The 57,671-nt window shown below is 45.0% G+C and carries 40 protein-coding genes, 1 tRNA gene and 1 pseudogene (2 of these 42 only partly in view); 18 read left to right on the forward strand and 24 right to left on the reverse strand.

Annotation, left to right across the window (positions count from 1 at the left end; all coding sequences use genetic code 11):
- From GO755_RS10200 to GO755_RS10215, 4 genes are all read right to left on the reverse strand, one after another.
- Positions 1 to 631 carry the 5' portion of a hypothetical protein gene (locus GO755_RS10200; RefSeq protein WP_157584634.1) on the reverse strand. The gene continues 305 nt to the left of window position 1, outside the view, so only the first 631 of its 936 coding nucleotides appear in the window; its start codon is at positions 629 to 631; its stop codon lies off the left edge, out of view.
- A 15-nt stretch (positions 632 to 646) separates the two neighbouring features.
- On the reverse strand, positions 647 to 2,512 hold the full coding sequence (locus GO755_RS10205) for a type VI secretion system baseplate subunit TssF (RefSeq protein ID WP_157584635.1): 1,866 nt from the start codon (positions 2,510 to 2,512) through the stop codon (positions 647 to 649).
- A gap of 83 nt (positions 2,513 to 2,595) precedes the next feature.
- On the reverse strand, positions 2,596 to 3,027 hold the full coding sequence (locus GO755_RS10210; RefSeq protein WP_157584636.1) for a GPW/gp25 family protein: 432 nt from the start codon (positions 3,025 to 3,027) through the stop codon (positions 2,596 to 2,598).
- 12 nt (positions 3,028 to 3,039) lie between these two features.
- Positions 3,040 to 3,981 (reverse strand): hypothetical protein, encoded by a 942-nt coding sequence (locus GO755_RS10215; protein WP_157584637.1) that lies wholly within the window; start codon positions 3,979 to 3,981, stop codon positions 3,040 to 3,042.
- A 469-nt stretch (positions 3,982 to 4,450) separates the two neighbouring features.
- Here GO755_RS10215 and GO755_RS10220 point away from each other — a divergent pair, with 469 nt between their 5' ends.
- Positions 4,451 to 5,404, forward strand: coding sequence for a hypothetical protein (locus GO755_RS10220; protein ID WP_157584638.1), 954 nt, complete (start codon positions 4,451 to 4,453; stop codon positions 5,402 to 5,404).
- A gap of 4 nt (positions 5,405 to 5,408) precedes the next feature.
- Here the strand turns inward: GO755_RS10220 and GO755_RS10225 are convergent, their stop codons facing one another.
- The 4 genes from GO755_RS10225 to GO755_RS10240 form a co-directional block, all read right to left on the reverse strand.
- Positions 5,409 to 6,743 carry an MFS transporter gene (locus tag GO755_RS10225; protein WP_157584639.1) on the reverse strand — a complete coding sequence of 445 codons (1,335 nt, stop codon included), beginning with the start codon at positions 6,741 to 6,743 and terminating at the stop codon, positions 5,409 to 5,411.
- Positions 6,744 to 6,854: 111 nt separating this feature from the next.
- Positions 6,855 to 7,640, reverse strand: a complete 786-nt coding sequence (locus GO755_RS10230; protein WP_157584640.1) for an SDR family NAD(P)-dependent oxidoreductase — start codon at positions 7,638 to 7,640, stop codon at positions 6,855 to 6,857.
- A gap of 9 nt (positions 7,641 to 7,649) precedes the next feature.
- Positions 7,650 to 8,708, reverse strand: a complete 1,059-nt coding sequence (locus GO755_RS10235) for a sugar phosphate isomerase/epimerase family protein (protein ID WP_157584641.1) — start codon at positions 8,706 to 8,708, stop codon at positions 7,650 to 7,652.
- 53 nt (positions 8,709 to 8,761) lie between these two features.
- Positions 8,762 to 11,317 carry a DUF7133 domain-containing protein gene (locus tag GO755_RS10240; RefSeq protein WP_157584642.1) on the reverse strand — a complete coding sequence of 852 codons (2,556 nt, stop codon included), beginning with the start codon at positions 11,315 to 11,317 and terminating at the stop codon, positions 8,762 to 8,764.
- Between the two features lie 309 nt (positions 11,318 to 11,626).
- On the opposite strand from GO755_RS10240, the gene GO755_RS10245 reads away from it, so the two are divergent.
- Entirely contained in the window at positions 11,627 to 13,117 is a 1,491-nt protein-coding gene (locus GO755_RS10245) for a DUF952 domain-containing protein (protein WP_198174799.1), read from the forward strand.
- Positions 13,118 to 13,163: 46 nt separating this feature from the next.
- On the opposite strand, the gene GO755_RS10250 is transcribed toward GO755_RS10245, so the two are convergent.
- The 4 genes from GO755_RS10250 to GO755_RS10265 form a co-directional block, all read right to left on the reverse strand.
- The gene (locus tag GO755_RS10250; RefSeq protein WP_157584644.1) at positions 13,164 to 13,547 is read right to left on the reverse strand and encodes a VOC family protein; all 384 of its coding nucleotides are present in this window, start codon (positions 13,545 to 13,547) and stop codon (positions 13,164 to 13,166) included.
- A 149-nt stretch (positions 13,548 to 13,696) separates the two neighbouring features.
- Entirely contained in the window at positions 13,697 to 14,080 is a 384-nt protein-coding gene (locus tag GO755_RS10255) for a helix-turn-helix domain-containing protein (protein ID WP_157584645.1), read from the reverse strand.
- A gap of 15 nt (positions 14,081 to 14,095) precedes the next feature.
- Positions 14,096 to 15,505 (reverse strand): PQQ-dependent sugar dehydrogenase, encoded by a 1,410-nt coding sequence (locus tag GO755_RS10260; protein ID WP_157584646.1) that lies wholly within the window; start codon positions 15,503 to 15,505, stop codon positions 14,096 to 14,098.
- A 57-nt stretch (positions 15,506 to 15,562) separates the two neighbouring features.
- Positions 15,563 to 17,335: an ABC transporter ATP-binding protein gene (locus GO755_RS10265; protein ID WP_157584647.1), complete on the reverse strand. Its 1,773-nt coding sequence runs from the start codon at positions 17,333 to 17,335 to the stop codon at positions 15,563 to 15,565.
- Positions 17,336 to 17,552: 217 nt separating this feature from the next.
- Here GO755_RS10265 and GO755_RS10270 point away from each other — a divergent pair, with 217 nt between their 5' ends.
- Entirely contained in the window at positions 17,553 to 18,092 is a 540-nt protein-coding gene (locus GO755_RS10270; RefSeq protein ID WP_157584648.1) for a hypothetical protein, read from the forward strand.
- Positions 18,093 to 18,122: 30 nt separating this feature from the next.
- Here GO755_RS10270 and GO755_RS10275 read toward each other — a convergent pair whose 3' ends face one another.
- The 6 genes and pseudogenes from GO755_RS10275 to pdxH form a co-directional block, all read right to left on the reverse strand.
- Entirely contained in the window at positions 18,123 to 20,351 is a 2,229-nt protein-coding gene (locus tag GO755_RS10275) for a COR domain-containing protein (protein ID WP_227686929.1), read from the reverse strand.
- 12 nt (positions 20,352 to 20,363) lie between these two features.
- Positions 20,364 to 20,936: pseudogene (locus GO755_RS42170) on the reverse strand (leucine-rich repeat domain-containing protein); the annotation flags it as partial.
- Positions 20,937 to 21,106: 170 nt separating this feature from the next.
- Positions 21,107 to 23,002: an acetate--CoA ligase gene (gene acs / locus GO755_RS10280; RefSeq protein ID WP_157584650.1), complete on the reverse strand. Its 1,896-nt coding sequence runs from the start codon at positions 23,000 to 23,002 to the stop codon at positions 21,107 to 21,109.
- A 97-nt stretch (positions 23,003 to 23,099) separates the two neighbouring features.
- Positions 23,100 to 23,321, reverse strand: a complete 222-nt coding sequence (locus tag GO755_RS10285) for a DUF6814 family protein (protein ID WP_157584651.1) — start codon at positions 23,319 to 23,321, stop codon at positions 23,100 to 23,102.
- 57 nt (positions 23,322 to 23,378) lie between these two features.
- Positions 23,379 to 24,950: an MFS transporter gene (locus GO755_RS10290; RefSeq protein WP_157584652.1), complete on the reverse strand. Its 1,572-nt coding sequence runs from the start codon at positions 24,948 to 24,950 to the stop codon at positions 23,379 to 23,381.
- Between the two features lie 141 nt (positions 24,951 to 25,091).
- Positions 25,092 to 25,733 (reverse strand): pyridoxamine 5'-phosphate oxidase, encoded by a 642-nt coding sequence (pdxH, locus tag GO755_RS10295; RefSeq protein WP_157584653.1) that lies wholly within the window; start codon positions 25,731 to 25,733, stop codon positions 25,092 to 25,094.
- Between the two features lie 83 nt (positions 25,734 to 25,816).
- Here pdxH and GO755_RS10300 point away from each other — a divergent pair, with 83 nt between their 5' ends.
- Complete coding sequence (locus GO755_RS10300; RefSeq protein ID WP_157584654.1) at positions 25,817 to 28,144, forward strand: DUF349 domain-containing protein; 2,328 nt, start codon at positions 25,817 to 25,819, stop codon at positions 28,142 to 28,144.
- A gap of 137 nt (positions 28,145 to 28,281) precedes the next feature.
- Positions 28,282 to 28,365 (forward strand) — tRNA-Thr (locus tag GO755_RS10305).
- 124 nt (positions 28,366 to 28,489) lie between these two features.
- Here GO755_RS10305 and GO755_RS10310 read toward each other — a convergent pair.
- The 3 genes from GO755_RS10310 to GO755_RS10320 all read right to left on the reverse strand — a co-directional run bounded on the left by GO755_RS10310 (position 28,490) and on the right by GO755_RS10320 (position 35,079).
- The gene (locus GO755_RS10310) at positions 28,490 to 29,617 is read right to left on the reverse strand and encodes a hypothetical protein (RefSeq protein WP_157584655.1); all 1,128 of its coding nucleotides are present in this window, start codon (positions 29,615 to 29,617) and stop codon (positions 28,490 to 28,492) included.
- A gap of 489 nt (positions 29,618 to 30,106) precedes the next feature.
- Positions 30,107 to 31,066, reverse strand: a complete 960-nt coding sequence (locus tag GO755_RS10315; RefSeq protein WP_157584656.1) for an RHS repeat domain-containing protein — start codon at positions 31,064 to 31,066, stop codon at positions 30,107 to 30,109.
- Between the two features lie 680 nt (positions 31,067 to 31,746).
- On the reverse strand, positions 31,747 to 35,079 hold the full coding sequence (locus GO755_RS10320) for a right-handed parallel beta-helix repeat-containing protein (protein ID WP_157584657.1): 3,333 nt from the start codon (positions 35,077 to 35,079) through the stop codon (positions 31,747 to 31,749).
- A 1,496-nt stretch (positions 35,080 to 36,575) separates the two neighbouring features.
- Here GO755_RS10320 and GO755_RS10325 point away from each other — a divergent pair.
- A complete protein-coding gene (locus GO755_RS10325; RefSeq protein WP_227686916.1) occupies positions 36,576 to 39,728 on the forward strand; it encodes a right-handed parallel beta-helix repeat-containing protein in 3,153 nt (1,050 codons plus the stop codon).
- A 14-nt stretch (positions 39,729 to 39,742) separates the two neighbouring features.
- Here GO755_RS10325 and GO755_RS10330 read toward each other — a convergent pair whose 3' ends face one another.
- The 3 genes from GO755_RS10330 to GO755_RS10340 all read right to left on the reverse strand — a co-directional run bounded on the left by GO755_RS10330 (position 39,743) and on the right by GO755_RS10340 (position 44,290).
- The gene (locus GO755_RS10330; RefSeq protein WP_198174800.1) at positions 39,743 to 42,844 is read right to left on the reverse strand and encodes a right-handed parallel beta-helix repeat-containing protein; all 3,102 of its coding nucleotides are present in this window, start codon (positions 42,842 to 42,844) and stop codon (positions 39,743 to 39,745) included.
- A 68-nt stretch (positions 42,845 to 42,912) separates the two neighbouring features.
- On the reverse strand, positions 42,913 to 43,380 hold the full coding sequence (locus GO755_RS10335) for a response regulator (protein WP_157584660.1): 468 nt from the start codon (positions 43,378 to 43,380) through the stop codon (positions 42,913 to 42,915).
- A gap of 67 nt (positions 43,381 to 43,447) precedes the next feature.
- On the reverse strand, positions 43,448 to 44,290 hold the full coding sequence (locus GO755_RS10340) for a hypothetical protein (RefSeq protein ID WP_157584661.1): 843 nt from the start codon (positions 44,288 to 44,290) through the stop codon (positions 43,448 to 43,450).
- Between the two features lie 224 nt (positions 44,291 to 44,514).
- On the opposite strand from GO755_RS10340, the gene GO755_RS10345 reads away from it, so the two are divergent.
- The 12 genes from GO755_RS10345 to GO755_RS10400 all read left to right on the forward strand — a co-directional run.
- On the forward strand, positions 44,515 to 44,862 hold the full coding sequence (locus tag GO755_RS10345) for a LytR/AlgR family response regulator transcription factor (protein ID WP_157584662.1): 348 nt from the start codon (positions 44,515 to 44,517) through the stop codon (positions 44,860 to 44,862).
- Between the two features lie 469 nt (positions 44,863 to 45,331).
- Positions 45,332 to 46,228: a glycosyltransferase gene (locus GO755_RS10350; RefSeq protein WP_157584663.1), complete on the forward strand. Its 897-nt coding sequence runs from the start codon at positions 45,332 to 45,334 to the stop codon at positions 46,226 to 46,228.
- Positions 46,229 to 46,311: 83 nt separating this feature from the next.
- The gene (locus GO755_RS10355; protein ID WP_157584664.1) at positions 46,312 to 47,769 is read left to right on the forward strand and encodes a right-handed parallel beta-helix repeat-containing protein; all 1,458 of its coding nucleotides are present in this window, start codon (positions 46,312 to 46,314) and stop codon (positions 47,767 to 47,769) included.
- Between the two features lie 453 nt (positions 47,770 to 48,222).
- Positions 48,223 to 49,035, forward strand: a complete 813-nt coding sequence (locus GO755_RS10360; protein ID WP_157584665.1) for a polysaccharide biosynthesis/export family protein — start codon at positions 48,223 to 48,225, stop codon at positions 49,033 to 49,035.
- Between the two features lie 39 nt (positions 49,036 to 49,074).
- Entirely contained in the window at positions 49,075 to 51,372 is a 2,298-nt protein-coding gene (locus tag GO755_RS10365) for a GumC family protein (RefSeq protein WP_227686917.1), read from the forward strand.
- A gap of 80 nt (positions 51,373 to 51,452) precedes the next feature.
- Entirely contained in the window at positions 51,453 to 52,130 is a 678-nt protein-coding gene (locus tag GO755_RS10370; protein WP_157584667.1) for a sugar transferase, read from the forward strand.
- A gap of 31 nt (positions 52,131 to 52,161) precedes the next feature.
- Positions 52,162 to 52,923, forward strand: coding sequence for a WecB/TagA/CpsF family glycosyltransferase (locus GO755_RS10375; protein WP_157584668.1), 762 nt, complete (start codon positions 52,162 to 52,164; stop codon positions 52,921 to 52,923).
- Between the two features lie 65 nt (positions 52,924 to 52,988).
- Entirely contained in the window at positions 52,989 to 54,428 is a 1,440-nt protein-coding gene (locus tag GO755_RS10380; RefSeq protein WP_157584669.1) for a flippase, read from the forward strand.
- A gap of 2 nt (positions 54,429 to 54,430) precedes the next feature.
- On the forward strand, positions 54,431 to 55,339 hold the full coding sequence (locus GO755_RS10385) for a glycosyltransferase family 2 protein (RefSeq protein ID WP_157584670.1): 909 nt from the start codon (positions 54,431 to 54,433) through the stop codon (positions 55,337 to 55,339).
- Between the two features lie 9 nt (positions 55,340 to 55,348).
- Positions 55,349 to 56,608, forward strand: coding sequence for an O-antigen ligase family protein (locus tag GO755_RS10390; protein ID WP_157584671.1), 1,260 nt, complete (start codon positions 55,349 to 55,351; stop codon positions 56,606 to 56,608).
- The gene (locus GO755_RS10395) at positions 56,605 to 57,489 is read left to right on the forward strand and encodes a glycosyltransferase family 2 protein (protein ID WP_157584672.1); all 885 of its coding nucleotides are present in this window, start codon (positions 56,605 to 56,607) and stop codon (positions 57,487 to 57,489) included. The genes GO755_RS10390 and GO755_RS10395 overlap by 4 nt, the downstream gene beginning before the upstream one ends.
- A 4-nt stretch (positions 57,490 to 57,493) precedes the next feature.
- Positions 57,494 to 57,671, forward strand: partial view of a glycosyltransferase family 4 protein gene (locus GO755_RS10400; RefSeq protein ID WP_157584673.1) — the start only. Its footprint extends 1,079 nt past the window's final position; only the first 178 of its 1,257 coding nucleotides appear in the window; it begins with the start codon at positions 57,494 to 57,496; its stop codon lies off the right edge, out of view.

Here is a 57,671-nt window from a genome sequence, read left to right on the forward strand (position 1 = left end):
TCATGCCCGGCGCATCGAGTTGTAAACTCACTCGCTCGTCAATCAGTTGGTCGAAACAATTCGTCATGGCGGCCATATCGCCCGACATTTTGTGCATCAGGGGCAATAGGTACAGCAGGCGTTTTGTCTGAGCAGGCGTCAGAAAATCGGGTAAATTCCAGAACCAGGCCAGGGGATCATCGGCCAGCAACGGGCCGCTATCCGATAAGAACGTTTGTTGTTCCTGCTCGATTCGAACGCGCTGGCGAAAAAACTCCTGTTCAATAGGCAGAAAAAAACGCCGGGCTGCCTGCTCTCGCTTGCGCTGCACACTCATTTCGCGCAGTATGGCTTCTTTCGAGGCAGATGCGTCATGCGACGTTGGCTGATGAAAGACGCCCTCTGGCAACAGATCATACAGACCACTACGATTCAACTCTATCTGTAACCAGCGTTGTGATTTATACTGTGTCTCTATCCACTCAGTCCGATCAATATCGCGACCAGCTGCCCGTTTGAATGCGCCAACTGGATTTATGATGAGATCGTCGAATGAAATACCGTTTTCGAGCATATCAGCCAGCACAGTCTCGGCCCGCAGGTCAGTCGGCAAGTGATTCAAACGTTCGGCATAGTCGGCTAATGGCTCCATTCAACTAGGTCTTCCTTAATTGGGTACGACAATAACTTCATAGGGCAAGGCCGACACTGATTGCGTTTCCAGACTAGTCTGTATTAGTTTAGCCTGTTGCAGCCAATCGGCAGCCGAATACGTACTCCTTGTTGAGGGTTCCAGGCTCACCCGAATGCAGCGCTGAAAACCATTGGTAGGCAATGGATCTACACGAAAAGCTCGCTCAACACGCACAGCCTGCAGATGATGCCCCAACTCGGCCTGACACACAACTCGTACATCCTCCAGCGTCACAACACGGTTTCGAGTTAGCAAAGCCTTTTTATACTGCGCAATCTTCTCTGATTCCCTCAGGCGTTCTCGTCCACCAGTGGTGCTGGTCATTAGAAAACCAGAATCTTTGCGAAGCGTATTATCCGAATAGGGACTAAGCCGACTCCCGACTGGCAACCGGTTGGCGGCTTCTCCATCGCAAGTCCAATACTCGATGAATACGGTTTCGCCCGGTTGTTTAGGTTTGATAATCAGATAGGGAATCGAGTCGCGTTTGCTTGTTTTCTGGTCGACCTTCGCTTCGAGTCGAGCCAATGCCTGATTCAGTTCCCGAATCACTGACGTCAGAAAATCTTCACCCAATGCAGCAAATGATGCACTTTCATCACGAAGTAAATCCTGCAAATTGGTCAATGCCTGTCGGGCGTCCCGATCATCGAATCGGTTGACTCCATATTGTACCGTATACGTATCAGCGGCTAAATCCGACAGATCTCCGAGGGGAATAGCAGTCAGCTGGCGGTTCTGATTTGTTCGAACGTCGCGCATCGCCAAAAAACATCGGTCCGTTTCGAGTGGAATGATATTTAGATTTTGTTGAAGTCGATAGGTGATCCGATGAAGCCGTCGGTTAACAACCGGACAGCAGTTTAGCCCGACAATCACGCCCGCCAAAGCTTGCGCACTAACAGTATGGGGCAACCGTAACTCGACCCACCAAAGCGACTCCCGAACTGCACGCAACTCACGCTCGGCAAACCATTGGCCAACCTGGCTTGGATAAGCCTGTCGCTGCAAACCGGATGATTTAAAAACGGGGGCTCCCTCAATAGTCACAAAATGGCGTTCATAAACCGACACGGCCTGCTTTTCTACCTTGCCCATAACATCGAATTCACTTTCTAAACGTGTGTTCGACGTTTTAGCGCTACTTTTTTCAGGTAAACCCATCCGAACGCGTAGCTCCTGACCGCCTAACCACCACGAGCTAGTAGCGGGGGATGACTGATAGACAGTCCGGTCGGTTTCGGACGCCCAATCGAAAAAGAAAGATAGTCCTTCCAGCGATGTAACGCCCTCGTCCAGATCCAACCCTAGCCATAAAGACTGGTAAGGCAATACGGCCGGCGGGCCTTGCCGCTGAGCAATGGGCGTTTTCTGTGTGGGCTCATCTATCCGGTACAGCATTTCGGTTGTAGCGATGTAGCGGATCGCTCCGTCGATAACCGGATAAGCATCAACGGGAGAGAAAAAAGCTTCCAGTGCATTTGTCGAGTCGGTACGCGTAGCTCCAGCCCGTTTCAAACACAATTGCGTAGTGGCAGAGAGCGTAGATTTCGACTCCACCGATCGCACCTGAGCAATGCCGAAAGCAGGGCGGGCTACATCAGGCTCCGGATGCAACACCTGCGCCAACCGGTCGAGCAATCGGGTTTGGGTATTTCCAATAGCAACTGACACCCGCTCAAACTCAACAGCACAGGCTTCAATAAGCAATGCCACAAGCGGATCGAAGCTATCGAGGTCTGTCTCGGCGTAGCCCCACAAGTCGGCAGCCCGGCGTAGCATCCGGGCTTTTACCCGCTCACGAGTAAAGCCTTCAGAAACAAGATCAGTAACGGCCATCTGGTTAATTGTTTCAGATTCAAGGTTTCATGGTTAACGTTTTGCAGGCGGAACCTGAAGCATTAACCATGAAACCTGAAACATTATTCGGTAGAGAGAGGAGCCAAAAACAGGCTGCGCTGAAACGAAAATTGTTCGTTGGTCCGCGCCAATACTCCATCAATCCAAACACTGAGCCGTCGTTTTACCCGGCGATTTGTTCGATCAAGCTGTATTTCCTGATCCGTTAGATCGACGCGAACCCGCACTTGTGTCAATCGCTTTTCATGTTCAGCAATCGATGCTTCAATAGATTGGCGAATGTCTTCTTTCCAACGGCTGTTCGCTAGGTTTGAGAAATCCTCATCCCACAAACTGCACCCAAACGATTCATCAAACCGGGATTCGTTGAAGTGCGTCGTTAACATCAGATACAGGTTTTGAGCGATCGACTGCGGTAGTGAGCAGGTTGGGTGCGATTTGTGCTGCAACACCTCGTCTAAACGTAACGGCAAGGCATAATAAGGCTGTGGCATACCAAACGCGGGTTAGAACCGGAACATTAATCCAACACTTAAACCTATGCTATTCATAACCACATTGTAACTAGGTGATTGATAGACGTCTAGTCCATCCTGTTTAGTTGTGGTTGAGGTTCCCTGACTACTATATTGGGTAATATAGCTGTAGACAGAAGGAGCCGTGCCCGTTTTCGTATTGGTTGATTTATACAGATTTTCCTTGGGTTGGAATGACTGGTTGTAGGCAATGACCTCAGCAAAACCACGTAAGCTCTGGCTCAGGCGAAATTGAATACCCAGTGCAGCCTGATAGCCAATTGCCAGTGAATTTTTTCGGTAATCATTTTGATAAACCGATGCAGTACTGGCTCCAGAAGTTGGTGCATAGAGGCTAGTTGAATTGACCTGATAATCCATCACTATTCCACCTACCAAACCCAGTCGGTTATATATATAATAACTAGGACGTGACAGCGCCTTAAATGTAATATTCGGTATGATAGACAGTACTTTAAAGTTTGTACTGGACGAGGAAGTGGACGTGTAGTTAGACGCGTTATAGTTATCACTAGTTGTTAATGCTGAGCCAAAGAGCATATCGGCATCAATCCCCAAATTAATAAAGTCACTGACGATTAAGCCAATACCAATACCCGCCCGTGGTCCTGCGCCTAATCCTGTCGAATTATTTTTGTAGGACGTAGCTGTATTGGTAGGCATCCCGGTAATCGGTAAACTCGTGTAGCTGGTCGAAACCTGCGACCCTGGCGTGAGCAAACCATAGAAGCCGTAAATCTTAACATAGAAGGGCGATTCAATAGCCGCTTTCGGCATACGCGGAGCATTTTCAGTCGTTACTGGATCATCAGACCGTTTTATTGTATTCAGTGCAATTGTGGGCTGAGCTTGTGCTGTCGCAAAACTCGCAACCAGCAAAAAAAAGAGAGTGAAGTAGCGATGAGTAGTCATTTGATTTATTATTAATCCAGGATACATCAACACACAATTAGCCGCGCCTAAAATCTGGCAACTAACTGTTCACAGGAAGTAGAAAAAGACAAAGTAAATCGTTAATCAAACGGCTTCATAGCGTATAACTACGCTTCTCAACAAGCATAAGTCCGGTTTTTAACCGTTTAGAAGCAGATTTTGGCGGTGGGTATACAGATGGATAACCGACATAGTAGTTGCCCTTCTGGATCAGTTTCAAATAAAAAAACAAATTAGTGATTTACAGCCGTAAAAACAGCTTTTATTTCTCAGTATACCGAATACTATAGGTATATATATTTATAATTTTATTAATATCCTTAACATGTATAATAATAGTTTAATCGTATGCTTTGGTTACCGTTTGCATACTCACCTATCAATCGGCCTCCTCATTTAATTATCTTTAGTAGCTCAGCGCTATTTGCTCTAATCACACCATTTAGTCATGTTCAAAGAACTTCTTTCGTCGCTAGGTCGCCTATATAATTTCGTAATTTCATCGATCGTAGCTATCATTCTGGTCATCACGACCTGGGCATTCTGGGGGCTTTATCAAGATTCGCTCCTACAGAGCCAATTTATCCGAGAAGGTAAACTCCTCTCGGTTACGGTTGATCAGGCCAATCAGAAGCAACGGTCCTGGCGGGACATACTTGGTAACAGTACCTATCTTACGTTTCCGTATCAGGGTAAAACCTACACAACGCGCTTTGTAATGGATTCAGGTTATGTTGGCTCCGGCGACCGGGTTAAGTTATTGTATCATCCGGTTTATGATGCGTTCCGGCAACCAAGAAGCGAAGTTCGTTTTGATAAGGCCGAGCGAAAATCGCGTTTAGTTGAGTGGACGAGTATCCGTGATTTTACGAATGAACATAAGCTGTTACTCCTGTGCTTTGTTCTTACGACAGCTTCTTTTTTTATGATTTCGGGAGTTATCGTGACCCTTATTCCGCTAACATTCCTACAGGATATAGCTCGATTTATTCTTGTTGTAGAGTTATTGATCGCAGCGGTTTTCTTTACGTATGATACCTGGAAATACTTCCAGTATTATCAGCACGTAAAGACTGCTGGGCAAGAAGTTACGGTTAAGGTACTAGACACCGCGCGCCGATCGAAAGGACGAAATACAAGCTCAAGCTGGAAATGGTATGATTACGACGCCACGGTTCGCTACCAGCGACAGGAGCGGGTTATTCCTATTAGTGAAGATGATTATGACCATCTTAAGCCCAATGACTCGTTAAAAGCGTTTTACGATGAGTCGGCAAATGATTTTATGTCTGTAGATTTTTCGCCAGACTATATGCATATTTTCGTACCCCTATTCTTCTGGGGAATCTCGTTGATATTAATTCGCTCTTTTTTTGTCCGGCAAAATCCCGTAAAGAGGTAATTTTTTAAGACACCAGCTTTCCTTCGCTTATATCGGCCTGAGCAGGGGTAGCTATTCGCTCAATTTTACCGACGAGGAAAATATACGAACAGGCGCCAATAAATTCGATTGTACCAATGAAGACTAGTGCTGGCTTAAAACTCCCGCCTTGTATCAGATAACCAATCCCAATTGGCACAACAATAGAAGCCAGGTTGCCCATAAAATTGAATACACCACTCGTTAGGCCAATCAGATGTTTAGGAGAGAGAACTGATACAAATATCCAGGAAATCAGGGCCATACCGATCCCAAAAAAAGCGAATGACAGGAAAAAGATGACCAATGTATTATTATCCGTGTAATTAGCGCCAACAATGCTTAACGATAAAATAAACCCAATAATAATTGGTGCCTTACGGGCCAGACTCACCGATTTTCCCTGGCTGATCAACCAATCGGATAGGAAACCCGATAGTAATAAACCTGCACATGCCGCCAGAAACGGTATTGATGCCAGATAGCCCGATTTGATAAAGCTTAAATGCCGATATTCCACCAAATAGGTTGGAAACCAGGTCAGAAAAAACCAGAGTGTAGCGTTGACACAAAACTGCCCGATATAAACACCCCATAACGTCCGGCTCGAAAAAATCAGTTTTATATTGGACCATTGCCAGATATTGGCTTGACCCTTGGTTTGATCTTTAGCTCTGAACAAACCTCCTCCTTCTTCAATATAATCCAGCTCGGCTTTATTGACATTTGTACTATCGAGGGGGTCACGATAGAATAGGTACCAGACAATTCCCCAAACCAGACCAACCAGACCCGTCCCAATAAACAAACCTCTCCAACCTGCATACACCTGAACCATTGCCAAAACTGGGCTCAGAAAAGCCAGTCCAATAAACTGCCCAGACACATACATGGCAATGGCCGACGCTCGCTCGTTGTTCGGGAACCATTGAGTTACCACGCGATTATTGATTGGATACGAGGGAGCTTCCAGTGTACCCGTGGCCAGCCGGAGGAAGAACAGACTGGCAATGCCCCGAACAAGCACATGGGCTAGTGTTACAATTGACCAGGTAATCAAACAGAAAGCATATAAAATACGAGGCCCAAACCGATCGGCAATCAATCCACCCGGAATCTGCAAAGCCGCATAAGCCCATCCAAAAGCTGATAGAATATAGCCTAGCTCAATTTTTGACAAGTGAAGGTCCTTGCCAAGGGCTGATGCAGCAACTCCAATATTGGTGCGGTCCAGGTAACTAATCGCTACGTTAACGAATACGAGTGCCAGCATCCCGTATCGTACTCGAGTTGGTTTAAGTTTGCCGCTTAACTGTTCCATTTTTTAGATTAGGAGATTTTTTTGTTTCAGGTTTCAGGTTTCAAGTTTCAAGTTGGCTGACGCATAATACTTCCTGCCAGTAACTTGAAACATGAAACCTGGAACAATACTTTATCTGGCTGTCCAGCCACCGTCAACGGTGAGCATCGAACCGACCATGAAGGTTCCGGCATCGCTGGCCAGGAAAATGGCAGCTCCCTGAATCTCTCGCAAATGGCCCCAACGCCCTAAAGCAGTGGCCCCTACCACAAATTTTTTACCTTCTTCGGTATCGGCGATGGGCAGATTCATTTCGGTTAGAAAAGGGCCGGGGCAAATGGCATTGACATTGATATTAAACGGAGCCATTTCCAACGCCAGAGCGCGGGTCATCTGAACAACCGCCCCTTTGCTGGATGTATAGGGCGTTCGATTGGACAAACCGACCAAACCGAGTGTACTGGCCAGGTTAATGATACTACCCCGACCAGCTTTTTTCATGAATGGGATTACAGCTCTACAGCAGAGCCAGGTGCCTGTTACGTTCACCTCCATTACCTTATTAAAATCGTCCGGTGTCAGTTCGTCAATAGCGCCCCGAATGTTAATCCCGGCACTATTGATAAGAATATCGATCTGGCCAAACGTGTCGATTGCCTTTTGGGCCATCGCTTCCGTTTGTTCGGGGCTTGCGATGTCGGCGCTGAACGAAATGGCTGTAATGCCGAAATCCTGACTCAGTTCCTTTGCTGCGCTTACACCTTCTTCGGCATTGCGATTGACCAGCATGATGTTGGCTCCTGCCGAAGCCAGGCCAGCAGCCATAGCCAGGCCAAGGCCTTTAGAGCCACCCGTGATGATGGCCGTTCTTCCACTTAAATTAAATTGACTGACTCCAGGTAGTATTTCTTTACTCATAAGACTTCTTTATTTCATTCCCAATTTGTCTTTGCTGTAGTTGATGCAGGCTACAATGTTTTCTTCTTCGAGTGCCAGTTTTTCATCATTACTCAATTTTGCTACGCGAGGCAGGCCACCAGCATATTTGTGTTGTCTGACCGTTCGGAGCATTCGGGCCAGATCAGAACCCGGCACCGAAGCCATTGTTTCCCAATAGGCATTCGTCAAACAGGGAATTTCCAGTGGATCACGCGTAATCATTTCCAGACTAAACGTACCGGATGGATTATGTTTTCGACAGAGATCAACCATTTTTTGCAGATCGAGAATGCCTTTTCCCATAGGCACTTCCGACAATAGAAATCCATCGGGATACTCTTCAACCGCCATATCTTTCACGTGCGTACTAAATACATACGGCGATAAGGTTTCTACGACTTCCATTGGATCTTCCAGCAAGGCCATGCTATTACCAAAATCGAGGGTTACGCCGATCCATTCACTGTTGACTTGTTTCAGGAGATTCACCAAGTCTGGGGCACGCCAATCTTTGTGGTTTTCGACGCCCAATTTGACTTTGTGCTTGCGAAGAACAGGCTCGGACAATTGTAGCATGGTCAACGCGTTTTTCTTCAATTCCTCGAAAGCTGCGGGAGAATGGTACGTTTCGTAACGTCGGCCCGTTGAGCAGACGGTTCGTAACACCTGCGCTCCGGCTTCCCGTGCATTAATTACATCCTGTTCAAATTTTGCAACTTCATCTGCTTTTTTGGGTAAACCAATTGAGCCTTCCAGATAAAGCCCATACTTCTCCCGCTCATCGCGCACCTTTTTGGCAAAGTCGGACGACCAGCCGTTAACGATGACCTGCACACCACCCGCACCGAGTTGATGGCAATGATCAAGCAGTTGAATAGCATTTGTGAAGCTTGGATACTTCTGACTTTCCACTTTTGAATTCCAGCGACTCCAATACGAATGGACAACAATGCCCATTCGTTTATCGGCGAACCAATCGGGAACAGCAGGAAAAGACACAGCCATAGCCCCTGCCGTAGCACGCTGCAAAAAATCTCGTCTATCCATTTGGGTAAAGGTCAAGGATTGTTTAGGGTAGGTATTGGTTGTCCTGATGTCTTTTATTTCGCACTGGCGGCTTGTGTCTCCAGAATATATTTATTCAATTCTTTGGCCGTCCAGGGCACAACGCGCCCTTGTCCCAGAATACGAGTCATGCCAACTGTCCTTTTGCCAATCGGGCCTGCATTATTCCCCCATTCGTTGCGGATGTACATCAGAATAGACGTGATCGACTGATCGTCCATAGTCGAATGAGCAGGCATAACCGGAAGAATATCTGGTGCATCGTAAACCCGTTTATTTATTTCTACAGGTCCTTCCATTCCATGCAGCAAGACAAGCGCTAATCGTTTTTCATCGCCCAGCACCCAATCCGAACCAATCAGGGGCGGACCGAAGCGGGGTAGTCCTGCGCCGTCAGTGCCGTGACAGCCCGAACAAGTATTGAGGTAAAGTTGTCGTCCCGACGCAAATAGCTTTTGCTCTTCGTCGTTCAGCAGGCTCTTTTTTGCGGTATTGCTTTTTGCGGCAACGTGGCCGGGCCATTCAAACATCGTTTCCAGTGATGCCAGACGAGACGGGTCGATTTTGTGACTGGATTTAGCTAACAGGCTCGGCGCTGCGGTGAGTTTTATTGGCTTTATTTTGCTGCTACCGGCAATCGACATGCTGGTCAGTATGGCTTTTTCCTGCCAGCCCAACGGCTCTTTCTTGGCATCTAAAAGCGCCAACAGCGTTGTTAACTCAGCAGGGTTTCGCTTCCGAACAATGGCCGTCGTCAGCATCTCTACGAAAATTTCTTTTGCCGGTTCCTGCGTTTGCCATTGGGGTGATTTTAATAACCGTTGTAAAAAGGCAAACTCCTGATTTTGAAGGCTACTCATAGCCGCATCGCGAATCAGGGCAGATTCGCCATAACGTCCGACAATATTGGCCAGTAATTGCTGAGCCACAGGCTGATCAAGTACGCCAGCCGTAAAGGTCATCTGTAAAATTTGCTCAATTGGAGCTTGTTCCCATCGGGCCAACAGCTGTTCACCCAGTTTTGCCCGAACAGCTTTATCTGCTTTCGCAAACGGCTCCAACAGCCGAAGGGCCGTTGAACTAACAAGGGCGTTCGGGTCGGCAACCAATCCAGATAACAGAGTAGGGTTACTAAGCTTCAACCCATCCAGCGTCCACAAAGCGTGGAATCGACCGAGGGGCTGTTCGCCTTTGGTAGCCAATGTTGTTAAAGCTGGACCAACTCGCTTGTCATTTCGATCAATTAATAAGTGCTGCGCCACATCACGATGCCAACCATCTGGGTTTGACAATTCAGCAACGAGTTCATCTGACGACGCGCTCGACAATTTCTTCGTTTTTTGCGCCTTCCAGTTCTGGGGAACAATGCGCCAGATACGGCCCCGGTTGACAGGTTTATCAAGTTCGCGGGACAACGTCTGTTCCTTCAAATAAGGTGTCACATAAGCCTTGTGCTGGATAAGGCCACGATACATATCGGCGATATACAATGCACCATCAGGACCTGTGGCCATATGAACTGGTCGGAATCGCTCATCTGTCGAGGCCAGGAATTCTGTGCCAGGGTGTGGATCATGCGCCGTAATCAGCAGGCCTTTCTCTTCTACCACATTGCGCTTAATGAGATTCCCGGCAGGTTCGCAGACAAACGCGTTGCCATAATAGGCCGCAGGCAGTGCGGTTCCCCGATAGGCCAATGGAGAACAGGCAGCGGTGAATTCAAGTAAGTGACCTTCTTTATCCAGAGTTCCGGGTATATAGCCTCGATTCACTGCCGGATTAGGCCGGATTGGGTAAACCCGCCGATCAATAGTCAGACCATAGTCGATACCGGTGGTTGGCTTGTGATTTTTATTTCGGGATAAATAGTTTGGCGCGACCAGATCGGCGTGCAACTGCGACCAGTTGTAATTGTAATACAGGCGACCTTTGTCATCATAACTAATGCCCCATTGACCACGAAACTCGGTGCTATCACGCTCCCATTTGCCGTTGGTTAGTCGATATCGAAGACGCGATTTGGCGTTATAATACCAGTTGTCCAGGCCCCGCCAAAGCCCATTTGGCGCGTGTTCGGGCAGTCCGCTAGAAGCGTAGGTTGCATCAACAACGGTTTTCGTATCTGCCTTCAGATCACCATTCAGATCTTTGGTCATCCATAAAGCGCCATTTTCAGCGATCAATACACCACCAGGAACGAAGGCCATTGCTCTTGGCATCACCAGACTGTCGAGATAAACTTTGCTGACATCCATCTGGCCATCGCCATTCGTGTCTTCAAGTACCGATAGGCGGCCAACGCGCTTATCTTCACCGTCACCGTTAACATCAGGCATAAATCCTCGCATCTCGATCACCCAAAGTCGGCCATCTTCATCAAAGTTGATGACAACCGGGTCCTGAATCATTGGTTCAGAGGCAACAAGCTGAATAGCCAGGCCCGGTTCGAGCTGAAACGTGGCTTGTTCTTCGGCTGGTGTTTTTACTGGCGAAGGGCCTTCTGCCAGCGTCGTTCTTAGATTCGTTTTAAAGCTGAGCAGACACACAAGGCCAGCACAAATCAAGCTAATAGAATAAACGGGCTTAACCATGAGGCATAAATTGGCATTATAAGATGATAAAGCATTATTGATAAGATACTACTTGCGTTCGGGCTCTGATATTAGCCGCTTTAGCAAAACTTAATCTCTTTAAGAGTGCTTGTTAAGCCGTGTTGTTTATGGCGACTTCTGGAAACTTTAAAATTGACTAAAACTATATCGAGATTTTGACCGTAGTTTTAAGTACTTGGTCATTAATAGTCATGTATAGTCAGTAATAGTTAAACTACTGCCTTTTTTCGTTCCTGCTCAACTAAATTTCTTTCTTGCATTCGGCATGAGCCTATGAGTCAACGACGTATGAGTATCCGTGTCTTCGTTTTAGTGCTCCTGAATGTCTTGTCGATCAAGGTGGCCATAGCTTCGGAAACCCTTTTTTATCTGGTCAAGAAGGCAGATTGGCTGGCACAATCCACGAAGGTCAGCTTTCACCCTCCCTTCTTTTCCAAGGAAGGCTTCATTTCACTTATAACGCCCGAGCAGGTGATTTCTACGGCCCAAACTTTATATCAGGGTCAGAGCGATTTGCTGTTGGTAAAACTCAACATATCGGCTGCCGATCCGCGCTTAAAGTGGGAACAAGTATCCGGTAGTGAAGTCTCTGTCCCGCATTACTATGGAGATTTGTCTCGAGTATTGGTGAAGAAAGTTTACCCTTTTCTGCCTCAGAAAGATGGCCATTTCGCCCTCCCCAAAGATCCCTTTCTGAAGCGAATGACTTCCCATTTACTATCCAAAGGACTTGTTAGTAAATTCCTTCGCTACCAGGAATGGCAAAACACCGATCGGTTTCATAAGCTACAGGTCAAGAACTTCCAGCGTTCTAAAGTCCAGCTTCAGTGGTGGTATTTCGATTTTTTCCTTGAAGATGGCAGTTCAGTGGTGCTGGCCTTTATTCCTCAACATTGGTGGGAAAAACCCGGATTGGCCAGTGATAAAAAATCAGTATTTACAATGGCCCTTAAACCCAAACAGGGTACCGTGAAACGATTCACAACCATCGTTCCTCAATCCGATGTTAAAAGCTCTGCCAGCCATCTGGAAATTCCTTCCCATCTGGTCATTCGGGCTATAGAAGGCAGCGAGAACAATCAGTTCTCGATTCAGGTAAATTTTCCGGAAGTCAAAGGCGAGTTTACGATTAACCCAACTCAACTTCCCTTTGCTGCCTTTCCTTCGGGATTAATGCCGGGCCCGCTGCGGACTGTGATGAGCGGTGCTCCTTTAGGTTCACCAAGTTTTAGCTATGTTTCTCAGATTCCCAATAGCACCGTTACAGGTTCGCTTTCATGGGACGACTATCAGGCTAACTTTACAGGGCAGGCTTACCACGAACAAGGCAGGCTGAACGACTCGCCAGAGCGTCAGGGAGGAAGCTGGACCTGGTACCATTTTGCGGGTGATGGCTGGAATATTTTCGGCAGCCCCGGCAGCTACATTTACCTGCAACAGGGCGATCAGATTATACGCTCCGGCTTTCAACTGATTGGTAAAAACTATACGCTGACAAATCGAATGTACTCAAGCCCCGACCATGCCAAATTGTTGACAGGGGGCGAGATTTCCTTTCATCACGAGAACCTCACATTTCGACTTAAAATGGACCCTTCTACGGCTAAAACGTTGGTTTGTTTTCCGTCCACTAACCCAAGCCAGGTCTGGGGTACTGTTGGCGGAGAAGCTACGCTTTCGGTTTCAGAAGGATCAGCGACCAAAACACTAGCAGGCCGGATGTTTCTGGAAAGTTGCTCTTGGGAAATCTATAAAGAGCCCAAAAGAACTAGAAACTAATTTTAAAGCGCAAAAGGAATCGTTTTTAGATGGGTAAGAGGCAATCTTACATCTGAACGATTTGAATGTTGTTGCCGCATGTATCATCAAATACGGCAATCGTTACAGGACCCATTATGGTCGGTTTCATACTAAATACGACCCCTAGCTTTTCTAGTCGTTCATATTCTTTATGAACATCATCTACGTTGAAAGCAGTCAGCGGAATTCCGGCGTCGTATAAGGCTTTTTGGTATACGCTAGCGGGTGGAAATGCCATTGGTTCGAGGAGCAATTCAACGCCGTCTCTTTCTTCATTTGAGACAACGGTTAGCCATTTATGATCGCCTAGTGGCACCTCCGTTTTCTTGACAAAGCCTAATATTTCTGTATAAAACTTCAGGGCTTTTTCCTGATCATTTACCAGTAAACTCGTTACTTTAATTTTCATGTTTCTTTGATTTCTAGTAAGCGATTTGGCCATGCTTACGATCTCAGCAAAGGTCAGTAATGGCTACAGAAACCACTTCTCGAAAATTGCTATTTTCCCCATATCAGTAAACCCGTCCAACTGCAAAGTCCTGAGCTTTGGTCAACTGCCTACCACTTTGACTGTCGACTTTTAAAGGCGGTAGGTGTTGAGCCAGTTATCTTTTTGAAAAGCCCCGTAAAGGAGCTTGTACTATCAAAACCTACCGAAAAACAAACCTCCTGCACTGTTTTACCAGTCAGTAAAAGTCGTTTCGCTTCTTCAATCCGAACCATCATTAGGTATTGGTAGGGCGTTTTTCCGTACATCCTTTTGAAGAGTCGGATGAAATGGAATTTTGAAAATGACGCTTCCTGGGCAATAACAGTCAAATTTATGTTGCGTTCTAACTGACCGTCCATGAACCGTTTTGCCTGAATTATCTGATTACATAAATGCTCATTTGGATAGAGTTCATCTCTGATTTTTAGTACCTGCTGATGATAGAAAGTCATGAGTAAAAGGCTAATTTACTGCGCCACTGGCATCAGTCGGAATACATAACCGGGATCTTCGACGGATACATACAGGTACCCATCGGGAGACTGTTTAATATTACGAAGGCGGCCGATGTTTTTCAACAGGTTTTCCTGTTTTACCACTTTGTTGCCACTCATTACGCAACGGTTCAGGTATTGAAAGCGCAAGGAGCCAATTAACAAATTCCCTTTCCAGCCGGGATATTTTGCACTTTCAACGAAGGTCATGCCCGAGGGCGCAATGGAGGGAAGCCAATAGGTAAGCGGCTGCTCCATCCCTTCTTTGGCCGATAGATTTGTGATGGGTTTGCCATCATAATTAATGCCGTAGCAGATGACCGGCCAACCATAATTCGCTCCTTTTTTGATGATGTTCAACTCATCGCCACCGCGTGGGCCGTGCTCCGTCGTCCAGATTTCGCCCGTTGCCTGATTCAGAAGCATCCCCTGCGGATTCCGGTGACCGTAAGAATAAATAGACGCGTGGGCGCTTTTATCTTTCACAAATGGATTGTCTTCCGGAATTCGGCCATCATCGTATAAGCGGTGAATTTTCCCCAAATCATTCGCAATGGACTGCGGGTTCTCTTTTTCATTTCCTCGCTCGCCAACAGAAACAAACAAATACCCTTTTTTATCGAATGCCATTCGGGAACCATAGTGGTGGCGAGTTTTGGAATAAGGAAGTGCTTCAAAAATAACCTTCTGATCAGTCAGCGTATTGCCAGCTAATTTGGCCCGCATAATCGCCGTCGTCGAAAGTTTTTGGTCGCCCTCGTTCTTCACGGCTGAATACGAAAAATAAACGAATTGATTCTTCGCAAAATCAGGATGCAAAACAACGTCCAGTAAACCACCCTGACCTTCGGCCAATACGGTCGGTCCACCCGAAACTTTCACCTTTTGTCGATTTTTGTCAACTCGGTAGATGTCCCCGGAGCGATCTGTAATCAACAGTTCGTTGTTGGGCAGAAACGCTAATCCCCAGGGCGAACCAAGGCCAGTAGCCACTGTATCTAACTTAACTATCTGACCTTCAGATGAAAAGACATTCGATGTAGGTTTGCTGGAAAATTTATACTGATCAACATTTTTCAGGCTTTCCAGTATCAGGTCGGCCAGTTGGTCGATTTCGGTGGCGCTCAGAGTTGCTTTCCAGGTTGGCATGCCCAAATCGGGATAACCTCCCGAAATGCTTGTGATCAGGTCATTTTTGGCATTTCCATGCTTCCATTTACGGTCAACAAAAGCTTCGACTTTTTCGCCATGGCAAGAGGAGCAATACGTTTGATAGTTCTCTCTGGCAGTTTTTGCCACTTTTGACACTGGCTTCGTCTCAGTAAAAAAGCTACTGAGCAAAAACACAGCAACAAAAGCTGCACCGATGGTATAGCGTAACATAGGTAGGAAAGGTTGTTTGTAATTTGAAGCCTAATATGCCGATTTTTTACTAGTCCTTTAAACGGCCACCAGCTCTTTACGCTCCCCAATTTGCTGCCGCCACATGGCGTAATACAGGCCTTTTTGCGCTAACAACTCGCTATGGCGACCTTGCTCAACAACATACCCCTGCTCCAGTACAAAAATTCGGTCGGCATGCAGAATGGTACTCAAGCGGTGAGCGATCAGGATCGTAATGTGTCGGCGCGAGCCCGACAAGTCACGAACAGTCCGGCCAATTTCTTCTTCGGTAAGGGAGTCCAGCGCCGATGTCGCTTCATCGAATACCAGCAAAGCTGGCTTGCGAAGCAGCGCACGAGCAATACTGAGTCGTTGCTTTTCTCCACCGGAGACCTTCACCCCACCTTCGCCAATGACTGTATCGAGTCCCTGAGGAGCACGGGCCAACAACGAATCAGCGGCTGCCTGGTGCAAGGCCGTCAGGCATTCAGCATCGGTCGCATTGGGTGCCACGAAGCGTAAGTTCTCACGAATGGTTCCAGCAAAAAGCTGCGTATCCTGCGTCACAAAGCCGATTTGTTCGCGCAACTCATCCAGATTTACCTCAGAGCCGGGAATATCATTGTACAAAATCTGACCGCTCAACGGCTTATACAGTCCAACCAACAACTTCACAAGTGTCGTTTTTCCAGAACCACTCGGCCCTACAAATGCAACTGTCTCGCCCACCTGCGCGTCGAAGGAAATACCATCGAGAGCTGGTTTATCGGCGGTGAGGTGTTTGAAATGAACATTCTCAAAGGACAGCGTTTTGAGCGACTCGACGGGCTGCGGGTGGGCTGGTTGTATATCGCGGGGTGTATCCAGGATCTGCTGAAAATTAGCCAGCGACGCTTCCGTTTCGCGATATACATTGATGATGTTGCCAAGTTCCTGCAACGGTCCGAAAATGGCGAACGAGTAAATGAACAGGGAGAAAAATTCACCCACCGTAATGCGCTCCTGCACAACTAAAAACAACATGAGCAGCATGATGGCATTACGAAGTAAATTCACGAACGTTCCCTGAATGAAGGACAGCGACCGAATGTAGCGTACTTTTTTGAGTTCGAGCTTCAGGATTTTTTCAGTCGTAGCATTCAGCCGTTCCGTTTCCTGTTGAGCTAAACCGAGACTTTTCACCAGTTCGATATTGCGCAGACTCTCAGTCGTCGAACCAGCCAGCGCGGTGGTTTCGGCGACAATCGTTTTCTGTACGGTCTTGATTTTTTTGCTCAGCAGCGAGCTCACAAATCCCAGTAACGGAATGGTCAGGAAATAAGCCGGAGCAATGGGCCAGTAGACCGTAGCGGCATACCACATCACAAAGACGATGCCCACAACCGACGTAAAGAGCACATTCACAAACGATTGAATCAGTTTCTCAACGTCGGAGCGTACCTTTTGCAACTTACCCAGTGTCTCCCCCGATCGCTGATCTTCAAAGACCTGATACGGTAGTTCGAGCGAATGGCGAAGGCCATCCGTATAGAGCCGTGCCCCCAGTCGTTGGGTAATCACGTTGACGTAATAATCCTGAAAATTCTTGGCGATACGGCTCACCATAGCCACGCCAAGGGCCTGTAAGATCAGGAGGCCAGCGCCGTTTTTCAGAAAGCCCCAGAACCCTAATGGCCGCAAGGTGCCTCCGGGCTTAACAACGTACTGGTCAATGATTTTTCGGAAGATATACGGATCAAGCAGCGAGAAAATCTGGTTGATCGCTGCGAGTATCAGCGCGAGTGCCAACAGGCCCCAGTAACGCCGTAAATAACTGTAGAGTAATTGCATAAATGAGTTGGTGGTAGAGCAAGACGTTGATGAACCGGGTGTACCAACTACCGGACTGCCTTCATTCATTTAACACAAAAAGGAGCATTTTAGGTCAATAAAGTTAAACGCAAAGGGCGCAAAGTTGCCGCAAAGTTGCCGCAAAGTCCACAGAGCAATACTTCTTTGCGCTCTTTGCGGTACCTTTGCGCTCTTTGCGTTAAAGACCTTTTACTACATGAAAAACGCCTTTCTACTTTTTTTTATCTTCAGTCTGCTAACGGCTTGTGGTGGAAATACAGACAAGAAACAGGACAGTCCCGCTCAATCCACCACCGCTACTACAGATTCCACTGCGGCACCAGCTCCCAAGCCAAAGAACTGTCAATCGGTTGTAGAAGCTGACAAATTCGGGAAAGCTGATGTGTATCAGGAATCAGGGAAGTCGATAAAAGTCTCGCTGACATTGGATCAGGATACCAGTTCGACACAAGTAGCCAACGGGTGTTACTTCAACAACACGGTTACGGTGTTGGCAACGAAAAAATCGGGAAGTCCAATGTTTAAGCGAACGCTACTCAAAGACGACCTATTGTATTTTACAAAAAGTGGCGATGCCATAAAACAGTCTATCCTACAAAAGGTCATCTACAAACCCACCTTCAACGGTCAGCGCTACATTACACTGACTATGCATCTGCTAGAGCCTGAGAGCAAAAAGACGATGGATTTCACGCTGTTTATGAACTACTTCGGGGAGATTGTTAAGGTGAAATAGGGCAAGAGCGGTAGTAGAAATTTAGAAATATTAAGTCTGGTTAAACCGGTTTTGCCATCTATCTAATGCCCTTCCAACCCCTTTATACACCTCCATCCAACCATCATCGCGTTTGGAATATTTTGTAACAGGCTTGGCAGGAATACCTTGTATAGCGCCAATTGGCCGTAAATCCTCCCAGGCACTCGGTCTAACTTGGATAGGAATGATTGTTTTTTCTCCTCTGGCTTCCGCTTTTAATGCATTGGCTAACTCAATAGAATAACAAAAGTCAGAATCAATGAAATCGGGGCTCATTAGGGCAATAACAATGTGCGCCCGCTCCAAATGGCCCATGATTTCGTCATTCCAGCGTTGACCAGCCGTAATCTCGAAATCCTGCCATACCTGTATTTTATCTTGCCGAATCAGCGGTTTCAGGGACTTCATTAACTCGTCTTTATACTGGACGTCTTCGTGTGCATACGAAATGAAGATGTTTACTGTTTGACTACGACCTACATTGGTAGCTCGATTGGTAACGTCTACACCTTCCAGTAAGTCGTTAATGGTATACCTTCGTTTTAACTTGGGAATGAGAATCTGTTTCTCGCCCATGTCCAGTAGGTCAATCAAATCCTGATAAGCAACATACTCATTGGGCATATCAGGCAGCGCTACTTTCTCTTCAATTTTAATATTAAGCTTTGCATTAATTTCTTGTAAAGTCTGGCGAATCAAATTAAGGAATGACCGCTGGAAGTTAGCTCCCTGGCTCTTCACTCGAATGGCGATTGACTTTGCCTCTTTATCTGCTTCGATATAAGCATATGATTCTGACGACAAATCTTTCAGTACAACACCCGTACGCCACTGTAAGTCCTGCACAATCCAACGGCTGAGTTGCACCATGAGGGTGGGCAGAACAGAATTGGGCAGAAAATCGTAAGCAAATAAATAATGAGCCGCTCCAGTAAAATCAATTGATACATCTTTCCGGCTAACCGGCAATAAATCAGGAATCATCCAACGGTCTTCCCCAACTTTGTAGCAAAGTTCAAACTGTTCCAGCATACTTACGATAAAGGCAAATTTGGCGCCGGGATAACTGACTTTGAGTTCTTTCCGACGTTGGGCTAAATCTGGCGCTGTCTCTTCCGGTTTGTGTAGAATAGTTTCCAAATCATCCCATTCTAAAAAGCCATTTTTATCCGTTACCTCGGGCGAGTTGATAATACGATACACGGCCTGAGTGAGCCATTGAGGATTCATGATAAATGTATCATGCCGGGTAGCCTGCCGTTTGTGTTCAAAAACGATTCCCAGATCATTCAAAAAGCCAAGCAACGTTTTCTGCTGTGCTTCATCCGTTACACTATCAGCCTCGCAGTACTGCTGGAATTCATTGTACGTAATGTAATCCCGCTTCATAGTGCTTAAGGTTTGTTTAACAGCCAGCCAATCGGGAGAAAAAGGTTGTTTCCGAATATCCATGTCTTGGATAACAGACCTTAGTTCGTCCTGAAATTCTGGGACTCCGTCTCCTCGTTTACAGGATACCCGGAAGAAGCGATTCGCGATAGCTGGATATTTTTCGGTCAGAAAGGGACGGTTCAAGTCAAATCCTGGATTTTCATCAATTTTATTAATAACTACCAACACAGGCGACTGTTTACCAAAAGTGTCAATATGTTTCAGCCAGTATTCAGTCTGATCTTCTTTGCGAGAATCCAGCACCAGCACATAAATACTGCGTTCCGTTAGGAAAAACTGGTGGGTAGCATGCATGATTTCCTGACCACCAAAATCCCAGAAGTTTACCTGCACTCGATCTCCTTTGCAATTATATTCGCCCCGCTCAATCAGAATGCCGTGTGTTTGCGATTGGTGTGGGTTAAAATCTTTACCCAATAGTTGGCTAACTAATGAAGTTTTGCCTGCAGCACCTTCACCAATCAAAACTACTTTAACCTCATTTAGTGGTTTGGTCTGTTTGTTCTCTAACGAGTTAAAATAAGCCTGGACGCTTTCGTTCCCCTTGAGCAAAATTTCAAGGGGTGGATGTTTCCAGGGATTATCACCAATAGTTATACATGAATTGCCTGAATAGCCATTACTATTTTCTATTGGAATTCCCAGTTGTAATAGGAATTCAGGAAATACATTAATCTGGTTTTGGGCCACATCCAACTTTTTCAGTTTGGTCAAGGAGGCCAGCGGAATTAAATCATGTATTTGGTTATTATGCAACTGTAGATCAATCAATTGGATTAAAGACATTAGTGAAGTCAGATCCCTAATTAGGTTATTAGATAAACGGAGTTCTTGTAACTGAATTAGAGATGCCAATGGCCCTAGGTCTTCAATCTGATTATTAGGCAAAAACAAATCAATTAACCTGGTCAGGCTGGCAAAAGGGCTGAGATCACTAATATGACTATCGGGCAGATACAAATAATTTAACTGGGTTAGAGACTTCAATGGATTGAAATCATGTATTTTGTTCTCACCTAAGGATAGCCTTTGTAACTTTTTTAAATTTTTTAGCGGCTTTAAGTCACTAATTTCATTTTCATACAAAAACAATGTGTGTAATTTGGCCAATGGTATAAGTGGCCCCAGATCACTGATCTGGTTATTACTAACATCCAACTCTTTTAACTGGATCAGAGAAGACAGGGGGCTCAGATCGCTAACTTTTGTGCCGGACACATATAACGACTGCAACTGTGGCAACTGTTGTACCTCCGGAGGAATGGAGGTGAGATCCAAAAAAGATAAGCTAAGAGATATGCTTCTCTCTTTTTTACACTCATTGATGCGCTTTAAGGCTTCTTGATAGGCATCGTCGGTTGAGGTATTCATAGCGTGGATTGGGGATAACAAGTAAAGGTTAGATCGAAAGTTACGGGTTCTATGCTGAAATTGCGGCTGAGCTTCCTGAAAAGTTTAACCCATTGGAGGCATACAAAAAACGCCGGACGTCTCCGCCCGGCGTTTAACTTGAAATCTGAAACAAACGAACTTGAAACAATTTAAGTCGCTCCCGCTTTAATCTCATCCACCACTGCCGGATCAAGCAACGTAGAGGTGTCGCCTAGATTACTGGTATCTCCTTCGGCAATTTTACGCAGGATTCGGCGCATGATTTTGCCGGAGCGCGTTTTGGGTAAACCTGTTACAAACTGAATTTTGTCGGGCTTGGCGATGGGGCCAATGACCCGGGTTACGGTAGCCAGAATGTCGCGCTTGGTTAGTTCAACATCGTGACCGTCGGGTTGCTGATCGGTGATGACGTAGGCGTAAATGCCCTGACCTTTGATGTCGTGCGGATAGCCGACCACCGCGCTCTCAACCACACCTGTGTGCATGTTGATCGCGTTTTCTACTTCAGCGGTACCGATGCGGTGGCCCGATACATTTAGTACATCATCTACACGTCCCGTAATGCGGTAGTAGCCGTCTTCGTCGCGGAGGCAACCATCACCCGTAAAATACAGGCCTGGATACGTAGCGAAATACGTTTGACGGCAACGTTCATGATCACCGTAGGTGGTTCGCAGAATACCCGGCCAAGGGAATTTCATGCAGAGGTTTCCGCTAACACCGTTTCCTTCAATCTCCTTCCCGTTTTCGTCGACTAGAATTGGCTGAACACCGGGTAAGGGAAGCGTGGCAAACGTAGGTTTGGTTTTAGTAATACCCGCCAACGGCGAAATCAGAATCCCCCCCGTTTCGGTCTGCCACCATGTATCGACAATTGGGCAGCGGTTTTTACCGATGTTATCATCGTACCAATGCCAAGCTTCTTCATTAATGGGTTCCCCTACCGAGCCAAGTACCTGCAAACTACTTAAGTCGTGGTTCTCAACTTTGTCGAGTCCAAATCCCATCAATGACCGAATGGCCGTTGGTGCGGTATAGAGAATATTAACGTTGTGTTTATCTGTGATGTCCCAGAAACGGCCACAATCAGGATAGGTTGGTACGCCTTCAAAAATCACTGAAGTGGCACCGGATGCCAGCGGACCATAGACAATGTAACTATGCCCCGTAATCCAACCAATGTCCGCCGTGCAGAAGAACACCTGGCCGGGCTCGTACTGGAATACATTCTGGAAGGTATAGGTCGCATAGACCATGTAGCCTCCGCAGGTATGGACAACACCTTTAGGTTTACCCGTTGAGCCGGACGTATACAGAATGAAAAGCATGTCTTCGGCGTCCATTTCTTCGGCAGGGCAATCGGCAGTAACTTGCTTGAGTTCCTGTTCCCACCAAATATCGCGGCCTTTTAGCATTGACACCGGGGTTCGGGTACGGGTCATAACGATCACTTTCTGAACGCTGGGACAACCAATCAGCGCATCATCGACAGTGCTTTTGAGTGGAATTTCCTTGTTCCCCCGATAAGAGCCATCAGCAGTAACGACCACTTTGCATTGCGCATCGTTGATACGGTCGGCGATACTCTGTGCCGAAAAACCACCAAACACTACCGAGTGGACAGCCCCAATACGGGCGCAGGCCAGCACAGCAATGGCCAGTTCAGGCACCATAGGCATGTAAATACATACCCGGTCGCCCTTCACGACCCCATTACGTTTCAGGACATTGGCAAAGCGGCACACCTGATCGTGTAGCATCCGATAGGTAAGCGTGACGCCAGCTTCATTCGGATCGTTGGGTTCCCAGATAATAGCCGGTTGATCACCCCGTTCAATCAGATGCCGGTCAAGACAGTTTTCTGTAATGTTGAGTTTACCGCCAATGAACCACTTAATGTTGGGTTCGCTGAAATTCCATTGCAGAGTTTTGGTCCAGGGCTTACGCCACTGAAAATTCTGCGCGATTTCAGCCCAGAACTCTTCAGGATCGTCAACACTTTTCTGGTAAGCAGTCTGGTATTCGTCAAAGGTTCGGATACGCATAATGATTAAAGAACGAAAGAGTGAATGAGCGAATGAATAAAATCGCTCACGCAAAAAGGCGCCACAAATCTATTAACTCATTCGCTCAATCACTCATTCACTCATTAGATTTATATTCTCCATCCAAGGCGTATTTCCCGAAAAGAATCAGTCCGCCTACAACGATAGGAACCAGTACGCAGAGAACTACCCAGCCAAAAACGCGATCTTCGAGTTTGTCGCTGCCAATCTTCGTGAGGCTATCGGTAATACGATCATAACCAACGTAGATACCCACTAGTATCCAGATAATGCCAAAGTATTGTTTGAGTTTTTCCATAAGGATTAATTAGAGAGAGAGTGAATGAGTGAAGTCATCCAGTAGGTTTTCGCTCTTTCACTCATTCATGCTTTCGCTCTTGTTATTTAAATACAGCAACCCAATGACGAAACAGACACCCGCTACCAGAATCGGATACCAAAGCCCTTCGAGGTAAGGTTTCGCTACCGAACCTGGTGCCACTTCGTTGGCTTTAGTGGCCGTTGCAACCAGTGCCGTTGCAATAAATGGGGTTAGCCCGCCAAAAATACCATTGCCAATATGATACGGGAGCGACATAGAAGTGTAGCGAATCCGGGTTGGGAATAACTCAACTAGGAAAGCCGCAACGGGACCATATACCATTGTTACATAAACAACCTGCACGAATATGAGCAGCACCATCAACCAGAAACTAGCCGTGGGTAAGGTGACGGATTTACTCAGTTCAGGTTTAGACGGTTGCGCTCCCGGACTGGCCGTAACGGTTTTTTCAATGTCTTTCGCGATTAGACCACCCTCATAAAAATGGGTTGTGGTCATAGTAGTCAGTAAACCGCCATTGTCCTGTTTTGTCGACTTTCGATCAATTGTTTGGGCATCGACAAATTCCTGTTTCTGACTTAAGTCGGCCAGACTATATAATTTATCATAGATTGGGCGGTAGGTCAGTATACCCAGTGCCATACCGGCTAACATAATTGGCTTCCGACCAATTCGATCCGACCACCCGCCAAATACGATAAAGAATGGCGTCGCAGCGAGTAAGGCAATCGCCACAATCATATTCGACTGTACAAACTCAACATTACAGGCTTTCTGGATAAACGACAGCGCATAAAACTGCCCCGTGTACCAGATCACGCCCTGTCCTGCTGTTGCTCCAAACAAGGCCAGTAGCACCATTTTCAGGTTTTGTTTCTTACCAAAACTCTCCGCAAGCGGATTCTTTGAGAGATTCCCTTCTGTCTTTAACTTGGAAAATAAAGGAGACTCTGCCATTCGCAGTCGAATTACGATGGATACACCTACCAGCAGAATCGATAATAGAAATGGTACACGCCAGCCCCATTCCGCAAATTTGTCAACACCCAGCGACTCGCGCGTCAGCAAAATTACACCCAGCGACACAAACAGGCCTAGTGTGGCGGTGGTCTGAATAAAACTTGTGTAATATCCCCGCCGACCCTTGGGAGCGTACTCAGCCACATACGTAGCGGCTCCACCATATTCACCCCCGAGTGCTAATCCCTGAATTAATCGAAGCAATAAGACTAACAGAGGTGCCCAGAAACCTATAGTAGCATAACCCGGAATCAGGCCGATAGCGAAGGTCGAGCCGCCCATCAGCACTAACGTTACTAAAAACGTGTATTTCCGACCAACCAGATCGCCCAGTCGCCCGAATACCAATGCGCCGAATGGACGAACGATGAAGCCTGCGGCAAAGGTTGCCAGTGTCGATAGCAATGCCGCCGTGGGATTATCTTTCGGAAAAAACTGCGATGACAATATTGCAGCCAGACTACCGAAAATATAAAAATCGTACCATTCGATGAGCGTTCCGACAGACGAGGCCGAAATAACACTAAACAAGGTACGATTATTAACGGCGGGTTTCGGTTTCTCTTTAGTTCGCTTGGCACTCATACAGAATAAGAAGGGAGAGATTTAACTTAGCAAAGCGATTAACGAGAGTGTTTTACCGTAGATTTTAACCATTGAGGCACAGTGAACACAAAGCTTTTATATCCTCCTTTATGTTCACTGTGCCTTTATGGTTAAAAATAATTAAGGGGCCAGCCGTTCGATTATCCAGTTTCCATCTTCGATTCGGTACCGAATCCGGTCGTGTAGTCGACTTGAGCGACCTTGCCAGAATTCGACCGCATCAGGCAATACCCGGAAACCACCCCAATACGGAGGTCGCGGAACGGGTTGACCGGCAAACTGAGCTTCCAGTTCGCGCTGGCGATCCTCCAGTACATCACGGCTGCCGATCACATTCGATTGGTTCGATACCCATGCTCCAATCTGACTTCCACGTGGACGACTGCTGAAATAAGCATCTGACTCTGCTGGCCTTACTTTCTCCACCACACCTTCAATTCGAATCTGCCGTTCGAGCTCCGCATAAAAAAAAGTGAGTGTTGCAAACGGATGTTGCGTAAGTTCTCGCCCTTTTCGGCTTTCATAGTTTGTATAGAAAACAAACCCTTCGTTTGATACATCTTTCAGCAGGACAATTCGTCCGTCAGGACGGCCTTCAGGCGTAACAGTGCTGACGTGCATGGCATTGGGTTCAGGAACCCCTGCCTGTAACGCAGCGTCGAACCATTGTCGAAACTGAGTAATCGGGTCAGATGCAACTTCGGCAGCGTCTAAACCGCTTAATGTGTATTCATTACGTAAGTCACTGATTGCTGATGACATTCTGTGGGCTTGTTTAAAGGCTGTACTACAAGAATTTTCGCATTTTATCGTACTTTTGCAAAAGTAATCGGTACGTTCCCAACATGGCAAACCAAGAACAGGAAATTAACCAGCAACCAGAAACCACTAAACAGGCTAACGGATCGCTGGCAGTGCATATTCCCGAAGATACCACAACACCCGCTGTGGTCTCCCCCGAAGCATCTATCGAGGGTAGTGAGGCTACGCCCGAATTGGCCGAAGCTGAACCAGCGTCGACTGCCGAAACGCAGTCAGATGCAGTGGGTGACTCTGATATAACGACTCCTTCAACAGCCACACCTGTCGATAGCAGTACACCTACAGCTTCTTCGGAAGAAATTCCTGAGGTGTCCGAAACTTCCGCAGTTGAATCGACAGATGAGCCAGTTTCTGAGGTAGCTCCAACTTCAGCTGTCGAGACAACAGGCGAATCGACGGTAGATACTTCTCCCGTTGCAGAAACAACTGAGCCAGTAGTAGAATCTGCTGTCCCAGCTGATATGCCGGAGATTAGTGAAGAAATCACGGCGCAATATGCTGATGTGCCGGAGGTGGAAGACGAAACGTCGACTCATTCTGCAGTCGATTATAGTCAGTTTACAAAACAGGATTTTGTAAATCTGCTCGAAACGCAACTGGCCGCAATCAGTACGCCATCAGTTACACCAAATGATTTCAAGAAAGCTGATTTGGTGCTGAAAGAAGTGAAGCCGCTATTCGATCAGATGAAGCGGGCTGAGCGTGAAGCAGCTTTGCAGGCTTATGTCGCTGAAACGGGGGCTGAAGAAGGCTTTGAATACAAATACGATGATGCTGTTACTCGTTTCGACGAGCTATACAAGCAGATCAAGAGCCAGAAAAACACCTACTTCCAGAATTTAGATAAGGCTAAGGAAACCAATTTCGCATCGAAAACGGAGTTACTAACCCGACTGCGTGAACTGGTTGAAACCGACGAGAACAATGCGGGTGATCCTAAAGTGAGCTGGAACGAGTTCAAGAAAATCCAGGACGAATGGAAATCGGCTGGAAATATGAATTCGCCCCATAACGCTACGCTTTGGGCGACTTACCATGCGCTGGTTGATCGGTATTACAGCAATCGCAATATCTATTTTGAGCTAAAAGAGCTCGACCGCAAACGAAACACCAGCCTGAAAACAGAGGTGATCGAGAAGGTTGAAGCTATGGCAAAAGCATCGGAAGAAACGCCCGTAACACGGCAAACTATCGACGAAGCCAACGCTCTATTTGAAGAATACAAGCACATAGGTCCAGCCCCGAAAGCTGAGCAGGAAGTACTATGGGGGCGTATGAAAGTTGCCCTAGATGTACTGTATGATAAACGTCGTGGGCAAACCAACGAACAACGGAAAGAGTCGGCTCAATTGTATGAAGAAAAGTCGGCGATTTACGAAGAATTAGTACCCATCACCTCATTTGCGTCCAACAGTATCAACGACTGGAACGACAAAACGAAGGCTGTAATGGCACTGCAAGATCGCTGGAACGCGATTAAAGGTCCGATGCCTCGCGAAGAAGGTAAGGAACTTAGCAAAAAATTCTGGGCTGCCTTAAAAACATTCTTCCATAATAAGGGTGAATTTTTCCGTCAACTCGAAAGCAAGCGCGAAGAAAATTTACGAGCTAAAGTTCAACTTTGCGAACAGGTTGAAGCGATTCTGGCTTCTGGAGAAGAGTCGCCCGAACTGACGCAAACGGTTATTGAGCTGCAACGCCAGTGGAAAAATATTGGTCAGGTTCCAGAGAAGCAGAAGAATACTATTTTTGATCGGTTCAAAGCTGCTTGTGATGCGTTCTTCAATAAAAAACGCTCCAAAAATCAGGAAACAGAGCGCGAATTTGAAGGTAATCTGACGCAGAAACTTGCTCTTATTGAACGGATCGAAGCCGCGGCCAATGCCAACGCCGATCTATCGCAACTGAATGAGTTCAAGAAGGAATGGAATGCCATTGGCTTTGTTCCCAAAAAGGACATGCAATCAACCCAGAAGCGGTATATCAACGCAGTTAACGCGCTTGTTGGTGCAACGGGTAAAATTCCGGCAAAAGACAAGGAGCGAATTATGCTCCAAAGTGAAGCAGAAGCAACCCGCCCTGGGGGTTCTCGTAGCGGGGGGGGTGGACGTGACCGCGATTTCAACCGAGGTGGTGAACGCGACGGCGGTTCAGGCAATAAGCGCGAGGGTGATATCCGTCGGCGTATTACGGCTATCGAAAACGATATTGCTACTTATCGAAACAACATTGAATTCTTTGCTCGCTCCAAAAATGCGGATAAACTCCGTGCGGACATCGACAAAAAAATTGCCGATGCTGAAAAACAGTTGGATGATCTACGCCATCAGCTACGTGTAGCTCAGGCATAGAGTAGTCTAAAAATCGAAAAAGGTGGGCTGGTTACAAATCAGCCCACCTTTTTCGATTTTTTTCAATAGTTGTCTTGCAGAAAAGTCTAAAATTGTCTACTTTTGCATCACGATTCGGAAACGAGTTGAGAATTGTTGCCAGTGTCGGATAGCGGTCGATTCCGCCTGATTTGTAATCAGGATGCGCAAGCGCGTCGGGGGTTCGAATCCCTCCACTGGCTCTCTGATAATCAAATAGTTACAAACAAAAAGCCGCCTTCAGTAATGTTGGCGGCTTTTTGTTTGCATACGTATTTGCATACAACTGCTTTTATATCTTCATCTAGCACCCGATTTACATTTTAGCTAAACTTCGAATAACGAAGCTGTAGTTGCCCCTTCAATAGTGTGTAATTGTTCTTCTATCAGATATTTCTGAGTAACGTTTAAAACAGTAGGCTCTATAGGGCGGGATGCATTCGGATTATGGTAGAAAACAAGAGTTGATCCAGCTATACTCGAATCGTAAGCTTTTGTAAAGAGAACACCGCTGACCCTAGAGTGAGTATGCCCTTGTTTGTTAATAAAGAACCCTTCTGAACCATTTGCCGATAAGTAAACCCTGTTTGTTGAGTCAAACTTAACGCTGTCACTACCAAACAAGGCAATCGTATAGTCTTCTTCGTAAGTTACCCAGGAGCTCATAGCATTAATTGCTATTATGAATGGCTTATCTGGTTGGCCATACCGTTTTGCCTTTTCGTTTAAAGCCTTCGTGAGCGCTTTTGCAGGATTAACCATCTGCGCTTTACCTTCATCTGCATAGATTCCAATTAGCGGCCCAGTATTACTACCAGGGATGGCCTTTGGAAATAATGAGATAACCAGCTTTACTGTCGTGCTTTCTAATGTATAATATGGACACTTAGAACGACCTTGGCGTATCGTGACTAAATCTGATTCATAATTGGCCTTTGCCAAAACGCCCTGAATAAACGAATTAATGTCATTCGTTGAGGGCGGATTTGCCATATCCAAAATCTCTAAATCGTGAATTGTTACGACGTAATAATCAGACTTAAGCTCATTAATCTTGTCATAAATTCGCTTTTTAAGGTTTCCATTTTTTGTTTCATTAGCCGAAACTTCGTGAACCACCCTAGCCTCAAGATAAGCCTCAAATTGGTTCTTTCTAATCAACAAATCAGGCTTATTTGACGAGTTAGGCATTACCGGATGAACTACAACATTAAAGCCATTTTTAACGAATAATGTAAACAGAAATAATTCGTAGTAGGCAGCAGAGAAATCTTTCTCAAGGTTTCGCTTAAACTCGGCTTTATCTTTATCTGGGTAAGCAGTAAACCATTCTTCCAGCCTTAATCTCACCTCAGTAAATTCAGTCAGAGCTGCCCGATTATAGAAGTTATAAGTCGATTCCGAGTGTTTTGAATATGTAAAGTCGGTTCTTTCGAAGTCATCAAAAAGTTTCATTCGTCGGTATTTGCAATATAAAGATCGGTATCTGGTATAAAGATAGCTTAGCTTCTTAAGCCGTCTGTTGTTACTTTACATATTGTCGAAATTGCGAAGTTGGTGAAGGGGACAATGGGAAGGCTACCACTATTGCTAGGGGTAAGCTGACCGTTCCTGCTGCGCTTTGGAAAGTGATTGTCGTGCTGCCGGTGGGATCGGATGATGTGAATCGGATAAACGCGCCGACAAGGATTATAGCAGTCATAATTCCAAATACCAACTCAGCATGTGAACATGCCTAATCTGGCTATCTGGTTTCTGTGGATGCTATTGCGAGGCAGACAGGGTATAATTTGCTGTCGAACGTGCTGGCGAGTGTTCAACGGTTATTGAAGCAGGAGTTGATAAACCCGTCTATTGTTATATAACGTAGAAGGCAGTAGGGCTTAAATCATCGCTACTCACTCGCCTTTCTATTTTCTAAAGCGTCATCCTACAAATATGATCTCACTGACAATTACTGTATGTATATGTAGTCGAGCCACTTGTCTGGCCGCTAATCCCAGGTTGGTTTTGTGTATAGCTTGTGCTGGCGATATACCCCGTACTATTAACCTGATACTGATAGATAGTTTCGGCCTTCAGACTACCATCGGTATTGTAAATGGCGACCCGAGAGGCTGGTAAATCCTTACTTCCGTACAAATTGATGATGGGCAAAACCCTGTAAGGGGTGCTAGCACGCTTATACGCCGTTGTTGTGTATTCGTAAACAGTGTAGGATTGAAGAGTGCCCGCCTTGTTTAGGGACTCTGTACGGGTAATATAGCCGTTAGCATCGTAAGTGTAGCGCTCGCTCCTGCCATCTGGATAGGTCACGCTGGTAATATGACCATTATCAACCGCAACCATCAACGATTGCCCACCTCTTGTGATAGCGCCACTCGTTAGTATGCCGTTAGTAAATGTATAGCTTTCTGGACCATTTTGTGGGTCAGAAGAGGTATAGGTATAAGTGGCAATTCGGCCGGTGCCGTCGTAGCTATAGTTGTCAGTAGTCGTGCTCGGTAAACTGCCCGAGTATTGGGCTGTTATTTTGGTTAACTGGCCTCCCGTATATTCATAAGAATTGGTGATATTAATGCTAGCAGTAGAGGTAGCTCCCTGAGTAAGGGCAGTGATTACATTTCCTGCTGCATCATAGCTATAGGTATAAGTAATCGAGCTACTAGGAGTGCCGAGGGAAGACGAGGATGAGGCTACGCTCGAAATAAGTTGGCCATTACTATTATACGTATAGGTAGTAGTGGTGGTTTGTAGACCACCGTTAAGGACGGTAAGCTCGGACTGTAATTGGCACTCTTGGTTTGTAGTAGTGACCACATCGGTTGACTTCTTGCAGCCAACCAACATTGCCAACATAGTAATAGCTGCCAATCCAGCACGCTTGATTGTAAGGATATGCATAGTATAGTAGGTCTATCAATAAATTATACTAAAACTAACCACTACTGAATAATGCCACAATTAAACTCACTAAATCAGAGCAAACGGGCAGTAATTTAGGTCGTTTTGTTCAACTATATATGTTCATACTTATTAAGAAGGTAATCATTGCAGCTAATAGCAAACTAACTGTTCTTACCTCACTCTGGAAAATGATTTGATCCAGATGACTTGAATCGAATAAAAGCTCAGACGAGAGTTATAGCAGTCTGGATGCCAAATACGGTAAGGTCGGAGTTCTGGGCTGACTATCGGGTTTCCGTGAATTCTTTTAGAAAAGAAACGAAATACACCCTATTATCAAACGTGCCAGAGAGTGAGCAATTAAGACAGATTTATAATAGGCTATTCGTGAATACTTAGTTTGGCCAGAGCCGGGGGAGTAGATACCCAACCCGTTTTTTTCTTTGGCGATAAAACCTGTTGGCGGTAGTCTTCTGTTTATTCTTTCACTAGACTAACAGAAGTATGTCCCCTTTCTCATACCAATCAACACACTGTATATTCTCGAAGATAACATTGCTTCAGGTAAATCCCAATAGGGCTAAATCGCCAGAAACCAACAATTCAAACTTAAATTGTATAATATATTCCATTACCAAAATTACTACTCGCTCTGTTGCCTTTAATCAATAAACTCTTTAGGGAACACGTATATCGACCTGTGCGGTGTCATCTTCGCCATTTGTAAAACCATTGCCTGGCGTTGAATCAGGATCATCCATGGTTGACGCGTTTATTTGAGCTTGATTAATCCAAACACCAGGTCTTATTATTTTAATCTGAAAGGTTGAGCTTATAGTGGAACTAGCAGCAATAGGCAACAAGGTAGTACTGAGAAAACGTCCGTTAATCATCCAATTCCCAGACTCTACTAAGTCAAAACCATCAGGTAACTGATTCTGCAACTGCACGCCATCAGCAGTGCTGCCACCAGCGTTACTCACATAGATAGTACAGGTAATTATTTCGCCTATTTTAGGCGCCCGACTACTCATTTCCATTCGTAAACTAAGATCTGCCTGATTGGGATTAGGCAAAGGCTGATTAGAAATGGGTGGGGGCAACGATCGTTGGTTAGGGTTTGGTGACTCAAAAACGTTCGTAGTTAATGTGCCAACACGTAATTCGGCCACAGCGGTATCATCTTCACCATCGGCTGTTCCAGAGTTTGGGGTACTATCGGGATCAGGCGATGTTGCCGTTGTTAATTGGGCCGTCAGTCGGAACAAGCCAGCGGAGACTGGTTTGATAGAGAACGTAAAAGTAGTATCTGACAGGGGAGCAAGTTGATTTACCGTTCCTATTAAAACGTTATCACTGGAGAGGCTCGAACTATCACTAACAATTTGACTGTTGGCTGGTAATCGCAACGTCCAACGAGCTAGTGAAGCTGGAGTATTACCCTGATTGCTAATACGAACTTTGAATGTAGCGATAGCACCAAGATTCAGATATCGTTTATCACTTTGTAGAGCAAGACTTAGATCAGCTGGTGTTTGTACCGGTAAAATTTCTTTAAATAAAATAACAGATGTAAATGGTTTAAGGGTAACTGAATTCAAATAGAGTTGATTCTTGGCATCCCGATAACGATCAGTTAATGTAATAATACTGTCTTTTAGGGTTGAGTTATAAAACAGTTTGATAAAATCATTTGGCTCATTCCTTATTGAAACACCCTCTTGAAGGCGAATATTATCAAGCCAGAAAGTTGAGCCTTCTCCGTCAACTTGAAACATGACAACAGGGTCTATACCGTCTACTGATGCTATAAAAGGGAGTTCATAACTTTTGCGATTCAAACCCATTGATACCGTATATCGCCTGTCATATTCCTCAAAAGGTGGTCCATATTGCCTTAAGTATACTAATACATTAACATCTGCAGTTGCAACAGCATCGAAACGAAGTACATATGTTTTGTCTTTTGTTATAGTACCAAATCGTTTAGCAATCTGCGCATATGAGTCAGTTTGGCCTGAAGGAGAAGTAAAACTCACCCGAAGGCTCCCTCCATCAAGTTTATTTGTATTATCCAGAGTGGATTCTGCATTGTTATAGCGACTATAAATAACAGCCCAATCATCGCTATTAGACTCGAAGGTGCTGTTTAAACGTGGAACTCCGCCTGATCCTTCATTTTTAAAAACGGAATAGGTAATAGGGCTGCTTTGGGAATGAATATCCTTACCGCCCGATAAATTACGCCAATCTGGTAACCCATATAAAAAAGCCTGCGTCGCGTTAATGACTGCGAATATTGAAGTCTGATCATTAAAAGGACGAGCATAATAATTACTATCTATATCTCCGTACAACGCTAAGTCATTTGTATTTGATTCGTATTGTCCAGTTAGCTGGGAAATCTGTTTACTAACAAAAACATTATTCTTTACAGTGTTATTTCGAAAAGGGCAATACCCTCCATCATGGTACATAACGAACTGAGCAACCTTATTATCAAATGATGTATTGCCGTTGAGTGTGATATTGCTGCTCCCATGGAGATATATCCCCCACTGATGATTATTGAATATCGTATTATCCTTCAACTCAACATTTTCAACACAATCATCTAGCATAATCCCGTTAGCGCCTGAATACTCCCGTCTGAATGACCCTTCTGGCGCTCCAATACCATTATAAATAATATTTGATACGATGTGGATATTAGCCATGGCGTACTTTGGAAAGTTCCATACATATAAACCACCTCCATCACTCTTGGTCATGCAATAATTAGAAATTCGATTCTGCTGTATAGTAGTATTATTCCAGAATGTGATACCATTATAGCCAATACTGTCAATAACATTATTGGCAATTAATACGTTAGTATTTGCTTTTGATTGTAAACCACTATATTGTCCGTCGCCCCCCTTACCGCGCCCCGCTAGTATACCAATTCGTCGTAAACTATTGTTTTTAAAAGTGACATTTTGGTAAGCCTCAATCACGAAACCGTTGTTATTGACATCATAGATATGATTATTTTCTATCACTATATTATTTCCTGTTCCCTTTATAATCAGTCCATCTTCGCCTGAGTTCGTAATATCATTGCCGGTGATAGTAAAACTCGATACATTAGTAGCAAATACACCTTCATTAAGAGTTTGAGTAAAAACCAAGTTACGCACCTGCACATTTGAACAATTTGCCAGATCAATCCCTCTACTTTGTTTTGTTGCTGTAATAAATTGATTATTGGGATTCGTTTGAGCCGAAAATAGCCGAATAGTCTTATCCACTGCATTGTAATACCACTCACCATTTTGATCAAGGGTAGCCGGGTGACTCTGAATAAAGTAACCCCAGCCGTCAGCTGGGGAGTAATTCGAATTATTTATTAAATTAAGTGCATCGCCATATTGATGATCAATAATTGCCCGATCAATAATCCATTGCGTTGGCCTCATAACTACTTCACCACCCTTCCAATCAATACCATCAGGTAAATGCTCTTGACTAAAAATTTGATATTTATCTGTGTGAGCACTAATAGTTAAATACCCTTTATTAATCGCATCACTATTGGGGTAACGCCCTAATGGCAATGCATTATTACTGATATATAACCCTGTTACAGAAGAGCCGCAAGAAGGGCAGGAAGCTTGCCAGATATTATCACCAATAGATGACCAGGTACTGACAGGTACCGAACCAGATATTACTGGCTTAATACCGTTATCATACGCGTCGAAAACAATAGGACGGCTCGCTGAGCCTGATCGTCGTATCGTCAATGTCCCCCTGAATATATCACCTCGACGAAAAAGTATGGAATCACCGGGTTGTAAAGTCAGAGTATTCACTTTGGATAAACTCTGAAAAGGGACACTACTTGTTTTTCCTGAGTTTGAATCATTACCCAAGCTAGATACATAATAGGTACTTTGTCCCAAAGCTGTTAATTGAAAAATCAAGAAAATAGATTGCAAGAAAAGTTTAATTACACTAGTATGTTGCATAGGTGAATGAGATTTCTAACAACAATTTTGTTGACTGATTATAACTAATTTACTTATTTTTAAGCGCTAGGCTACATTGATTTCTACATTCACAATACTAAGTTTATGCTAATCGATATAGACTTATGACTAGGATTCCGTAGTCGGTAAAGTGGCTTAGCAGGGGAATTGGAGCTATCTAGCGAAATTAGACCACTCAATATCACCTCAATTATTTTCTGTTTATAGATAGCATAGAGTTAAGAAAGATATTATTGTTTTCGCCAGTTAGTAGTAGTTACATTTAAAAGGCCAAGACTAATTGATCTTCGGTGCACCTTTATACTAGTTTGTAGGTAGTCCTCATTTGCAAATGTTTAAAGCCCTTTTGAGTTTATACCACGCTGTTGGCAAAAGGGCTACCAGAATAAATAATACGAATCCGACTGGCATTGACCAGAACGGCAGACTTATCCACCACCAAGACCAATTGATCAAAGCTGTTTGCTTTAGAATCAACAACAAAAAGGAAATTGTTATCATAACTGCATATGCAGTCACTATAAATCGGACTGGGAATTCTGGAGCGGGCCCTAATTCCTGATCGTATATTTCCGGCATTTCTGACCTTTTTTCGTCTTCAGGCCTATTGTGATCAGACATAACCAGTTCTTACTTGGGTAAAGCCATTAGCGTAGCCTTGGGCTAGGTAGTAGTGTGGTTTCCAGTAGTAATAAGACACTTTATTACCATGAAATAATTACATAACCAAGGGACAACTCGCTAATAACATGCAGTTCTCGATAGGAATGCGATCATGTATTTCTACATAGCCAATTATTGTAAAATGCTTAGAAGACAAGAAAACTACAGATTCTTAAGTTAGAACTATAGACCAGTGAGATAGGTAGAGAAGATATAAACTAGACAACTGTTTAGTTTATCAGGATTCTCGAATGACCTGCACTGTTTCACTGGTTCCATCTACTTCGAGTATATAGACTCCCGATTCATATATAACTCTTGCTCGAGGACTATGGGCATAGTAATAAAGGTATTTAGGCTCATTCTGTAGCCAACTCACGCCATTTAAAAAGGTAAATCGAGTGAGTTGCGTTCTAAACCCCCTGAATGGACCATTTAATTTGCCTACCTGAACCACCATTTGAGCATTCATACATAAGCCATCAAAAATCTACCCTCCAATTGTTTGATTTGTTCTGGAAGAGTGCGCGTTATAAGAAAAGCGAACCGACTGTGCTCAACTAACTTAGAAAAAGTAGCTAGGTGTTTATAAGAATGAGGTAATGGCCTTAAAACTCCAGATAATATTTTCGCTATTATTCAATCTACTTATGTATTAATGTTCAAATATACTTAATTTGGTTGTCAGATTAAGTTACTTTTTCTACTCAACCAAATACCTGTACTTTATCATGAATAAATTGTGTATATTTATAAAATATAAATTTCCGCTAGTTTACCTAGCATACAGTATACTGTCCGTTTTAATCAGCTTGGCTACACAACCTGTTTGGGGACAGACCACTTACTATGTGGCTAGTAATGGGAGTGACGCCAATAATGGCAAATCGGCAACCAGCCCATTTCAGAACCTGGCCAAAATTAATAGTCTTCCTCTGCAAGCGGGCGATGTAGTGCTATTCCGTCGGGGTGATACATTTCGGGGAACTCTGCAACTCACTGAGTCAGGCTCAGCCAGCAGTCCTATCGTCATTGATGCCTACGGGTCCGGAAACAAACCCATCCTATCTGGCGCAATACCCATTACAAACTGGACCAGTATTGGCACTAATATCTGGCAGGCCAGTTGCCCTACTTGTGGCGACCAGGTTACGGGACTCTATAGAGATAATACATCCCTACCGCTAGGGCGCTACCCTAACCTGGATGCCACTAACAAAGGGTACCTAACCGTACAATCGCATGTGGGCAAAACACAGCTCACCAGCCAGCAAGCTTTATCAACCAACTGGACAGGTGGAGAAGCCGTATTTCGGCCAGTTCAGTGGATCTTAAATCGGTCTAAAATTACGGGACGGAGTGGCAACACCTTAACATTAGACGGTTCCGGCAACTATGATATAGCTAATAACTGGGGCTACTTTATTCAGAATCACCCCGCTACCCTTGATCAAAATGGTGAGTGGTATTATAACCCAACCAATAAAACCATTCAACTCTACAACAGCCAGGCCAATCCTAATAGTCAGCAAATTGCAGCTACGGCATTTGCCCAGGCTGTTAATCTAGCAAGCGTATCGTTCGTAACTATACGTAACATACAGATTTCTCAGTCACTGAATACTGGACTACTGGCTACGAATAGTTCTAATCTTGTGATTACCAATAATGACATTACTCAATCGGGGGAGGACGGCATTCTTATTCAGGGAAGTGGCCAGCAGATACTAGTAGAAGGTAATCGGATCGAAGAAGTCAATAACAACGGAGTTAACATTGCGGATTATCAGAATGTCACTTTTCGAGGTAATACTGTTCGGAGTATTGGTCTCCTGCCGGGCAGGGGTAAAAGTGGCGATGGCAATTATGTCGGGTTCCAATCGAAATCCACTGCCAACACACTAATTGAGAATAATGTATTGGACAATATTGGCTATAATGCGCTTAACTTTTCAACCAATACGACCATTCAGCGTAACCAAATCAGTAATTTTTGCCTGATCAAAAGCGATGGAAGCGGTTTATATATCTGGAATGGAAATCAGCAGGCATTGACCAACATTCGTCTGCTCTCAAACATCGTTTTTAATGGCATTGGCGCCCCGGAAGGGTCACCAAGTGGTACGCCTACCGCAGCCAATGGAATCTATCTCGACGACTGTACTACCAATATTGAAGTAAGGGATAATACAGTTTATAACTGTAAGGGGGCAGGGATATACCTGCATGGATCATCAACCATTACGATAACCGGAAATACTGTTTATAATAACAGCGAAACACAGCTATCCATCAAAAGTGCCAATAGTTGTCAGCCACGTACCAATGTTATTCAGAACAATATTTTTGTGAGTCGGTCAACCGATCAGTACACGGCTAAATATGAATCGAGCCAAAATGACTTAGCTAGTTATGGTCAGTTTGACAATAACGTATATGCCCGGCCATTTGACGATAATCTTAAGATATTTGCTGTCTACAACAACACGACTGGCGCTTCCCTTTCGCTGGCGCAGTGGCAAAGTAAATACGGAAAAGACCCCAATTCAGCCAATAGCCCCGTAACCTACACATCTGGCAACCCCGACGACTATATCAAACTTTTTGCTAACCCGACAGCCAACGCCAGTCAGGTTACCTTGGATGGTACGTATCGAGACGCGCGAAACGTGGTGTACACAGGTCAGGTAACGGTACCCGCTTTTTCATCGGTGCTCTTGCTGAAAGACATTACCCCGCCTGTAACGCTACGGACGCCTGAGAATCCAGCCAACACTGTTGCTGGACTAGACTATAAGTACTACGAAAATTCCTGGAGCAGCCTACCTGATTTTACGGCGCTTACACCTGTCAAATCTGGAACCACGACTACAGTTAGTTTGTCTGTGCGTAGTCGGGATTCGAGTTACGGTCTCCGTTTTACGGGTTACATCAGCGTACCAACCGATGGAGTCTATACCTTTTACACCAATTCGGATGATGGTAGCAAGCTTCTAATTGGCACTACAGAAGTGGTTAATAATGATGGCGGTCATAGTGAACAGGAGCGTTCAGGTACTATTGGGTTAAAAGCTGGCGTACACGCCATCACCGTGGTTTATTTTCAGAGCACTGGCAATCAGGTTCTTTCGGTTAGTTATAGTGGACCAAGTATTAATAAGCAAGTAATTCCTGACGCGTCTTTTCGTCGGATAGCTACTGTTGCCCCTCCTGACCAGCCATCTAGTGTGCGAGCTTACTCAATGGCCAAAGATGCGCAGAAGACCTCTCAAATTACCACCCGGGTTGAACTGCGCAACGAGGGTAACACTACCATCACCAGACAGGATTTGAGTGTGCGTTACTGGTTCACTTCTGACAACGGTCAACTAGCCAAAGTCTATGTAGATTACGCAGCTATTGGGAGTTCCAACGTGCAGGCCAAGGTTGTCCAAATCAGTTCGGTAACGGGGGCCGATAGTTATGTGGAGTTAAAACTGTTGGGCACTACGACGTTGGCTCCAGCAGCCAGTTTGGGGGCGATTGACTTCCGGTTAGTGCGTTCGGACTATGGCTTATTTGACCAAAGCAATGACTACTCCTACGTAGGTAACTTTGGCAACGTGCTCTTGAATCCCCGTGTTTGCGTGTACCTGAAGGGCGTGCTGGTCTATGGCACTCCTCCAACGGGAGCCTCGGGTCGGTTGGCAGCCACTGAGGAGTCGCCCGCGGAACTCCAGGTTCGGGTATTGGGTAACCCCGTGGTGGGCTCTTCGGCCCAGATCGAGATTAGTGGGGTAAGTGGTCAACGAGTAGAGGTTGGGGTAGTGGATTCACAGGGCCGTCGCTGGCATCAGCAAACCATCCCGCAGGCGAGTTTGATTGATCAACTAAGTGTGCCATTGAGTAATAGTCGCGGTCTGCTCTTGTTGCAGGTAAGCAGTGAGGGGCAGTCTCAAACGATCAAAATGATCAAGCCCGAATAAATAAAACTTCAAGCTTATTGGTTGAATTTCATAAGTTTCACGACTCGCTGTTCGCCGGTTTTATACTGAACGAGTAGCAGATAATAGGCGTCTGGTAAAGATTGACCAAACCGAATTGTTTGCCCCCTGTGAACAACGTCTAGTTTTAACCGTTCTCGACCAAGCAAATCAACGATTCGGATAGTCGACACATCATCATCGGCCGTAAATGTGAACTCATCCGTTGTTGGATTTGGATAGATCTTGCCCCGTTCAGTTGGCAACACAGGATCTAGGGCTGTTACTATGTCAGTGTTTGGTGTTTCGCCGGGAGCTAGTTCCCGAACTAGCAATGTGATCGAATCCTGATCATCTTCCCCGTCGCCTATACCCGAATCGGGTGTGCTGTCTGGGTCAGCAAAAGTAGTTGCTATAACCTGGGCTGCTAGTGTATAACTTCCCATAGCCGTCACCTTAACCCGAAACACATAAGTCGTATCGGTAAGCAGTTGCTGCACTGCGCCGGTTAGCAAACTATCACCAGACAATAAACTCCTGCCGCTCAACAAAGACAAACTAGCCGGCAATTGGCAGGTCCAATTTACTTGCTCTGAAACAATGTTCCGGTTGGCTCCTTCCTGATGCAGCGATAAAGACAGTGAGACAATATCACCCACTTTTAGTGATTGCCGGTCAGTCCGTAACGAAAGACTAACATCAACTGCGGGGGCAAGATCACGTAATAGAACAACTGAGGAAAACGGCTTTACAGCAACCTGCTGCGTATAATAATGGTTTTTAACGTCTCGATAAGGGCTATTTATAGTTACTATACTATCCGTAGTCGTTGGGTTGTAAACTATTCGAATAAAGTCATCAGGATTGACAGTCTCTATAATTGCTTCCTGAAGAGAAATAGTATTGAGGCTCACTGGCGGCCCGCCTTCACTCAGTTGAAAGGTAAGCAAGGCATCTGCTTCATCGGCTGATGGTGTGAAGGCAAACTCAAAACTTTTAGGTGTCGAACGGACTAGAAACTCATATCGGCGTGTCAAGTCCTGATAGGGAGACTGTCGCTGGCGTATGAACACGGACACCGTTTTATCGGTGGATGAGGCCGCATCAAAACGGATTAAGTAACTTTTCGTTTTCGTAACCGACTGAATTTGCTTGTACGCCAGCATATACGAATCTTTCTGAGAGGATGGCTGAGAAAATTGCAGAACCAAGCTACCCGCTCCCAAGGATTGATTTGTATTGCTCCATTTCGCCTGCCCGTTTCCATATAGACTCCAGGTTTCCCATGCTTCCTGATTGTGCTCATACGAACTATTAACCAGTTTGTTAGCGCTAAGGGCTTTAATCGTATATTCCTTGTATGCAATGGGACTACTTTTAGACGTCAAATCCTGGCCGAATTGGGTTTGCCATTGCGGAAGGCTCAGATCGGCAACTACGTTATTATTATAAACAGCCCGAATGGTCGATACGTCATAGAATGGTCGCGCATAATAATTATGCCCCATCATCCCAAAACCTGACAAATTATTCGAACTGGAGATATAGCCTGAAACCCCTTGTTGAGGAGTTTTGGCTACTAGTACATTTCGTTGCAGATTATTTTCCCGAGTTATACATGTTTCACTGGATTGATATAGAATAAGCTGAGACAAACTATTATCAAAACAAGTGTTACGGGTTACGTTGACATTGTTAATCGAATGCATATAAATGCCAAGTCCATTACAGCCAAAAATTGTATTTTCGACTAAATTGGCCTCTTCAACACAGTCATCTAAATAGATACCATGGGCACCACTTAATACAGTACCTGATAAACCGCCAAAAGTCCCGACTCCTTTCTGAATAATGTTCGACTCAATGCGAATCGTGTGCATGGGCAACTGCGCCCCATTCCAAAGATAAATGCCCCCCCCGTCACTTTTTGTCATACAAAAATTCGAGAGTTGATTTTGCCGAAAAATGGTATTGGTGCCTATATTAAACCCATGGTAACCTGTACTATCCAGTACATTATTTTCGATTAATACATTATCTGCTGCCGACGACTGAAAACCGGTAAACTGGCCATCGCCACTTCGCCCACGGCCTGGTACAATGCCAATGTGCCGAATTGTACTCCGTCGAAATGTGAAGTTCTGATAGGCTCCAATGAGTAATCCGTTATTGTTGCAATTCGTGATTGTACACCTATCGATCAGAATCGTATTCCCTACCCCCTGGACTGTAATACCATCTTCACCTGCATCTGTAAAGTCATCGTTGGTCAGAACGATAGATGATACATTCTCTGCAAATAAATTTGTTGTTCGAGCCTGCGTGATATGTAGATTCTGAATCGTGATAAATGACGCATTAGCTATATCAATGGCCCGGTCGGCAGTAGTGGCTGTTATCGTCTTATCATTAGGATTTCCCTGGTCATAATAAAGTTGAACTGTAGCTTTGACGGGATCGTAATACCACTCACCATTTTGATCAAGGGTAGCTGGGTGATTCTGGATATAATAGCCCCAATTATCGGTTAATCCATAACTTGACGAATTCGCGAGTGTGAGCGTATTCCCGATCTGCCCGGTTATTTTAGCCCGATCTATAATCCAGTAAGCGGGAAATAATACGGCCTCAGCTCCTGTCCAGTTAATGGTGAGCGGTTCCTTACTGGTCAACTGCGTTGTTCCCACATGCGATTGCACGGTTGAACTACCTCGATTAGGCGCATCGGCATTTGGGTATCGTCCCAGCGGTAAAGCCAATCCATTTGCATATATGCCTGTAACCTGATCATCACAAGTAGAACAATCTGCCTGCCAACGATTTGTACCCGCTTTGCTCCAATTACCCAATGGTTCCGATCCAGCCAAAATAGGTTTATTCCCGCTTCCATAGGCATCAAAATGAATACCATGTTCCTTACTCCCCGATTGTCTGATCCGCAAGGTTCCCCGAAATGTATCGCCCCGGCGAAACAGAACCGAATCGCCCGCTTGCAGTATCAACCTGTTAACTCGACTCAGGCTCTGAAAAGGAGTGCTAATTGATCGGCCATTGTTTATGTCGATCCCGTTACTGGCAACATAGTAAGTGGTTTGGGCAAGGCTGATCGATACGGTCAAAAAAAACGAAAGTAGTAACTCGTAAAAGATCAATCCCCTTTTACGTCCACATAACCTTGGAAGCATACCTATTGAGCGCGTAAAGGTAGTTTGACGATTTCCCACCAATATCGCCGGAAACTGTAAAAGCAATTCAACCAGTCATGATAATTACCAGGCTTGACAATGTAGGAGGCAGCACTAAAAGAGTAAGCTATAGCTATATCTTCGTCAGATGGAGAAACGCTCAATACAATGACCGGCGGTTTTCGATAAAAAGTATGATTTTTAATGAATTCCAGAATAGTTATTCCATCTTCTCGCCGAGGTAAGTACAAATCGGCTAAAACCAACCGGGGAAATTTAACTGGATCAACAGCGTGGGTTTCCAAATAAGCTATTGCTTGAGCGGTGTTATTCATCCACACAGGTGCTACCTCGGGAAAGCTTTGCGTTAGGCAAGCTCGAATAATAAGCCATTGATCCGCATTATCCTCAATAACCAGAATTGGAACTGGGGCCGTCTTTCGACGTCGAGGAGTTGAAAGTTTACTCATTTAGTTCACTGGGGGAAAAGTAAGAACGAAGTTGAATTTGTGGAGTGTGCGCAACCGCTTAGGTTATTTAGATTTTATTCAGCTCCCGTTCCAACTCACTTTCCTCCGTTGATGGATTAATACTGTTATCTCCAGTATCAGAATTACGCTGATTAGTAAGTTTTTTGTTTGTAAATGATTTATCAATATTACTATGCGATCTAACCATCCGCTGTGAGGTATCCGGCAAGTTGGAGATCGACTTTGTACTAGCTTGATTCCTTGAGATTACTACCGTTGCTTTTTTCAGAAGGGGATTCATCCGTTTCTGTTTAACAACCTTCTTCTTATTGAGAGTAGCTTCTGTTTGTGCACTAAGAACGATTGCATTCTTTGGTGTTACAGACAGGCTTTTTGCTTCATCCTGGCAAATTGTTGGGAATAGTTCGCAACGATTGCTGTAGCCTAGATAACCTAATGTCCCTGCTATAATTAGCGTCAGCAAGCTTAATCCCAGTTTTGTTGCCATTGGTACGACTCGATTTTGCGCTGATCGAATGCCAGCTAGTCGAGATGTCCGCAACACAGGTAAAAAATATGAACTACGTCCATTTAGTGCAATCGTTTCATAGGCATCGCCAGTTTTAATGGTGAGCTGGCCCGTATGTGAACCCATTTTCTGAACTAAATATCGGACATGCACATAGGTGCCTACTACAGCGGGTGTAAGCGTTAGCGTAGGAGCAAAATTTGGGTGGCTATCACTCGCTAATTGAAAATGCTCGGGTGCATCTGTAGAGAGTGTTATAGGCTTATCACTCTGTTGAAACCAAACAGTTATGATCTTAAAGCTGGGACTTCCGGGTAATGTCGGGGAAAACGTCAGAGCAGGTTGATTAATCGTTAATGCAGTCGTCTGCAACTGTTCCATATTATGGGTATAATAATAACAATGGTTAATAGAACTGTTTTGCCAAGATTGGCCTGGGTCTATTTTCACAATAGCATACTTAACAAGCATTAGCTTTATTAAGTATCTGTATATCAATTCATTTAAGCGAAATGATGAGGCAATGGGCGGTTTGCATACTCTTTCCCAACAAAACCAAATATATTCTGTAACCGTACATACAAATAGCACCAAATAAGATACATATGAATACTATCCAGTTGGTAGGTCACCCCGAGCCAGTGCTCATCAATTCAATTGTCTGGCTGGAAGGAGAAGCAAATTATACTCGGGTACATTATCTGGCCGGCCCTTTTGCAATCGTTACACAGCCACTCCATTGGTTTGAGCAAAACATCGATTTTATCCGTGTACATCGCTCAGCCATTATCAATCCAATGTACGTCCAAGAGTTCGGTCAGAAACGAGGCCGATCGGGATGGATTCGCTTGATTAACGGTAAGGTTATACCCGTTTCACGTACGCGGCTTGAACAGACAGAAACCAGACTTGTACAGGTTAATAGTCACCTGCAACTGGACAATAACCTCTAACTAAGTACCTAATTATCGTTTAAATGGCGGTGTTTTTATTGTAAAGGTTGGCTGTTCTGATTGCCTCATTGATTAACCATTACCAGTCTAATCGAATTTCAGGTGCCTTAAAAGAGCCATCCTTTACAAAGATACTTCCTTCCTATGCAGCATAGATAGTTAATTTCCAAGCTGGTATTAGTTGGAAAATTTATATTTTACACAATATAAGTTCAATAAATTTGTTACTGTTAAGTATTTATCATAAATAAATAGTAATCAAAATATTATTAAATAATACAAATTGCCACTTATTAGTTAAAAATATAAACAAAGCAGTCTGTTCTTCTTTTTTTTCTTCAGAAGCTTACCCATCTAATTTTATAGGAGAATCAGCCTGAGAAGAGGACTCTGCTAAGTCAGATGGTCTTACTTGTACTTTGGTCACTCAGGCTCGTAATTCTGTAAACTACTCAACGCTGTTTCAATAATGTATGCACCTGTGCTTTTATTTGCGTACAAGCGCCCTACCGAATTACAGGCAACGCTTCGGGCTTTACAAGCCAATCATCTGGCTTCACAAAGTGACTTATACATCTTTGTGGATGCTCCCAAACGACCAGATGACGTTCCTAAGGTAAATCAGGTTCATCAGATACTAGATGCGGCTTCCGGTTTTCGTACGATTTATCGAGACTATGCAACCAGTAACATTGGCTGTGCTGATTCAATTATCCGGGGAGTATCGCAGGTACTTGCCAAGCATCCATCTGCAATTATCGTAGAGGATGACCTGATTACAGCTCCGAATTTTCTGGATTTTATGAATCAGTGTCTGGTGAAATATGCGGAAAACAAACGCATTTATTCAGTTGCTGGTTATACGTTACCTTTTTCGCAGCCCGCCAATTATGCCTCTGATGCCTACACTATTCCCCGTCATTGCCCCTGGGGATGGGCTACCTGGGCTGATCGCTGGCAGTCGATTGACTGGGGTATGAAAGACTATCCGGAATTTGCGCTTGACAGCCAACAGCAAAAAGCATTTATGCAGGGAGGCTCAGATCTGGTTGGCATGTTACGAGATCAGATGGAGGGACGATCTGATGCCTGGGATATCCGTTTCTGCTTTAATCGATTTAAAGGAAATGGGTTATCGATTTACCCAACCAAATCGAAAGTGCAAAACATTGGGTTCGGCAAAGATGCTACCCATACCGATATTTTTAACCGCTATAAAACCCAATTGGACGAGGGTACACAGCGGACTTTCGAACTGCCAGAATTAAATCAACCAACCGATTACTATCACCGCCAGACCCTTCGTCATTACAGTGTTCCCGTCAGAATTTATAACCGATTAAAGACACTGGCTGGAATGCGCTGATAGTTTCTTTCCCATCATTCAGATTACCGGCTAACTCGTTTTTTCAAACGGGCCGATTCGTTACTTACTTTATCTTACTCGTTATGAAGCAATCAATCAGGCTCCAGTTAAGTGCGCTTGTCCTTATCCTTGCCGGACTCGTTTGTTGTAAGACACCGGACCCTGCCCCAGACAATGTTGTGCAACGGCAAGATACGCTTACCATTACGCGGGTTAGGGCGATCGATTCGACGCCAGTTCCCGCCAGTATTCAAATTACGGATGCGGGTAGCGAAGGAATCTTTAAACTGAATGTAGCCGATCAAAGTAGTGCCGATAATACCGGTATCATACTGGTCACCAAGAATGGGTATCGATACAAACGGGATTTCCAGGGCGCGGCCAATCTGCTCTGGTTTGGTGTCAAGGAATCGGATGCCGATATTGGTCCTGCTCTGGAAACAGCTATATCGGCTACAGGAAATATATTTATTCCCGACGGCAAGTATACGCAGCTTACGCCAGTGTATTTAGCGAGTAACCTGACCCTCCGGGCCAATGCGGGCAAGGTGTTGATTACACTACCAAAATCGTACGTTTCGCTTTCTAGCCCAGTCGACCCATCTATTCAATTAAAGAACATTCTGGTAGATGGCCTAACCTGGAATGTAACCTCCACTGAGAGCAGTTTGAGAGGCCCAATTTACATTGATGGTCCCACTGTTTCGGATCTGACCATTCAGAACTGTACCAGCACCGATGGAGCTGCCAAGGACAGTACGAACTGGCTTACATTGAAAATTCAGGCGGGGAAAACGGCAACGAACATTGTTGTCAAGAATAATACAATTCAGGCGAGACGCATGGCCTGCGAAATTTTCAATCATGATAACTATAATATCTACGCGGGCAAAAACATCACCGTTAGTGGAAATACGTTTTACAATTGCCACTTTGGACTCTCTTTATCAGGACCTTTATCGCAGCTTACAGTAGATAATAACTATATAAAAAACTGTAGCCTATATGGAATTGAAATTGCAGGAGCTGCGCAAAATGTGACGATTACGAATAATCGGTTTGAAGGCACTTTTGACAAGTTTCTTGAAGGCTCTAATGATGGGGACGGAAATGGCTCCATTGTTGGAGGAATGATTGTTACCGGGAACTCGACTGTAGGTCTGTGCCAGGGCGGCATGCAGTTCTATAATGGTGGAGCAATGCAATTTAGCAAAAACAACTTCCAAATGACGGGAATGCTTGAACTGCTGCATTCCACATCGGGAGGGACATTCACTGAAAATACCATCGTGAGCTCGTCGAATAAAGCAATCATCTGCGACAACACCCCCAATAATACCTTTTCCGGAAATACCATCTCAAATAAGCCGAATTCCGAAAACCAGGCAACCTTTATGTCGTATGGCAGCAAAGCCACAAATAATGTACTCACAAAGAATAAATTGATTCAGGGCAGTGGCGGTAAGCCATATGATGCTGTATTAGGTGGTAGCTGCCTGGCTTCACTGAACTATGATGAAGCAGGTAATCCAATACCTTAAATCAGGTAGATACACTCTGAGGTTCAAGGCAAGAAAACGTCGATAGGTAAATTTGCCTATCGACGTTTTCTTGCCTTAAATGCTCTATAACTGGTTTTTAGCGGAATTTTATGATTGATCTACTCCTCAAAATGGTAATTAATTTCTTATCAGGCATATATGCCTATGTTTCTTTGTTATGCAAGATTAATCCTATTTTTTTGTTACTATATTTTAAATATAATTAATATTGAGTTTAATAAATATCGAAACAGAAACAAAATTATCAATTTAAGTTTCTGTTGTGCCATTTCCTATTCGTCCCGCTTATGCCATTCTTAAAAACTCATGATCTAAATTTATAGTAGATAGCAAAGGGATAATAGTGGTTGTATCTGTAAAAAACCATCGTTTCCTGAAGCGTACTTTTTCTTAAGTAAAGAATACTCAACGTAAGTCTCAGCAGTCAGGTTAATGAATAGCTTATCAACAGACAAACTAAAAAGAAAGGGAAGTATTTTAATCAGTTTTGCAGCTATTATTCTCTGGATAGCTTCACTGACCGGTTGCACATCTGCCAAGAAACTAGTTTATTTTCAGGGAGCCACAAGCCGTGATGATACGGTAATGATGCCGGAACCGTTTGTTCCAATTATTAAAAAAGGAGATGTATTATCGGTCCAGGTAAGTAGTCTTAACGCAGAAGCATCAGCTTACTTTAATCCACCAGCAGCGACCGAAAACACTCCATCAATAACAATCGCTAACCCACTAGCCCGAACAACTGGCTATCTGGTAGATACGGACGGAACCATCAAGCTACCGCTAATTGGCCAGGTAACTGTAGCCGATTTAACAAATGCGAAAGCAGGCCAATTCATAAGTAGTAAGCTTAAAGCCTATCTGAAAGAGCCGACCGTTACAGTACGTAACCTGAATTTTAGGATATCGGTGCTAGGCGAAGTAGCTCGGCCAGCTCTGTTTACGGTTCCTAATGAACAAATAACACTGCCAGAAGCCTTGGGTCTGGCTGGCGATCTGACCATTTACGGCCGTCGCGACAATGTACTGGTTGTTCGGGAAGAAGGAAATCAACGCATTTTCGCCCGGCTTGACCTAACTCGGCGTGATGCCTTTAAATCGCCATACTATACACTTCATTCGAATGATGTTGTGTATGTAGAACCGGGTAAAGTTCGGGTAACGAGTGTAGATAGAGTCTATATACTCGCGCCCATCGCAACCGGAATTCTATCCTTAATTGCCATCATCGCCACCCGGCGATAACCCAAAAACAACTTACTGACCAACGTTAATTTCATGAGTATGAATGACAACTCCGCACATTCGTATGTTCCTTATCAGGTTGTCTCGGCCGACAACTCAGCTTTACGGACGTATATCATGCCTCTGCTTCGCCACTGGCCCTGGTATGTTTTATCACTAAGTATTGCGCTGGCTGGAGCCTACGTTTACCTGCTTTACAAGCAACCCATTTACCGAACGCAAGCCAGTTTATTGCTCCAGGACGAAAAAAGAGGGAATGCACAGGCAAATCCATTGAAAGAACTGGAAGTGTATTCGCCCAAAAAAGTAGTTGAGAATGAACTTGAAGTCCTACAGTCATCCACATTAATGGAGCATGTAGTGCACACACTTCATTTAGACACCCGCTACTTTCATGAAACCTCGTTTGGGAAGCGTGAAATTTATACGGACTCGCCAGTCTTGATGCTGGTTGAAGTAGCGAACCCTACGCTCTACAAAAAACCACTGACGTTGTCATTCCCAACAAATCAGTCTGTGCGGATCAACAATACAGAAACATACCTGCTTAATCAAGGTATCCAAACTCCCTATGGACGGTTGCGTATCATGACCCGCCAACCTGTAGACACCAAAACAGAGCCTGTTGTGGTTCAGGCGATGCCAGAGTCTGCGGCTGTGAGTATGTACGCCAGTAAGCTGAAAGTGGAGCCCACCAGTAAAACCTCAACCGTTGTTCGACTGTCGATTGAAGATGCTGTACCGCAAAAAGGAGAAGCTATCCTGGCAACCTTAATTAATGCGTACAACCAGGCGGCCATCACAGATAAAAACCGAGTTGCTGCCAATACGCTCAACTTTGTTGAAAATCGACTGCGCATGGTGTCGGGGGAGTTGTCTTCTGTAGAGAAAGAAGTGGAAGATTATAAATCCACTATGGCTATTACAGATCTGGGTGCTCAGGCCCAATCGTTTTTACAGACAAGCCAGCAGAACGATACACAACTTAATCAGGTAGCAGTTCAATTGGCTGCATTAAACGATTTACAGGAATTTATTGCAACACAAGCCGACAAACGAGGAAGCACACCGGCTACTATTGGGCTGAACGATCCGGTATTACTAGGCGAAATCAATAAACTGTCGGAACTCGAGCTAAAGCGTGACGGATTGGCGCAAACAACATCGGACGAGAATCCGATGCTTCAAACGCTTGACAATCAGATCAAAGCAACGAAAAACAATATCACCCAGAATATAAAGTCGATGAAGGCCATGCTGACCAGTTCGCAAGAGCAGTATGCGGCCAAAAACGAAAAGCTGGAAAGTAGTATTCGTACTATTCCACGGCAGGAACGAGCCCTGTTGAATATTACGCGGCAGCAAACGATCAAGAATAATCTGTACACCTATCTGCTTCAAAAACGCGAAGAGATGGCGGTTACGTTTGCTGCTTCTGTTGCCGATAGCCGGATAATTGATGCCGCAAAAAGCACCATAGATCCAGTTAAGCCTGTAGGTATTGTGATTTATGCCCTGTTTAGCCTGATTGGCTTATTAGTGCCAACGGGAGCGATTGCGGGACGAAACGCACTGAACACACGGGTAACACGCCGGGTTGATGTTGAACAAGTGACGCAGGTACCTATCCTGGGTGAAGTGATGAATAAACGTCAACGTGAGACCCTGATTGTTGCTCCAAATCAACGCTCCGTTATTGCCGAACAGATACGCTCTATTCGAACCAACCTCCAGACCTGGACGGAAAGCAGCCCAAAGCAGGTAATGCTATTTACATCGAGCATGAGTGGCGAAGGAAAATCATTTGTATCGTTAAACTTGGGCGCGAGTCTAGCCCTAATGCGTCAACCAACCATTATTCTGGAAATGGACATGCGCATGCCCCGCTTGCACCAACTATTCGATATAGATAACGTGGTTGGCCTTAGTTCTTATCTAAGTGGTGAAGCTACACTAACCGATATTATAAAGCCTGTACCAGGACATCCAAACTACTTCATTATTCCCAGCGGCCCCTTGCCTCCTGATCCTTCAGAACTGTTGCATGGCCCTGCTATGAAAGAACTACTTGAATCGCTACGCGATCAATTCCGCTACATTCTTCTCGACGCACCACCGATTGGTATTGTTACGGATGCTCAGGTTGTTGCGCCTTATGTCGATTCAACTTTGTTTGTTATTCGCCATGGCGTAACACCTAAACACAGCCTCAAATTACTCGATACGTTGTATCGTGAACAGCGTTTTCAGAATCTCAGCATCATTTTGAACGGCGTGGGTGGCAGTGAAGCCTACCATTACAATGACCGGCTTAAGAATAGCTACTTATACCGGTAGTCCACTGCTAACGTGGGCACTTATCTTCGGCTGCAAGGCCGCCACTTATCCAACTTTTGTGCATGCAAAATTGATAGTCTATGCAGGCATCTACCAACGGAAAAACTTTTCAATTATACCTCACTTATGATGACCAGTCAAAGCCTCCTACTAGTAAGTGGCTATTGGCTGGTATCAAAAAGAGGGCATTTGACCTTACAATTGCTAGTTTGGTAACAATAGCTATTCTGATGTGGCTTATTCCTATACTTGTTCTAGCGATTAAGTTAACTTCACCAGGACCGCCCTTATTTATTCAACTGAGAACAGGTCGGAATGGGCGCGTATTTCCATGTCTGAAATTCCGAACAATGACATATGAGCGTAATGCTAAATTTCGGCAGGCAACTCGAGATGATCAGCGAATAACTCGCATTGGGAAGTTTCTACGAAGAACGAATCTCGACGAAATGCCACAGTTCCTGAATGTACTGGCTGGGCATATGAGCATTGTTGGTCCTCGGCCACACCCAATACCGCTCGACGCCCAGCATTGGCATACACTACCCGGTTATAAAGAACGCTATGCGGTTCGACCAGGTATTACCGGATTAGCTCAGGCAAGAGGAGCGCGGGGTGAAACGGACGAATTATACAAGATGATACAACGGGTACGGTACGATCATTTATACATCCGTCGGCAGTCGGCCCGTCTAGATGCAAAAATTTGCTGGTGGACAATTAAATCCGCCATATACGGAAACAGAAATGCCTGGTAGTCAACTATTTATTCCAATATTTCTCTAGCAAATGGCACGTGTTCTACAAATCAACCTATACGATGCTGGATTGAGTTCAGCCGTTCAGGAGATAATCCGGCAATGTGACCTGGCGGCACCTCGGCAAAACCGCTGTGTCAGTGCAACGGATGCCCATGGGTTAGTGACCGCCTATAGAAAACCAGCCTTTAAAGCAGTCTTGAATTCGTTTTACTGGAATCTACCCGATGGTATGCCCAGTGTTTGGATTGGGAAGTTAAACGGAGCGAAACAGATGACCCGTTGTTATGGCCCTGATTTGTTCCGGGATGTGTTTGAGAATAGTGCCAGCACATCTATCAAACATTTCCTCTGTGGTGGTAAGGAAGGTGTAGCCGACGAGCTGAAAGCAGCTGTTGGCAAAAAGTTCGGTAACCTTCAGGTGGCTGGTACCTACTGCCCTCCATTTCGGGAAATGGAGGACCATGAATTCCGGGCATTGGCCGAAACCATCAACCAATCGGGCGCTAATATTGTCTGGATCGGTATAAGCTCGCCCAAACAGGAATACTTTGCCCAGCGACTGGCTCAGTTCACTAACGTTAACTTCATTGTTACAGTTGGAGCCGCTTTTGACTTTCATACCGATCGAGTTCGGCAAGCTCCAGGCTGGATGCAGAAAGCCTCTCTGGAATGGCTTTTTCGGCTTACTATGGAGCCTAAACGCTTGTATAAGCGCTATCTGAAAGTCATACCGCTATTTATTTTATTCAACATTAAAGAAGCTTTTTCTCCAAAAACGTCTTATTCGTAGCGCGGAGATGGGAGTTTTCGTAATGATACCAATTGCACCATTTGCGCATCCAGAACAATTGAATCATGCTGAGTAGAAAAGAAGCCGCTGTTGTAACCGATGTTCAATTCGCTGAACCGTCCGAAGAGCTTGTTTCTTCTGGCGAAGCGAATTCTGTACCTCCGGTTGAACAAAAGCAGTCGGCCTTATCGAAACCGGTTCTCAAGCGGTTCGCTGTCAATGTGGCCTCGTTGTTCAGCATACATGTGGCCAACATGCTGTTACCGCTACTCACGGTTCCTTACGTAGTGCGCATTATTGGGCCAGAGCGATTAGGATTACTGAATTTTTCGCAGGCATTCGTTGCCTATTTTACACTGCTTATCAACTACGGTTTCGATCTGGCAGCCGTACGTACGATTGCTGCTAATCGAACCAATCAGGAAGTAACGAATCGGGTTTTCAGCGAAGTAGTAGTTGGTAAAGCGCTGCTCTGGGTTCTTTCAACAATTATTTTTGGATTTATTTCCTCCTTTGCTCCCGGTTTTCGAGAGCATCTCTGGCTACACGTCTGTACATATATTGGTTGTATTGGTATCGTATTTTTTCCGGTCTGGCTCTATCAGGCCATGGAAAACCTGGGACGCGTAGCCGTATTTAACATGATTACCAAAGTGCTGGTGATGCTAACGGTGTTTGTCTTTATCCGGCAACCGAACGATTACATCTACCAGAATCTTTCATTGAGTCTGTCGCAGGTAGCTCTTAGCTTTATTGCCTTTTTTGTCGCGATTCGCCGATTCAATATCACGTTTGCCTGGCCAAACCTGGCTAACATGTTGACGCGGTTTCGTAATGATAGTACACTATTCTTCACATCTGTCGTAGCGACGATTTATGCCGGCTCGAATGTCTTTCTGTTGGGCATTTTCAGTACGCCCTATCATGTTGGCATTTTCTCGGCAGGAACCCGCATAGTAGGTATTATGCAGGCCTTCGTTTCGCTAGCACTCAATCAGGCCTTTTTCCCGATTGTTGCCAGCGCCTTTGGGGAGAGTGAAGAGAAAGGCCTGACTGTTGTTCGGACTATCTTTTTTCCTGTAACGGTCCTGATGATGCTTATATCTGCTGGGCTATGGCTTATCGCTCCAATTTTTATCTCGCTGTTTTATGGGGCAAAATTCGACGATGCTGTTATTGTGTTGCGTATTGTCTCGCTTTTGCCTATTACACTGGGGCTCAATAATTTATTCGGCGTTCATACCATGCTTAGTCTGCGTATGGACAAAGCCTTTTTTCGCATCTCGGCTGTTGGCTCAATTCTAAGCTTAACGCTTAACGCCTTGCTGATTCAGCGATTTGGGCCTGCTGGCGTAGCTACTTCCTGGGTTACGACAGAAGCCTTTGTTACCTTTTCCTTTTATGCCTACCTCCGATACAAAGGGATTCAGGTAGTCAAACTCGCGTATTTACAGGATGCTATCGCCTTCAGCAAAGGACGGTTGGCAGTGCTGTTTAAACAGTAATTATGAAACGTATAGCCGCTGTTGTTGTGACGTACAATCGACTCAATGATCTGAAGAAATGCCTGTCGAGTTTGCAATTGCAAACTCGACAGCTCGACACGATCTATGTAGTCAATAATGGAAGCACAGACGGTACAGGTGACTGGCTCAGCAATCAATCGGATTTAACGATACTGACCCAACCAAATCTGGGCGGAGCAGGCGGTTTTGCTACCGGTATAGAGCGAGCTTATCAAGATAAGTACGACGAAATCTGGTGTATGGACGACGACTGCCTGGCAACACCCAATGCGCTTGAAAATCTACTCCTTTCGCCCAATATAGGCCCCTGTATTAAAAACAGTATATCGCTGAACAGTCAGTGTACCGATGAACTAGCTTTCTTCGTCGATCTGCCCAATAAAGCTTTTCGAAATGCCACCGATATGGCATCCTTTGATATACTCTTTGGAATTGCAGCCTTGTTTAACGGCACACTGATCAGTTCAGAAGTAGTTGAGGCTATAGGCATACCGGACAAAAATCTATTTATCTGGGGCGATGAAGTAGAATACATGTCTCGGGCTAAGAAAATGGGATTCCCGGTAGTAACCATACCTAAATCAATATTTTACCATCCACCCAGCGTCGACCGGGATGGGATTCCCTGGCCGGGAGCCTGGAAAAACTATTACCGGATTCGCAATGAGCGCCGGGTTTTTCAGAATGCCCATGGTAATACCTATGGTTTTATCATGTTCCTATTCTGGTCAATTCGGACTACGTTCAATCAGTTGGTCTCAGTTCGAAAAAATAGGGTGTACAACTTCCTGTTGTTTGCCGAAGCCTCACTCGACAGTCTGCTAAATAATTTTCGCAAACGACCTGAGACAATTTTTACCCTTCGGCTTTACCGATTCATGCATAAATAATCCTGCTTTATGATAACCTGGTTGTATCGAATCATGCTCTTTGTCTTACTGTTCGGGGTGAGCGCTCTTATCTACGGGGGTAATGTGCTGAACCCGATTCTCGATAAGGCAGTCAGTGGTACCGCCCTGATAGGCATTGGTTCGCTAGTCATTTTTTACCCTCGGCTTCCTCCCCTCTATAAGTGGATAGCCTGGTTCTTATTTCTGGGAGTTATTGGCCTTGTTCTCGAATCCAAGTACGAATATGGACAATACGTTTACTCCTACTTTGTCATTAAACGCTTTGCATACTGCGGCTTAGCCTTAATGGGCTATGCAATAGCTACTCAGGCTGGTGAGCTAAAAATACAGTATGCCATATATCTAATTTTTGCCTTTTATGTAATCAATCAGTTATTCCTGGGCCAGATTTTTAGCTATAACCTCACCTCCGAAAGCCGGACCGTCACCTCGAACGAAGCCTTGTATCTGGTCATTCCCTGCCTGTATTACTTGATGATCTATCTGAAAGATCGTCGAATTGTCGATCTATTTAAGGCACTGCTCACATTCGGCTTCATCGTGTTTTTATTACACCGATCTGTTATTTCGTCTGCAATCATTGGTATTGCCGTGGTAATAGGCCTGTCACTAGTCGGGAAACTATCGACGGGTAAGCTACCAATGGGTCGTACAGTTGCCACGTTTACAGTATTACTACTTCTGCTTGCTCCACTTATGGGCATGCTACCAGGCAATAAAGTCGATGCATTCCTGGAAAATATCGGGGGCATTCTCGACCCGAAAGAAGATAACACTGGTAGCTGGCGTCTAGAGCAATCTGAATATTATCTGGGTCTAATTCCGGATAAACCTATGTTAGGCTGGCGCTATGAAGGCTACGACAATGGCGAGATTATGGAAAATGAAGATTTCCCGGAGAAAGGAACCATCATCCACTCGCAGTATATCGACATGCTGTACAACTACGGTGCAGTTGGACTGGCGATTAACCTACTAATCATACTAGGTACACTGACGGTTATGTACCGCCGTAATCAGACCCTCTCGGTCGAACAGGCTGTTCTGTTCGGCTTCATCGTCAGCGGGCTGATTTACGCTGTTTCGTACCAGTTACCCGTCTTCTTCTGGGGTTTTGTTGGCGTTGGAATGTACTATGCCCTTAAGTCCCCGGTTCTTCCTGCTTCAGTATCGTATCCACTCCAAACTGCACAACCGGGCCTTTCAACACGCCCAGCCGGTTTGCCTAAAAGCTCAATTAGCATATGATTAGTATAATAATACCCGTTCATAATCGCCGAGAATATACCCGTCAGTGTCTGGGTTGTCTGGCTACCCAGACCTATCGCAATTTCCAGATCATTGTGGTTGACGATGGATCGACCGATGGAACTGACATTATGATTAACCAGGAATTTCCGGACGTAGTGGTACTACGTGGCGACGGCAATCTGTGGTGGACAGAGGCGACAAACTGGGGAATTCGTTACGCACAAAAACATCAGGATAAACGGGCTGGAAACTTTATTCTGACGCTAAACGACGATACCCGCGTCGGGCCAGATTATCTGCAAACAATGATTGAGGCCTACCGAGAGCACAAGCCGTGCCTGGTTGGGTCGGTCAGCGTAAATAGTGAAAATCCCGAAAAACTTGAATATGCCGGTTCCTCCTTTGAATTGTACACGGCAGGTGGTCGTCACCTGGCAGAGGATTACAATTACAGTTACCAGGAGTTGGTTCGTCAGAAAACGTACGTAGAGTCAGAGTCACTACCGGGTCGAGGTACGCTGATTCCATTGGATACTTTCGATCATATTGGTTTGTATGATTCGAAACGGTTTGTCCACTATATGTCCGATATCGAATTCTCTGTTCGGGCACGTAAAGCGGGTTATCGGCTGATTGTCAACGTACCCAGTCTGGTCTACGAATATACAGAGGCAACCGGGATTCAGGTGGAGCGCAAGATAACTCTGAGAGAATTTATTAAAGGCTTTACGTCCATCAAATCGCCAACCAACCTGAAGGTGCGCTACAATTTTGCCATTGTCCATTCAAAAACCAAATTCATTTATTTCTGCTGCGATGTTGGCCGGATTTGCGCTGGTTTTCTATTACGTAAGGTTCGGCTAATGAAACCACTATAATGCCATGAAAAAAGTACTACTTTCTGCTTATGCCTGCTTGCCCAATCATGGCTCCGAAGAAGGGACAGGCTGGACGTATGCAACCACACTAAGCATGAATGGTCTGGAGGTACATTGTCTGACCAAAAAAGATGGCAAATCATCTATTGAGGCAATCCTGACTAGTGGGCAGTATCCGAATC

It is taken from the genome of Spirosoma arboris, from assembly GCF_009754945.1.
GTDB lineage: Bacteria > Bacteroidota > Bacteroidia > Cytophagales > Spirosomataceae > Spirosoma > Spirosoma arboris.

Bases quoted from the DNA above. Each gene is read 5' to 3' on its own strand.
- GO755_RS10350 (WP_157584663.1), top strand. From the start codon at position 45,332: ATGTATGCACCTGTGCTTTTATTTGCGTACAAGCGCCCTACCGAATTA.
- GO755_RS10340 (WP_157584661.1), bottom strand. From the start codon at position 44,290: ATGGAACAGTTGCAGACGACTGCATTAACGATTAATCAACCTGCTCTG.
- GO755_RS10365 (WP_227686917.1), top strand. From the start codon at position 49,075: ATGAATGACAACTCCGCACATTCGTATGTTCCTTATCAGGTTGTCTCG.
- GO755_RS10205 (WP_157584635.1), bottom strand. From the start codon at position 2,512: ATGGCCGTTACTGATCTTGTTTCTGAAGGCTTTACTCGTGAGCGGGTA.
- GO755_RS10230 (WP_157584640.1), bottom strand. From the start codon at position 7,640: ATGAGTAAAGAAATACTACCTGGAGTCAGTCAATTTAATTTAAGTGGA.
- GO755_RS10210 (WP_157584636.1), bottom strand. From the start codon at position 3,027: ATGCCACAGCCTTATTATGCCTTGCCGTTACGTTTAGACGAGGTGTTG.
- GO755_RS10395 (WP_157584672.1), top strand. From the start codon at position 56,605: ATGATTAGTATAATAATACCCGTTCATAATCGCCGAGAATATACCCGT.
- GO755_RS10380 (WP_157584669.1), top strand. From the start codon at position 52,989: ATGCTGAGTAGAAAAGAAGCCGCTGTTGTAACCGATGTTCAATTCGCT.
- GO755_RS10370 (WP_157584667.1), top strand. From the start codon at position 51,453: ATGCAGGCATCTACCAACGGAAAAACTTTTCAATTATACCTCACTTAT.
- GO755_RS10225 (WP_157584639.1), bottom strand. From the start codon at position 6,743: ATGGAACAGTTAAGCGGCAAACTTAAACCAACTCGAGTACGATACGGG.
- GO755_RS10255 (WP_157584645.1), bottom strand. From the start codon at position 14,080: ATGACTTTCTATCATCAGCAGGTACTAAAAATCAGAGATGAACTCTAT.
- GO755_RS10250 (WP_157584644.1), bottom strand. From the start codon at position 13,547: ATGAAAATTAAAGTAACGAGTTTACTGGTAAATGATCAGGAAAAAGCC.
- GO755_RS10240 (WP_157584642.1), bottom strand. From the start codon at position 11,317: ATGGTTAAGCCCGTTTATTCTATTAGCTTGATTTGTGCTGGCCTTGTG.
- GO755_RS10215 (WP_157584637.1), bottom strand. From the start codon at position 3,981: ATGACTACTCATCGCTACTTCACTCTCTTTTTTTTGCTGGTTGCGAGT.
- GO755_RS10375 (WP_157584668.1), top strand. From the start codon at position 52,162: ATGGCACGTGTTCTACAAATCAACCTATACGATGCTGGATTGAGTTCA.
- GO755_RS10235 (WP_157584641.1), bottom strand. From the start codon at position 8,708: ATGGATAGACGAGATTTTTTGCAGCGTGCTACGGCAGGGGCTATGGCT.
- GO755_RS10260 (WP_157584646.1), bottom strand. From the start codon at position 15,505: ATGTTACGCTATACCATCGGTGCAGCTTTTGTTGCTGTGTTTTTGCTC.
- GO755_RS10285 (WP_157584651.1), bottom strand. From the start codon at position 23,321: ATGGAAAAACTCAAACAATACTTTGGCATTATCTGGATACTAGTGGGT.
- GO755_RS10345 (WP_157584662.1), top strand. From the start codon at position 44,515: ATGAATACTATCCAGTTGGTAGGTCACCCCGAGCCAGTGCTCATCAAT.
- pdxH (WP_157584653.1), bottom strand. From the start codon at position 25,733: ATGTCATCAGCAATCAGTGACTTACGTAATGAATACACATTAAGCGGT.
- GO755_RS10220 (WP_157584638.1), top strand. From the start codon at position 4,451: ATGTTCAAAGAACTTCTTTCGTCGCTAGGTCGCCTATATAATTTCGTA.
- GO755_RS10290 (WP_157584652.1), bottom strand. From the start codon at position 24,950: ATGAGTGCCAAGCGAACTAAAGAGAAACCGAAACCCGCCGTTAATAAT.
- GO755_RS10355 (WP_157584664.1), top strand. From the start codon at position 46,312: ATGAAGCAATCAATCAGGCTCCAGTTAAGTGCGCTTGTCCTTATCCTT.
- GO755_RS10300 (WP_157584654.1), top strand. From the start codon at position 25,817: ATGGCAAACCAAGAACAGGAAATTAACCAGCAACCAGAAACCACTAAA.
- GO755_RS10270 (WP_157584648.1), top strand. From the start codon at position 17,553: ATGAAAAACGCCTTTCTACTTTTTTTTATCTTCAGTCTGCTAACGGCT.
- GO755_RS10310 (WP_157584655.1), bottom strand. From the start codon at position 29,617: ATGAAACTTTTTGATGACTTCGAAAGAACCGACTTTACATATTCAAAA.
- GO755_RS10315 (WP_157584656.1), bottom strand. From the start codon at position 31,066: ATGCATATCCTTACAATCAAGCGTGCTGGATTGGCAGCTATTACTATG.
- GO755_RS10265 (WP_157584647.1), bottom strand. From the start codon at position 17,335: ATGCAATTACTCTACAGTTATTTACGGCGTTACTGGGGCCTGTTGGCA.
- GO755_RS10360 (WP_157584665.1), top strand. From the start codon at position 48,223: ATGAATAGCTTATCAACAGACAAACTAAAAAGAAAGGGAAGTATTTTA.
- GO755_RS10335 (WP_157584660.1), bottom strand. From the start codon at position 43,380: ATGAGTAAACTTTCAACTCCTCGACGTCGAAAGACGGCCCCAGTTCCA.
- GO755_RS10390 (WP_157584671.1), top strand. From the start codon at position 55,349: ATGATAACCTGGTTGTATCGAATCATGCTCTTTGTCTTACTGTTCGGG.
- GO755_RS10385 (WP_157584670.1), top strand. From the start codon at position 54,431: ATGAAACGTATAGCCGCTGTTGTTGTGACGTACAATCGACTCAATGAT.
- GO755_RS10275 (WP_227686929.1), bottom strand. From the start codon at position 20,351: ATGTCTTTAATCCAATTGATTGATCTACAGTTGCATAATAACCAAATA.
- acs (WP_157584650.1), bottom strand. From the start codon at position 23,002: ATGCGTATCCGAACCTTTGACGAATACCAGACTGCTTACCAGAAAAGT.
- GO755_RS10245 (WP_198174799.1), top strand. From the start codon at position 11,627: ATGAGTATCCGTGTCTTCGTTTTAGTGCTCCTGAATGTCTTGTCGATC.
- GO755_RS10320 (WP_157584657.1), bottom strand. From the start codon at position 35,079: ATGCAACATACTAGTGTAATTAAACTTTTCTTGCAATCTATTTTCTTG.